We start from the raw sequence: 57671 nt of genomic DNA, 5'->3' as shown, positions 1-57671 counted from the left end.
TCTCTATTTTGGTTTTATTTATATTGCTGACAATCATTCATTTTTGACAATCAATACTGAACGGGTTACCTTCTGGATCAATACCTTCGGCAATTTTTAACCCAGGCGAGGGAGAACGAATTGCGCTAAGTTTAACGCCGCGTTCTGTCAATTCTTTATAAGCTGCATCAATATCATCTACGTGAAATGCTAACAGCGTGGGTTTATCTGTACCGATTTGCTTCTGCATATTGCCGTGCAAAACCAAAGTGCATTCGCCTGTGATAAACTCCACCCATTGTTTATCAATGCGTCCTTCTATACTTTGCCGACATTTGATTGTTAAACCCAATTTATTTTGATAAAAATCGATTTGTTTGTCTATGTCTGTGACGTAGACGAGAGCTTTTGTCAAACCTTGTATAACGTTCATGATGATTGTACCTTATTTGCAATTTTTTTATGGGCAGAGTTTGTATGATTTTAGATTTTAGATTTTTAATTTTTGATTTAGGCGTTGCTGATTAACGGTAAGGCGTGAAGGCACTGCAGAACTTGTGTTTGAGACATTTGATTTTTTTCTGTCATACTTACTCGAAAGCAACGCCTAAATTTTAGAGGCGATCTAAAATCTAAAATTTGTGAATTAAGCGATCGCAGGTTTTTTAAAACTAACGTGCAAATGATTAGGACCATGAAACACAATGTTGTTTGCCCACTCAATTTTTTCATCTGCCAAACGAAGCTCAGGCAAACGGTTGAGCAAGACATTCATGGCAATTTGACCTTCAGCACGAGCTAGCGATGAACCAAGACAGTAATGGATACCGCCGCCATAGGCACTGTGTTTGTTTTCTGCACGCTGTATATCCAGAACATCAGGGTTCTTGAATTGGCGAGGATCTCGGTTAGCTGAGCCAAGCATCACTCCTACGCTATCCCCACGCTTAATCAACTTGCCGCCAACCTCAACGTCTGCATAAGCCCAGCGTGTAACCATCTGGATTGGCGTGTCGTAGCGGACGAACTCTTCTATTGCAGCAGGAATGAGTTCGGGGTGAGAGCGTAACTTTTTGAGTGCTTCTGGATGTTGGAGTAACGCCAGTGCACCCTTGGCAATCAGGTTAATTGTGGTTTCGTGTCCTGCTGTCAGCAGGTGGGTGCATGTGGCGACAATTTCAAAGTCGCTCAGCTTGTCGCCCTCATCAGCAGCTTTAACTAAAGCTGAAATCAGATCCTCACGTGGATTGGTACGTCGTTCTGTGATTAAAGGCGTGAAATAATCGACGAATGATTGAGCAGCCTCGTTTGCACGTTGGTAGACTTCTGGTGGTGGTTGCAAACGAGAGGCGCTGGCATGTTGCATCGCTAGTGCCCATTCACGGAACAACGGCAAATCTTCGGGATCAGCACCTAGCATAATAGCAACGACCTTAGTTGGCAGAGGGAAAGCGAACTCCTCAACCAAGTCCAACTCACCACGGTTCTGAACTTTATCCAACAGATTGTCTGCAATTTCGTAGATGGCTGGACGGATGTTTTCAACAATTCTTGGGGTGAATGCCTTGCTAGCCAGCGATTTTAGTCGTGTGTGATTGGGTGGTTCCCGGAAGACTATCCAATTACTGACGAGAGCCAAGAACGCGTTATATGCTGTTGGCACTGGCGTGGTTTCAACATCTTCTCGTTCGTTCAAAGTCTCGCGACCAAATCTCCGGTCTTCGAGAACTTTCATGACATCTTCATGACGGAAGATGTACCAAGCACCAGGCAACTTGGGATTCGCTGATACTCCCCAATGAACGGGATCTTCCTCTCTGTAGCGACGATAGACGGTGTAGGGATCTTGGATAACTTCTTTTATAAACGGGTTTAATCTTTCAATTGTTGAACTAGACATTTTTTATCTCCAATAAAAAGTTTTGAATCAGGGGTTAGAAGTAGGGAATAGGGAACGCTTAACAGGAAACGGGGAAAAGAGTGTTTTTTTCATATGTTGCTTGCAGTTTCCTGCGCTAGTTAGAGATTTCTAACTTTCCAAGGGCACCAGTTGCAGGGGATTGCGCAGTTCAGACAGCATCTGTGTCATCTGGTTACGTCCGGAGTTAAAAACTTGCGCTACGGATAATCTGGACTCCAAACGTTTGACGTAATTTGTCAAATTGGGAAAGTGTTTGTAGTTGTAAACCATGCGCAGGTAAGCGAAGGTGGGGGCAGCAGCACAATCAGCGATTGTAAACTCTTCGCCTCCCAGCCAGGTACGAGTGGCGAGTTTTTCATCAAGCATGGCGATCGCTGTTTCCAATAACCGCTTTGCTTTGATAACCTCTTTTTTGCCTCGTTCCTCAACCGGACGTTGGGTATCAGCAAACAACGCCTCCCGTCCATTGTTAATGTACACATCAATCATCCGTTCCACCATCCGCACCTCTAGGGCTTCTTCTGAATCAACAGGAATGAGGCGGGATGTATTTGGAAAACGTTGGTCAAGGTATTCAATGATTATATTAGCCTCAAATATGACATTTCCTTTGTCAGTTACTAAGGTGGGTATCTTGGCAAAAAGGTTAATTTGCATATACTCTTCACGGCTTTCGGGGTCAAAAAGATTTACCGGAATCGCTGTAAAATCAACTCCCTTCTCGTACAGGGCGATTAGGACTCGTTGGGAATAAGATGATGCAGGAGCGTAGTACAGTTTCATGACTCAGTTACCCAGTTGTTATCGGTTGATAGTTATCCATACCGTCGGAAAAATGAGTTTATGCATTTTTTTTGTACTCGCGGACAAGAAAATTAGAAAACCGATAACTGATAACTGTTCACCCTTCGGGTTCGCCAGTCGCCTACGGCGGGAAACCCGCCTGCAGCGCTGGACTCACTGTTCACTGACTCAATGAGCCAACGACTGGGGATGACGAGCTAAATCATCAAAGAATTTGGCGTAGAAATCAAAGATTTCGCAGACGCTGTTGGGGATGGCTTCGCACTCACGCGATCGCTGTCCTAGTCGCTCAAATCGACGGGCAATGATTTGAAGTGCCACTTCTGGCGTCGGGATATAACTAGGAGATTCTATCTCAAAGGATGGTCCGGCTGTTTTACCGTTTTTGCCTGAAGGCATACTCATCAGCACTTCTCCTAAAGGACGCATCATACCAGTCATCACGTCAATACCAGCATTCATCAGCTTTGAGCGCCGCAGGCTACCAGTGGGCATTAACCCAAAGTGTTGTACCATAAGTTGCGTCATTAGAAAATAACTTTCGTTAAATATTTCCATGACTGCTCTGGTTTGGGGGACTGTCACAACGTTAGTGTTGTAATCTCGGTAATTTAAGGAGGGATTACGCAAACCAGGATAAGAGGGGTTCCACGGGGCTTTGCCTTTCGTCTCGCCATCACTCACCTGTTGATGAGAAAGTGCTTCAGCCAGACGACGAAATTGTTGATAGTGAGAACGCTCAAATTTTGGTGATTGGGCGTGACATCCTTCTCCTTGTTCGACAATGAGGTCGATCGCGAAAAGTGCGCTCTTGAGGTCGTCTACCTGAAACTGGTAATCTGGGTGAACTTTGTTAAAGTCATCGCGTATAAATAAACGATGTTCGCCGCCTACTTGACCCTTTTTGACCATGAATAAATCTGGAATATTCTTCAGCCCTTCCCGAATCTGGTGATACAGTTCGCTTAAAGAACCATAACCATGTAGGCGGTGAACTGTCGGATCCCCTCCTCCAGACTTGTCGTTTAGGTTTTCTTCCAAAAAGTCGGGCATCTCCAAACGCATAAAACGTTGTAGGGAGGTAGCGTTCAATGGTTCTAGGGCAAAGTCTACATCAATGGGAAAGCGTCCGTTAAGTTCTCTGAAGTTGGGGACTGCTGGATAGAACGGTTCCCCAATTGCCATCAATATATTATTTACCATCAAAAAGTGAATCATTTCCTCGCGGGAGACTTCCAGCAGTACACCCCGCATCCCATAACTTCGGACTTCTTTCCCGTCGCCACAAGCTAAATGTAACTGTTCGGGAGTCCACAAACCTCGACGTACGTATTCCTCACCTGTGACGTAGTTAGGAACAGAGTATCCTGCATAAATGTATTGCAACATCACAGCAACTTCCAACTCCGCCGCCTGTTTCAAGGCACTTACTAACTCCTCGCGTGTCTGGAGTGTGCGTTGGCTACGCTTTGGTTCTGGAGTTGCAGGCGGAACATAGCCGACTCGCTGCTGATTTTGCAGAAACTTCAGCAGAAGCATCGACTTAGCTTGGGACATATCCCGCGTTGGCGGCATATAGTAAGTCTTATATTTGTTGCGGGGGTCAGACATCTGCCACATCAGACGTGCATAGGTTTCTACCTTGCATTGGTCAGCGAGACTAAAAACATCCACTTTCATGAACGAGAAACTTAACTCGTAGAAAGCTAGAACATGTTCGTAGATTAAGTTAAAATCTACAGCTTCATTCGGAATTTCATCCAAGTGCCAGTCATCACTTAGCACTCGCACGGCAAAGAAACCAGCACCAGACCAAAAGCCAAGTTGATCATCATTATCGTAAGCAATTTCCGCTTCATCTAAGTTATGAGGGTCACAAGGTAAATCATCAGGGTGAGCAGATAACAGCACCCGTGTTGTTCCCGATCTACCACCGCGCAGAGTTACCCAAGCACGCCCCTCGTGATTGGTGGAAATTGCACATGTGGGGGTAAATTCTCCCTCAGAATTCCGCAACCCTGGCTTGAAATGAACAATTTCCATTTCAGAGTTACGGGGAAAGTGGAAAGTCTTATCTACGTTGGTAGGGTTCACCCTGAGCGCAGTCGAAGGGTTACTTTCAAATTCGTAACGTAGCTGGGGGAATGCTCTTGGGTTGTAGAACTGACGCAGGTAGACAGACTCAACTTGAGTCGGGCGTCCCCGGACAAAAGACCGTACTTCTAACTCAACTGCATGGTCTTCACCCAGTTTCCAGTTGGGATGTTCTAAAAATAAAGACGCGTCATCTACCTGAAGATTGATTTCTTCTTCTTTAACAAGAATTTGCTGTTGTCCGTTAGCTGCTGTCTGGATGATACACAGACCTTGCTGTTCTATCTCGTCGCGCAGATTCTCAAATTCTTCTACTAGTGGAACATCTACAATTCCACTTTTAAGTTGATGCGCTTCCCGTTGATATTCTTCTTTAGGAATCCGTGCTATCAGCCGTTTGCTATCAACAGTACGTACTTCCAAATCACCGAGGTCGAGTTTGGGACCAATCCCATGAGTTGGTCCGGGTCCTGGTTTAGGGGCGCGTCCGACACAAGGTACGGCTGTGACCATATTTAAACTCACACCTTGGGGAGTCACTTGCAGCGTGAGGTTAGACATTTGTGCTGATTTGGTTTCCGACTCAGCAGCACGTCGAGGAGTGAGTAACCGTCCGTGAGGATAAGTGCTGAGTTCGTCTTTACACCACAAACCAATAGTTCCGTGCAGTTCCCAGAACGTTGGTAAGTCGGGTTGCACTGGTGCAGACATATTACTAATGCCCAATTGCACCACCAGTCCCAACACATCGTCACGATTCATTGCTTCCCGCAGTAAAGATACAGTTGGTGACTGGGCGACTTCTTCACCCCAGAGGAAATCTTTAGCATCTTTGGGGATAGTAAATTGATAAACTGCTGCTCGTTTAAACTCGCTGTTGAGGCAGTGTTCAGGTAATTCGCGGATATGATCGAAATTTTGCCAACGGGCTAACTGCATCCCAGAAATTGGTGCAGAAACCATATATGGAACTTCGTTGGAAGCACCAAGGCGTCCGAAAGTCAAGTGTCCCAACATGATTGTGTTTGTCCAGTTGGAAGCTGGATCGGACTCAAAAAAGCGGGCGCGATTGAAACTTGTTTTGACGTAGTCGTTATGGTGACCCCATAAATCAACACTGCGTCCTACTATTGGATCACGTTGGTCAATCTGTCCAAACTCACGTTGTGTGCTAACAATTTGTGCTTCGATGGAAAAGTGACCGTTACCGCCAAAATCCCATCCCATCGCCATACTGAAGGGACCATTTTCATCCAATTCTCCTTGCTGGTTAAACCGAGGTCCCAAATTTTGAAGGTATTCGTGGTACTCGGACGCCCCACGGTGGTCATCAAAGGGCTTACCATTCATGTAGCAGGTGTTGCTACTGACATCTACGAGACCATTTTTATGTCCTGTGGGGGCGTGGATGCGGGCAAAACCGAGTAAGTGTAGGCGGGGAAAATCTAAAATACTCATTTTAAAAAACCACTTTTAGGACTTTGGATAAAAAAGACGAAGTTAGGAAACAAAAAACACTTTACTGAATCATCATGTACATTTGGAAAGTCAGGAAGTTTGTCCGTTATCGGACTTGAAAGAAACAAAGATTTTGTTTTCTCGAACAATGCTGATTTCTGTTGCAAATGGAATATAATGTGAGATTTTCGTAAAAATTCAGCCTATCTGCAAAGCTTTCAGCCCAGATTTATGTTACAAAAACACATCATTGACAGCAAGCTTGTGAAGTATTAGTTTTCTTGATAAGCATGTTTTCTGTTATTTTTCATACATAAATTAACTCACTCTCATATTTACTTTTAGGTATTATTGTAGATACATTTTTATTGTGCTCCCTAATATATTGTGGTTGTTTCAAATACTACTATCGTGTTTTCTTTTGTTTTTCTTCATAAATAGCGCTCCTTGAACGAGTCAGGGTTGATAGCCAGAAAGTCACTAGAAGTATATAGAGTTGAGTGAATTCAACTTATGCAGTCACAGATTTAAAGGATGCGTAGGTGATGCACGGGGACGAAGCAGCCAAGAAGAGAAAAAAGCAGGTATGATGAGCGCTTGATTGTTTGATCAAGCAGGGTAAGCTCGTCCAGAACTCATAGGACTTACGCACCATCTGCTGTTAAACCGGGTTTCTTCGTTCGTCTTTGGTTGCGAAACAGACGATTTTTGGTAAAAACCGGGTTTCTTTGCCTAAGTCCTGACTCAAAAGCTATAAAATCTATAGATTTTGTGACATTTCTTAAATTATTTTCAAGATTTACAATTCTTTATTTTTGAATTTTGAATTGTTAAGTGCCCCCATCCAAACCTGTTGAGGGGGCGAGTCGAGATGATTAAGCTGCGGGATATTCCAGATGTTGATTGTTTTGTAGAGTCTTGACATTTGTCTTCTTGGTAACGGGGTGTTGTGTTGTGCTTTTCTTTAGCTGTCGGTGAGAAATAATATCGTACAAAGCTTCAAGTGCAGACTCAATAGAACCCTGAAGCCAAGCAGGATATTTAGAACAATGTTCGCCAGCAAAGAAGAGAGTGTTTTGCGGTCTGGCAGCTTCTAAGTAACTGATAGTATAGTTAGACTCATCAGACATATCATCACTCCAATGAACAGTGCATCCACCAGCACTCCACTCGTAATTACCCCAGGCAATAGAAGCTACATCTAAGACCATACCAGGAGTTTGAAGTTCTGGGTGAACTTTGCTAACAACGTTCTTGACGTAAGCGTGACGTTCTTGTCCAGACATCATTCCCAAGCGTTGTGCATCGTCCCCGATAGTATAACTTGCAAGCATCGTACTACCACGTTCGGGGTTGAATTTCACAGAAGGATAGTATGTTTGACGAACGCCATCACCGCTGAAGGATGCACCACCCTTGATACCTTGTTTTTCCCAAAAAGCTTGTTGTGTGTGAAATGCAACCTTGGTTGCTGGACAATATATAGTATTGTGGATTGATTCGAGTTTTCTGTCGTCAAATCCGCTCAACTCTATTTTCCGCAAGACTGAGAAGGGAATGGTGCACAACACATAGTCGCAGTGACGAGTATGCAACTGTCCATTTACCAAGTAATCCACTTCTACGTGCTCTTGACGTACGCGCAGTCCTACTACTTGTTGGTTGCACTGAATATTAGCTTTGATGGATGATACCAGACGCTGGATGAGTTGATCCATTCCGCCTTTGAGTTGTAATAAATCGTGACTGGTTTCAACTAAGATGTCGCCCAGAAACATATCCAAAGCTTTGCTGCAACGAGCGCGAAAACTTGGGTTATCTTTAATGAATCCCTGTAAGTCGATAGTTTCGCCGTCTTCGCTAAAGTAAGGTTCTAAATTCAGTCTTTCCAATTCATCCATTAAGTGTGATTTGAGATCTTGTTCCAAACTTTCACGCAAGTTACCAGGAGAAATAGTATCAATGATGGTTTTCAGCCATGCAGCAAAGAGTTGAGTTTTCTCGCTATAACGATTGTCTGTATAGATTCCTTGATAACGTTCTTGGAACAGCCGGGGCGCGTCTTTCATCCGGAAAATTTTTCCTTGGATGTTCATGAAGGCGTTTTGTTCTTCAAAGACTGTGACAAATTTGCAAAGTTTATCATCTAAGCCCATTTGCGAGACGTAGTGCAGTGTATACTTATGTTCGCTGGGAATACGCATTGCTCCCAGTTCTGCATAGGGTGCCTCAGGTTCATTACCAAAACGATGAGTCCAAACTCGACCACCGATACGTGGGCTAGCTTCCATAATATCTACTTGATGACCTAGACGTTCCAATTCGTAGGCTGCAACTAAGCCAGCAATTCCCGCGCCTAGAATGGTGATGTGCTTACTTTCAGGGAAGTTTGCCAATTTGCACATATCGAGCATTGTTGTGGTATCCATGTTCCGGTTCCTCCAGTAAATAAATTGATTTAAAAGTTTTATACTGGTCATAAACTTTTTTTATGCACTTGATGTGTGAACTTATCAGGAAGCATCTTCACTTGGGGAATAGGGAACGCTTAACGCTTAACACGGTTAATGCGCGCTTTATAAGCGATTAAGCGAACTTGATACTATAGATAATCTCACTGCGCCCTCGGGGACACCTCTCCACTCGCGAGTGCGCTTTGCGCTTACGCTCAAATTCGCTGATTAAAAAAAATTTTCTTTTTCATTTGGAACGACCGAATTCAGCGAAACAGCACCTGGTGAGGTCATTGAACCGCAACGCGCCTACCACTTTAGAAAAAAAATGTGTTTGTTCTGAGTTGGTGCTGCATAATCATCATTTTCTGCTGGTAATGAACTCATAGTTAATCAATCAAAGCTTAGTCCAAAGTAAGTAAAAAAAATAAGGAGATAAGAATATGACTTCATCACTCAGTAGAATTGACAGTAATGCTAAGAGCATACAAATTGATGCTAATCTTTTACTGATTGTTTCTATATCGTTAGTAGCAATAAGTGGAGTGGTTGGTATTAATCCAATCATGCCAAACATTGCTAAATCTCTCAATATTCCAACGCAAGAAGTTGGATTGATCATGACAACTTTTTTGATGCCGACGACAGTTGGAACTTTGATTTTTGGAGCATTAGCAGACCGTATTGGTAGAAAGAAAGTTCTTATTCCTTCTTTGTTATTGTTTGGAGTTGGTGGAATATTGTGTGCGATCGCTAATAATTTTCACAGCTTACTAGAGTGGCGCTTTTTAACTGGTGTAGGTGCTGCTAGCTTAGAGTCCTTAGAACTCACTCTCATCAGTGATTTATATAGCGGTAAAATGCTCACTACTGCGATGGGTTTTAACTCCGCAATGATTGGGGTTGCAGCTACAATTTATCCTCTGATTGGTGGCGTATTAGGAGAGTTAAGTTGGCGATATCCGTTTTTACTATCAATCTTAGCCTTCCCTGTTGCACTGTTGATTTCTAAGAATCTGAAAGTACCAACCAAGCAAAAAAGCACTGGAAATTTGAATTTCAGCAACTATATCAAAAATACCTTTAACAATATCAAAAATCCTCAAGTGTTTGCGCTACTGTTTGCGGTTTTTTCCCTCTTCGTCATTGAGTTAGGAACTTTCTATACCTATGTCCCGATCCTTGCTGGAACTCAATTAGGCGCTTCCGGAGTAGAAATTGGTATTATCATTTGCTGTCAGTCACTCGTTTTTTCCTTTGTTGCTTCCCAAGTGGGATTTTTGGCAAATCAGTTTTCAGAAAAAAAGTTAATCATGTTAGGTTTTCTTCTCTGTGGTTTGTCACTCCTGATTATGCCTGCTATTAATAACGCTTGGTTGCTAATCATTCCTTCTGTTATATTTGGTGTTTCTGTAGCCTTGATTTTTCCACCTCTGCAAGCAACGTTAGCAGGAATTGCCCCAGAAGGTTACCGCGCTGGATTTATGGCACTCAATGTTACAGTTCAATCACTAGGAAGAGCATTAGGTCCTTTATTCGCAGGTCTTGCTTACGGTGCTTGGGGAATACAAGGAGTCTTTTATGCAAGTGTAGTTCTTATTATCATCACAGTTGTTGTGTTTGGTTTGCTGCATACTTCTAAAAAATTGAGAGTTGTGAATGGCTAAAGCTGTAAAACTAATTTTCAACATGAAGCGTTTTTATTATGTTAGGGTCGAGAGAAATATAACTACTCGACCCTTTGCATCGGAAAAAACTATATATAAGTCCCGCTATCCCAGTGCTAGCCCACAAAGTTGGCACTGGGATAAATGGCGCTTTAAGCTAAAACGAAAATACCGTCCGAAGTGTACCTGTTACAATTGTGCCGTTGCTTTCTTGATTTCCAGCATGGGTAATCACTTGAATTGATGGTGTGACTTGGATCTCTCGACTAAACGGGAAGTTATAAAACGCCTCGAAATTAGTCTGAGTGGAATCCCCGATTTGATTGACAACAAATGGCTGACCGACAGCAACCCCAGCTAAAGCACCACGTGTAAATAAGTCTCGCACTCCAACGCCCGCCATCCAGTAATTGGGTTTGATGTCGCCAAAGTCGGTGTTATCAAAGTTACCGTAACCGTAGCGACCAAAAATACCAAACTTTTGTGAGAGGGTTAATTCAACATTCACGCCATAACTATCAAAACGGTTTTTAAAAAGTTCGCCACCACTGTATTGCAGACGCAAGGCAAAGGCTTTGGAGGGTGCGTATTCTACTTCTACCGTACCTTGATAGGTATCTCCAAAGAAGCCGCGATCGCCTGTAATACTGGGATCAATGGTGCGATCTCCACCAGCAGCACGAAATTGCCTGGAATATAAGATATTTGTGAATGGTGAAAGACCCTGAATGACTCCTGGTCCCTGTTGGAGAGGATTTGCTGAGTCTGTTGCAGCATACAAAGCCCGCACAGAAAATGCTCCATTACCTGGCTTCCAATCAATTGCAGCACCTGCACTCGCACCGTTAATTGGGAAAAGAACAAAGTTATTGACAAAAGCCAGAGTGCTAAAGTCTCGGAAGCTGAGGTAAGCGTAACTGTTGAAGTCAACAAAATCAGTCGGGAAAAAACTTGGACCAATAGTGACTTTAAAGTCATTAGCGAGTTGAAAGCTGTAATACAGTCTGCTGATTTCTATATCACCATTTGTGGGTGGCTTGACGGAGTAGTCTATAACACTACCAAAATTTGGCTCCAGCAAACCTGCAGTGTTGTCTTTTCCAGCATTCGCTGGACTAGCATCAATACCACTTCCAGTATCAAGGCGAATTTTGAGCAAGTCAGTTCCAAAGAAGCTGGTGTTTAAATCTACACCGGCTCGATACAAAACTGTAGTATTGGGTTGGCTGGTAATTGGATTAGCTGTCGGGGGTTGCGCGGGGTCAATGATGCGTCTACCATCAAACCCACCAGAATTCACAGAAATAATAGCCTGACCTTGTAGCTTGGTCGTTGTGGAAAATTGATTGGCTTCGAGTTCGGCTGTGTGTGCTTCTAGAGTATCTACTCTACCTCGTAAAGTTGCTAACTCAGCAGTAAAGTCTTCTTGTAGCTTTTGCAAACTTGCCAAGTCTTCTTTTCTCACCAAATCTGTTGTTGCGGTAGCTACGAGTTCATTGACACGGTTTAAGCACGCATTCAGTCCAGCTGCAAACTCATAACGCGTCATTGCCCGATTTCCGCGAAAGGTACCATTCGGATATCCAGCAATACAACCATAACGTTCAACCAGAGACTGCAACGCCTGAAATGCCCAATCGGTGGGTTGAACATCACTCAGTTGATTGACATTTGTCACCTGATTCATTCCAGATGTACTTTTTTTTCCCTGGTTTTGACTGACAAAATTTGGTGTACCACCTGAAGTGGGAGGCATTTGAGCCTTTGTTGAACATGTTCCTAAAAGTAATAAACTGAGCAGGCTGACTCCAGAAGCAATTGTATGAGTCAAAAATCTTTCGCAAACTTCAGTTTTTACAATCGTATTCTCAGACACTTTTTTCTTCTGCATTTCGTTATTTATTTTTGAGACCAAAATTCAACTTTTACTTGAACAAAAAATCACAAAGTAACACACTTTGGTTTAAAGTCCGGATTTCTCACCACGATTTCACAAAGACTTATCTGACTTGGATGAACGGTAAAATGAGCCATTCAACACTTTGTCAAAAATTGGTGCATTGTCAAGGGTGCCCCAATTTTTATCTGTCTAAAGCTTGTGAAAATTGCGATTGCATAACTTGTAACAAATGCGGATCAAAGTCTCTTAAATAGAACTTTTTCACTCACTCAAATACACATCTGGTGTAGGGGGGGCATTGCAATGCTCAACGCCAGATGCCTCTGTCGGGAAAGCCGTCATTCGCACTGGCTCCCCTACTTCTTTCGAGGGTATATTGCACCTGTATTTTTGTATTTTATCCAGTCGCAAACCACTGTAAGTTGAAAAAACTTGTTCAACAACAAGCTTATTATCTAATAAAAGTAACTGAAAAAAAAGCAGGCCAGGTATTGAAATCAAAAATTTGAGTATCTTGCATGAGGCTTGAAATAATTAGTAACAATTATCTATAGAACTTGATAATTTAAACCTATGAAAATAAGTTTGTAGTAAGTATAGCGCTTATATCAGTACGCTATGTGCTTACTACAAACCTTGTAGTGCTCTTTTACAAATCTATACAGTGCCAAAAGTGACACCCTAATTTATAACGGTGGTGCGATACGCCAAGCGTTAAGCCTCGGGCTTATCGCTTGGCAAAAGCGTGAGCTAGTACTCGACCACAGCAACTTTGATGAGTTAAGAACGAACCGCCAAAGCGCCAAGAACGCAAAGGAAGAGAAAGAAGAATAAATATAAAAATGGGTTTACCCCGCAAAGTTAGTATGGTGGACTACTAGCCTCCTGTAAACGTTTACTATGAAACTGACGGAGATCGCCCCCGTCAGTTGTTTTTGAATAACAATGTTTACTAGAAACCTGTTTCAAACCCTTCAAGACATTTAAAAAGTATCCAAGAATTTTGCAACAGTATGCACATCCTTGTCACCACGTCCAGAAAAATTGATCACAATTTTAGGAGAACCAGTCAGTTGTGGACAAAGAGTTTCCAACAAAGCGATCGCATGAGAAGTCTCCAGTGCTGGAATAATCCCCTCCAGTAGCGACACACGTTTAAACGCCTCCAACGCCTGCTGGTCAGTCACACTGTAGTATTCAGCACGTTCTATATCCTTCAAATAACTATGTTCTGGACCTACACCAGGATAATCTAACCCAGCACTGATAGAGTGTGCTTCTGTGATCTGACCATCCTCATCTTGCAGAACATAACTCATTGCGCCGTGCAAAACACCGACTCTACCTAGTGTCAAAGTAGCTGCGTGTTTTTCAGTATTAATTCCTTCACCCGCCGCCTCAACTCCAATCAGACGTACAGATGGTTCATTGACAAATTCATGGAAAAGCCCAATTGCATTGGAACCTCCGCCAACACAAGCAAGCAGAATATCTGGTAGTCCACCCCATTTTTCTTGAGACTGGGTGCGAGTTTCTTTACCAATGATTGCTTGAAAGTCTCGCACGATCATCGGGTATGGATGAGGACCTGCAACAGAACCTAAAATGTAATGGGTAGTTTCGACATTCGTTACCCAATCGCGAATCGCTTCTGATGTTGCATCCTTGAGGGTTCCAGTTCCTGCTTCCACTGGACGAACTTCTGCTCCCATCAAGCGCATCCGAAATACATTCAAGGCTTGGCGTTCCATATCATGGACGCCCATGTATATCATGCATTTTAAGCCAAAACGAGCGCAGACTGTGGCGGTTGCAACACCATGCTGACCGGCTCCGGTTTCAGCTATGATCCGCTGTTTGCCCATACGTTTGGCGAGTAATACCTGAGCTAAGGCGTTATTAATTTTATGTGCGCCGGTATGGTTTAAGTCTTCTCTTTTTAAGTAAATTTGCGGCCCCGTTCCATCTGGTTTGGCGTAGTGTGCTGTCAGGCGTTCGGCATGGTATAGAGGGGTAGCACGTCCTACGTAGTCGCGTAGTAGTCCCTGTAGTTCATTCTGAAAATCTGGATCGTTGCGGTATTTTTGATACGCTGTTTCTAATTCCGAAAGTGCAGGCATTAATGTTTCGGGTACATACTTGCCCCCAAATTGACCAAATCTGCCTAATGCATCCGGTTGTTGAGTTGTTCTAGGTGTATCTGCTAACATGGAATCTGCTCCGTAAAACTTATTTAAAATTGATCACTTTCTCATTAATTTCCTGCTTCACCAAAGGAGTCGACTCCTGATGCGTGAAATTTGGAACTGAATTTTCAAGACTTATGCTAAAACTATCAAAAAGTTGAATTAATTTCACTGCAGCAGGTAGAGAGAAAAAGATGAAAATGCGTAACTCCGAAAATATTACTTTCTAATTCCCGCAGTGGGGGTAATTGCTGCTTTCAAATCGGTACAGAAATCTTTAATAACTCGCAGTCCTTGGTTCGGTGTGTTTTCTCCCAAGCGTTGCACAAAGGCGCTTCCCACAACCACTCCATCTGCGCCCCAGTCTTGAACTTGATGAGCTTGTTCTGGGGTAGAGATACCAAAACCAACGGCTATTGGCTTGTTTGTGACGCTGCGGATTTCTTTGAGCACATCTTTTACGCGTGTCTGGATTTGTGAACGTACGCCTGTGACACCTGTGACACTAACTAAGTAAATAAACCCACGAGATTGACGAGCGATCGCCTCAATTCGCTGTTTGGGAGTGTTGGGAGTGACTAATAGTGTGACTTCAATTCCTACAGCATCAGCAGATTTCAATAAATTGTCTGCTTCTTCTAAGGGTAAATCCGGTACGATTAACCCCTTGATTCCAGAATCAGCAGCTCGCTTGAGGAATTGTTGGATGCCGAGATTTAAAATTGGGTTGTAATAAATGAAGAGGATGATGGGCGATCGCACACTCTTAGTGGCTGTTTGTGCCATTTCTAAAACATGAGCTAGTCGAGTTCCCCCCTTAAGCGCACGAGTAGCAGCCGCTTGAATCACTGGCCCATCCGCCAAGGGATCTGAGTAGGGTACTCCTAGTTCTATGAAATCTGCACCATTGGCGTCTAATATTTTTAGGGCTTCGGCTGTTGTTTCCAAATCTGGATCGCCTGCTGTGATGAAGGGCATTAAAGCACATTGGTTTTTTGTGCGTAAATATTCAAACTGTTCTGAGATAGAAGTCATCTTAATTAAATCCTAAAAGTGGACAATAAGTTAATAGGGGAAAAGCAGAATCAAAAATGCAAAATTCACGATGAAGTCAAGATTATTTTTACATTCTTAATTCCTTGACAGCTTGCTCTAAATCAGCTTGCTTGACTAAAGATTCTCCTACTAACACAGCTTTAGCTCCCGCCTGAGATACAAAAGCTAAATCAGAAGATGTGTACAAACCAGACTCACTCACGATTGTAATATCTAAATCACTTAACTTTTGTTGACGTTCTCTCAACAGGTGTTTCGTGATTTCTATGTCAAGGGTAAAGTCTTCCAAATTGCGGTTGTTAATTCCGACAAGTTGCACATTTGATAATGCCAGTACTCGGTCAAGTTCAGTCAAGGTATGCACTTCCACCAATGGAGTCATGCCCAAATGCTGAATAATGTTTAGAAAATCTTGCAGTGTTTCGTCGTTTAAAATAGCAGCAATGAGTAGCACTGCATCTGCACCGTTGACTCGCGCTAGATAAATTTGGTAAGGATCTATAACAAACTCTTTGCAAAGTAGCGGCAACTCTACATGATTTCTAATGAGTTGCAAATTCTTAAAACCGCCCTGAAAAAATTTCTCGTCAGTTAGCACAGAAATACAAGTCGCGCCGCCTCGCTCATATGCTTGGGCAATTTTTACTGGTTCAAAATCAGCACGAATCACTCCTTTACTTGGTGAAGCTTTTTTAACCTCCGCAATAATGCTGGGAGGAGTAGAATTTTGCCGTATGGCATTCAAGAAATTTCGTACGGGGGGAGCAAGATTGATCTGAAGTTTTAACTCGTCTATTGGCAGTTGCTCTTTCATGAGTGCAACTTCTTGTTGTTTATGCTCAACAATTTCTTCGAGAATATGGCGCGGTTTGGTAGACGCAGTTGCTTGAGTTGATTGCTCGTGAATATTTAGCATTTGTTTATAGTGGTTATTAGTTCAACAAAGGGAGAGTTAATCCAAAATTCAGAACCTCACCCTGCCCTGTCGGGCATCCCTCTCCTTATAAAGGAGAGGGAAAGATTTTTGCGTAGCTAAAGGCGGGGGTGAAGTGAAAAGCGATTAGAGAGGGTTATAACAGAGGTGATTATGCAAGCGCTGAGGAGGGAATTGTAGCCATGAATTCTTGGACTACATTTGTAACAATTGTTAAGCCTATTCCTCCTGCCAAAGTCATGATAGATTCTGGATGGAACTGAACGGCGGCAATTGGTAATGTGCGATGCTCAATGCCCATAATCACACCATCTGCGGACATGGCGGTCACTTTGAGTTCTGCGGGTAAGCTTTCCGGTAGTGCATACAACGAGTGGTATCTACCAACTTCAAACGATTGTGGTAGACCTTTGAAGGTAACAGAATCTGGATCAACAACAGATACCATTGATACTTTACCATGCTGGGGATAATCCAGAACTCCCAGTTTTCCGCCGTGTGCCTCGACTATTCCTTGTAAGCCCAAGCACACACCAAATATGGGAATTTGCCGTTTTTTGCAGGCTGCGATCGTCTCTGCTACATGAAAGTCACTTGGTCTTCCAGGACCAGGAGATAATACAACCAAGTCAGGTTTTTCTGTATCAAAAACTGATTCTGCAAAACCATGCCGTAGTGTTGTGACTGTGGCACCAGTTTGACGGATGTAATTTGCTAGGGTATGAAGAAATGAGTCTTCATAGTCAACTAACAAGACACGTTTCCCCGCCCCTGGATTTGCTTGTTGAATGTCAAGACCTGACAGCCTTGACAAATCTGCACTTTTGTGTTCAACGACGCGAAGCGTTTGGAATAAGGCACCAGCTTTAGTAATAGTTTCTTGAGCTTCCGCTTCTGGCTCTGAGTCATAAAGAACTGTTGCACCAACTCGCACCTGTGCAACTGAGTCTTTCAGTCGGATAGTTCTTAAAATCAGACCAGTATTCAAGTTGCCTTTAAAACTCAAGCATCCAACGGCTCCACCATACCAACGTCTTGGACTGCGCTCATTTTGTTCAAGAAACTGCATGGCTGAGCGTTTTGGTGCTCCTGTGACTGTAACTGCCCACAGATGTGTGAGGAATGCATCCAAAGCATCAGCTTCTGGTTGCAGCACCCCTTCCACATGGTCTACTGTGTGGATGAGATGGCTGTACAATTCAATTTGGCGACGACCAATCACTCGTACAGAACCCGGCTCACAAATCCGCGACTTATCATTGCGGTCTACATCGGTACACATGGTGAGTTCGGATTCATCTTTACGCGAGTTCAGCAGCTTCTGGATTTGCGCTGCATCATCAATCGCAGTTTCTCCTCGACGGATTGTACCACTGATTGGGCAAGTTTCAACACGTCTGCCGTCAACACGCACAAACATTTCTGGAGATGCACCAATTAGATATTCTCCACCTAAATTAAAGAGAAATCCATAGGGACTGGGATTAATCTCTTTGAGAGTGCGGAAAAGTTCCGTTGGGGGTTTTTCACAAGCTTGAAAAAAGCTTTGACTGGGAACAACCTCAAATAAATCACCGCGACGGAAGTAATCGAGTGCTTTGGTGACTTGTTGTTCATATTCACCAGGCGCATGATCAGAGGTTTGAGTTACACTTAAACGCTGACCTCGGTAATCCATAACTTCACCCGTGCGAGGTAAATCCCGAGTGCTACCATTGTTGGTGACAAAATCATATTGCACTCTGAATGCCTGTTGCAGGTGATAGTCAACAACTAACAACTCATCAGGTAGATATAGTACCAAGTCTCTTTGGTCTGCTGAACGTTCCAGATGCTTTGGCATTTGCTCAAATTGGAAAACTAAGTCATAGCCAAATGCACCATAAAGTCCCAAGTTTTCATCTAGTGGACTGTGGAAGACAGATAATATCTCGCGAACAACACTGAAAACAGAAGGTTGTCTACTGCGTTCTTCTTCTGAGAAGAGACGTTCAGTTGGTTTGACAGAGCCGATAATACGCTTGTTCTCTTTATTAACAGCTTGAAGATATGGTTGATCCAACAGGTTCTGTGCTAGATAATCTAGCAGTATCTTGCCTCGCTCATTATGAGCCGTAATGGTAAAAGTGTTATCGCGGGTAACAAGTTCTAAAGGTGGATTAACAAAACCGATCGCCCAGCGTTTGTAGCGTCCTGGGTATTCATAGCTACTTGCCAACAACCCTCCGCGTTGGGAATCCAGACGTATCAAAACCTCATCAATTGCCGACTCTATAGAAGTATTCGTTACGGAGCGTGATACAAATATTCCACCTTGAGTTGTGTAGGATTGTGCGTCAGAATACATAGATATGACCCTCTTAAAGTTTGTTTAAAAATCATCACCAGAATAATTTGACGACTTGCTGAGAAAGTTGAGTGCAGGACACTGTTTTTCTGAGTGATTGTTGGTTGACAGCAACTACCCGATATTAAATAGATGTAGTTCAATTTGACTTATGCAGTTTTGAGAAGTAAATGCTTCTGGAGCGTTCAGTATCAAAATATCTATTGCGCCTATAGTCATTTTGGTATCTACAAAAGATTTGGTTAGAAATTCAGGAGTTTTGTCAAGTTGTTGTCGGTATTAAATTTCTTAAGATTTAACAGCAGTGTCAATTATAGTTTTAGAATGAGAAAATGCGAGTAAATTAGTTTGTGCGTATTTTCCTACTGTATTTCTAGTCAAGCTGAAAGAATAATACGCACACATGATTGCCTTAACGAAAGAATTTCAGAATGATTAAAGAATCTCAGGTAGGCAAATCGATGAGTCATTGGTGTAAACATGATATTACCTACCCTAGAAAAACCACTGATGATTGCTCAACTTAGACACCTACAGTCGAAAGAGTTTTGGTAGCAAATGGTGTGGTTGTGAAGGCAGACTTTGTTCCACGTCCGAAGAATTGGGCAAGGGAAGCAAGTTCCTGCATGAGTTCCACAAAATCCGGTGGTGTTAGAGATTGAGGACCATCTGATAGTGCTTTGGAGGGATTGGGGTGAACTTCAATCATCAAGGAATCTGTACCAGCTGCGATCGCTGCCTTTGCCATTGTTGGTACAAACTTAGAGTAGCCGGTGGCATGACTGGGGTCAATCATAATTGGCAAATGGGTCAGTCCACGCAAGACAGGTACCACAGATAGATCTAGAACATTCCTTGTATATTGCTTGTCAAAGCTGCGAATTCCGCGTTCACACAAAATCACATTTGGATTACCAGCAGCCAGAATGTATTCAGCAGCCATCAACCATTCTTCAATTGTTGCAGACAGCCCCCGCTTGAGCAGAATTGGTTTACCCGTAGCGCCTGCTTTCTTCAGTAGGGAGAAGTTTTGCATATTGCGAGCACCAATTTGCACCACATCAGCAACTTCTGCAACTTTGTCTAAGTCCGCTGTATCCATCACTTCTGTGATAATCCCTAGTCCAGTGACTTCGCGGGCTGTTGCTAACAGAGATAAAGCGCTTTCGCCATGTCCTTGGAAAGCATAAGGTGAGCTACGAGGTTTGTATGCTCCTCCCCGAAGAAACTGTGCACCGGTGGCTTTTACGACTTGTGCTGTTTCCACAATCATTTCTTCATTTTCGACTGAACAAGGTCCAGCGACTACAATTAAAGGATGATTTTGACCAAAAGTGACTGGACCATTGGGAGTTGGGACAACGACTTCGCTTGGTTCACCATAGCGATATTCTAACGAAACCCGTTTGAAAGGCTGTTTCACGCGAACCACCTGTTCGATAAATGGACTGATTTGTTGGACGTGTTCTGGAGAAATAACACTTGTATCACCCACCAAGCCAATGACAACCTTGTCTTTACCAATTACTTTTTCGATTGTTGCGGAATACTGGCTCAGTTCTTGAATGATTCTTTCGATTTCAGATGCGGGAGTTTGGGATTTGATGACGACAATCATTTTCTTTACCTCATGAAATAGTTTTGGTTTTGGTTTGTGTCTTTGTCCGCCGTAAGTTTGTTTGGCGTCTTGGACTCGTTTTTTGCTTCTGCATTTTGATAGGGATAAGGGTTGAAGGTTTATGCACGCTTGTGTGAACTTTAAATTAGTTTTGATCGCCAAAGGCGAGAAAAGCGTAAGGATTCAGGTTAAAGGCAAAAGACGCGAGCTTAGCCAGAGCCATAGGACGCTAAGAGCGCCAACGCGAGTGCGAACGGACACCCCTGTGGGCAGGTGACACCATCCTCATAGATGAACAGGTGCATGAACAGGGAAAGTTTTGGATCAGCCGAAGATTTTTTTCTCGTTCCCAGGCTGAGCCGGAGAACGAGCGCTGGCATGTTTTTTGTTGCCAGAAACGCAAACGACAAATCCCCAACTTCTTCAAGAAGTCAGGGATCTTGTTTCTCACGAATGTTTAGGATTGCTATATGTTTAAGCTATTAGGTACATTCGAGGGTAAAAGAAAGGTGTACGGTTCAAGCCGGTTTTGATTCCGCTCATGAATCACTTGCTCAATTTCTTGTAATTTTGTCTGGAATTGCAGCAAAACCTTTTGAGCGCGGACATCGACAAAGTTCTTGTCTGGATAGCCCAGACGATTTGGCAAGAAAACAGTGAGAGTTTTCATCAACTCCAATTGCTTTGCCGCCAGCTTTTGTGGAGGGAGAATCTTCAGGATTGTGGCTTCATCAATTTCTTGATCACGACTGGGAGGGGGCGCATACGTAGCTAACGGCATGTTGGGGGCAAAGGCGATGTAGTCGTATTGGGGATAGTTCACCGCACCGTGCTGAGGTCCACTAATAAAAATAAGCTGGGTAGCGATCGCCACTAACTGTTCCACACTCTCCACTCTACCATTAGCCACTAATCCTTTAACATTATCCCCCTCTGGAGATATTAGTTTCCGCACCCAATTCTGTAGCTCTGTATCTTCCAAAATCTGGACTGGAGATGTGTAGTACAGCTCTAGATAATCGCTAACGTAAGACTCAATTGCTCTCCACAATAATAAAGCATCATCCCGGTAGGGGTAATCTGGCAAAAAGTTTTCTCCCTGTTCGTCAAGATCGGTTTCTCCAACTCCTCGCCGACTTAGCTCTTTAGGTAGGGCAAACTCACTGAAGTTTTCGAGAGATTCTTTGATAGCTCCTTTAATAAGGTTGATGGAGGCTTCCAAAGTTCCAGCTAACAGAGTATCTGCATAGCCACCTGGGCTGATCAATTGTTCTCGTGCCAGTTCATTGATTGCCAGAGTGAATTGAAAATGGGGTTTCAGTAAGACTGAGAGGGGATGATTGGGCGCTAGTTCATTAGCAGTTGCCATTACAAACGGTTCCAACATCAGATGGGTTCTTCCCAGATGGCTGATGGCTTCGTGATAGTTACCATCTGCCATTTGAGTAAAGATTTTTGCCATAAACCAATGCATCCCATCGATTGGTGTATAAATGGGATTTTTTGCTGGATCAGTTTGTTGATTGAGTTGAATGGCAATGGGAGCTAAAGTACCGCGATAATCGCCATAACCTACAGGTTTCCAACAGTACAACACCAACGGGGCAGCAATGGTTTTTGTTCCTTGTTCGTATGTTCCTGGAGTGAGTCCATCAAGCCCTTTGTAATTGGTGAGGAAGATTCTGCCTTCTGCGATCGCCTCTGCGAGTGTCTTTTTAGTCAGCATGATTTTTTGAAAGATGGCATCTGTCACTGGAAAGTTATCAGGCAATTTCTCAATGACGCGCTCAATCACCATCGGATTGGCACCAGCAATGCGCTGACGAGCAAAGACAGTATCGTTGCGGAATGTTTGCAACGTTGAAGGTTTGCGCAGGAGTGGAAACATCTCCTGGTAATCTTTCAAGCTATCGAATGGATCGAAAACATTATCGATATTGGTTGCTAAGGTATTCGCGATTAATGATATTAAGCCCTGATCTCGCTCCAGTGAGTATTTGAATGAGAACATTTCTGACTGTGGCAATTTTTTAATCAACAATATCCCCGCAGTTTCGCCGTATTGATAATCTTCTCGCTGGCGGGCGATCTGTTCATTTCGCTGCTGCTGTTGTTCAGGGGTATCGTCTTGAGGTAAACTTGGCTGAATCATCGAATTAATCTTCCAATTCTAAATAGCTTGACAATGTAAGTAATTTCATCTGTAAATTTTTCATTCATGATGATCTCAAGGCTTTATCAAAGATTCACACTTCGATTGGCTCATGGTTTGTTCTCCTTTGTAAACGTAGTCTTGTGCTCGAGTATTAATGGAAGTTTGATTATGTGAGATCAGTACTACCTCTTTAGTAAAGGGACGTTAAGCTTGTTTACTTTCCTTGTTTTATTCATAGTTGTAAGCAAAATCGACTTATGCACTCTTGAGATAGAAACAGAAGTCAAACTTGTTTGCTTTCCTTGTCTTATTCATAGGTGTAAGCAAAATCGACTTATGCACTCTTGAGATAGAAATTGAAGTGAACTACCCAGCATCAATCCTTCGAGTGGTTGTGTTCAGGTTATAGCGTTTCTGAGAACTTCTATAGTAATCCTATTTGATTTGTAAGAATTAAAAACGACAGATCCCCGACAACTTCTACGAAGTCGGGGATCTTGTTTATCACGAATATTTAGGATTGCTGTAGAAAAGAATATGTCCCGTTAAGCTTGCGCTATAACGGAACAGAATATCACAGACTTAACCGTTGAGTTGAGCTATTCCCACAGGACAAGCAACGTTAGTCCCGCCTAATCCGCAATAGCCATTGGGGTTTTTCGCCAGGTACTGCTGATGGTAGTCCTCGGCATAGTAAAATTCAGGAGCATCCAGAATTTCAGTGGTAATTTTTCCATAATCTGAAGCACTGAGAGCTTTCTGATAAGCTTGTTGCGATGCTTCTGCTAGCTTTCTTTGATTTTCAGAATACACGTAAATCCCTGAACGATACTGAGTACCCACGTCGTTACCCTGACGCATGCCTTGAGTGGGGTTGTGGTTTTCCCAGAAGACTTTTAGTAACTCAGAATAACTAATGACTTTTGGATCAAAGACGACTTGTACCACTTCATTGTGACCTGTGCGTCCAGAACACACTTCTTTATAAGTAGGGTTAGGAGTGACACCTGCAGCATAACCGACTGCTGTGCTGTAAACTCCTTCTAGCTGCCAGAATTTGCGTTCTGCACCCCAAAAGCACCCCATACCAAACGTTGCAAGTTCCATTCCTTCTGGAAATGGCGGCTTGAGCGGATGACCGTTAACATAGTGACGAGCCGGTACTGGCATTTTTTCTGCTCGCCCTGACAAAGCTTCTTCAGGAGTGGGCAGGCTTAATTTTTTACCGAATCCAAATAACACCATTGATTTTTACTCTAGCTTTTTATGAGAGTGTTCTTTACCTTACTTAATATTGTACAGATACTGGTTGTAGTAGGGAGCCAGTGTGGTGGGCGGGTTTCCCGACTTGTAGCACCTGGCGTGCTCTTGAATTCCGCCGAAATGCGTTAAACAACGGCAGGATCACAAACAACTGAAACGCAAGCATGTACCAAAGGTAGCAAAGGACCAAGCTGTTCTTGCCCATTAACCGCTAAATCGCTATGACATAAATAGACTCTTTGGGACACGCGAGCAAGCAAATCTGCCAGAATTGTTCGCAGTCTTTGTTCTTCTGCCGATTTTTCATCTTCTACTGTCCAAGGTTCGCCCAACCTTTCTTGGAGGAAGAATGGTGCACCGAATAAAGTTGCTGCACCGCCTTTTGCCCACAAAGGCGAACCTGTATCCAGCCAGAACTGCCAACGGTGAGACCGTCTAGAAGAGCGATATTGGAAGATGGTAGCCAATGTGACAGCGTTTGATTTCGGCCCGATGGGATGAACCGGGTAGGGATTAGCGGTAATGGTACCACGCCGCAGGAGTTGGATAAATTCGGCAGTTATTGAGTAAGGTGAAGTCCCTTTCGCTTGGGTTTCCTCTTTTAATGGGGGAGAAACAGAGGAGGTTTGCCGCAATCTCGTATCAATTTCCCAGTAGTGCTGTGCGGTTTCCAATAGTTCCCGCAGTGCTGCCAATTGGTCGTAGGGGAGATTGTTGCCATTCCACAAGAAACGCTGAATTGCCCTATCTAAAAGAGAAATGGGACTGGGAATCAAGCGCAGTTCTTGTTGTGTTTTTTGGGTTTCTAACCACTGCAATATATTACCATAAGCCGTGGTCGCTGCGTAGCCCAGCCTATCCCAGCGGTCAAACGCCCTGACAGGTAGCAACTTGGGTTGGTCTGGATGGGGTACAAAGCAGTAATCTGCTATCAAGCCAGCGCGGACGGGGTCAATGTGGGGAAATGAGGGGGAAATTTCTGCTTCGATTCCAGAAACTTCCTTGCTTAACACAACTAACATCTCTGCCACAGCATCGCGGTCAACTAAGCGTCCTAAGCCGGGATAAACTAAGGCAAGAACGGTGAGCAATCCTCTGATGATCGGCGAAGTTATCAAGGGGCGTTGGTCGTTGAGAGGTTGGACTTGGATGTTTTGCTTGGTGAGGATTTCTGTGAGGGTGTAACGGGCGATCGCATCTAAACCTGGCGCAATGATCGCCACTTCGTTTGGCTGTACCTGCTTCTCCTTAACAGCTTTAACAATCACCTCTGCTGTTTCCCGCAATAATTCGGCGCGGGATCTGGTTTGAATGGATTGGACTGCTGCTGGTAAGCTTAAAGGCATGATCTGTTCTGTTATCAGCTCCTGCATCGGTATGGTGCTAGCTTCTCCAAGGCATGAAAAGGGACGCTGAGTCAAAACTTCTTGCCGACAACGTGCTGATAATCCTTCTAAATAATTGGGGTCAGCTCCTAGTCCCAAACGCACTACACTATCGGGATTGTAGCTAAATGCCCCCACTGCACCGTTATTTAGAAGCAACTCAAACAGGTGACGCGATAGGGCAGGATAATCTTGGACATCATCAGCCAGCACTGCTTGATAGCGTTTGCTAAGCTGTTGCTGATAAGTTGGATCGCTTAAGAGGTATTTGCCATAAACTTCGGTCATGATTCCATAGGTGAGAAATCCTCTTTCTAGACACCAGTTACGCCAATTGAGTAGTAAAGATGTTATTAGTTGAGGTTCTAGGTTTGCACTATTCTCTTGCTGAGCGATGGCGTTGAGCAAAACGTCGTTAATTTTCTCACAGGCTATGCCACTAGAAGCCCCTAGTTGCAATAAATCCAAGATACGACGTACTAATCGGTACTCCGGTTCTCCCGCGCGACGCAAAATTCCCTCGTCCAATTGGGAACGCCAAAGTTTGGTTGCTAGTTCCTGTTCAGTTTCTGGACGCAGCCGTACTGGAAATTGCGCCTTTAACTCCAATAACTGAATAAGCAAAGGCCAAAACAAACTCACTTCATCCTGAATAAAGCCCAAGGGTGTCTTGCAACGTACTGGATATTTTCCGGAAGTGGCTGTAACAATTTTATCCGCTAACCCCCGACGATTTTCATCATTGGCTGCCAAAACTAAGACTCCTGGTTCTGTTTGATGAAGATACAAGGGTCTTGGTATATTCTCGCTATTTTTTTGCCCTTGGTTTTTCGTATAATATGACTCTTTGCAGCTAGTTTCACTCAACACCCAATTACAAAACTGCTTTACCAAGCGAGCAGTCTTACCACTGCGGCTAGGTCCTGTTACCCAAAGGGAATCCCAAATCATAAATATCTCCTTGGAGATTTTTTCAGACACTTCGTACGTTAACTTAAGTTTAAGAGTCACAAAAGTATGCTGGATGATTGCCAACAATGATTATTTCTATTTTTCGCCAAAAAATATACCCTTTTTTAGTAGCCTCTTACAGATGGTACTTACGCACCTCAGAGCGTTCTCTAGACGAGGCTTACAAAGCGGCATTGCAGATTAAGGCAATAGAAGATAAAGATTTCGATGGTAATAAGATAGACATTACATCAAATAAGTACAGCCGTAATGTCATGGATTATTTTGAGTCATACCTAAAAAAACAATTAAAAATTGTCCGAATGCGGCTAACAGAATTTAAGGCAAGCCGTTTTTTTCTGAGCGAATCTAATCAAAAAGCTGCAAATGAATTTGGTATACAGTTTCCACAGCCTTCTGTGATTTTACAAAAACTCACATTCATTGATGAAATCACAGCAAAATACACCAATTTGGACGAATTACATTCCCAAGTTCAAATCAATAAAGATAATAGTTTAATAAGAATACAACCCTCAACTAATCAATTAAAACAACAGAATTTCTTAACTCAGAGATTAGACAATAATATACCTCAAAATAAGGCAAATACGACAGGAGTTGTACCGCGTTCTATTCTTAGTACTTTTACTCGTCTGCAAGTTGAGTTAGACCCCCAAGCAGAACAAGATGTCGTTAAAAATTTCCGTAATACACAAAGAAGAACAATAATATCTGTCAAATTTCTGCTTCTGCTTATTATAGTTCCTATTTTGACTCATCAATTGTCAAAAGCTCTGGTTATTGGACCGATTGTTGACCGTACTTTTCATAAAGAATCTGCGAATGAAGCTGGTCTGTTCCTGAATTTTGAAATGGAAGAAGAAGCTCTAAAAGAGCTAGAAAAATTTGAAGAGAGAATAAAATTTGATAACTTGCTGCTCAATGGCGAACCATTATCTCTTGAGCAGATGGAAAATCAGATAAAAACAAAGGCTAATGAGATTTCTGAGGAATTTAGTAATAGTAGTTCTAATGCCCTGAAAAATGTTTTTGCTGATATATTGTCTGTGATTGCGTTTTCCTGCTTGTTGCTTGTTAGCAAAAAAGAAATAGCGGAACTCAAAGATTTCTTTGACCATATTGTCTACGGTCTTAGTGACAGTGCCAAGGCATTTATTATAATTTTGTTTACCGATATTTTTGTGGGTTTCCACTCTCCTCATGGTTGGGAAGTTATTTTAGAAGGTATTTCGCGCCATTGGGGATTGCCAGCAAATCACAGTTTTATATTCCTATTTATTGCTACATTTCCAGTTATTTTAGATACGATCTTCAAATACTGGATCTTCCGTTACTTGAATCGTGTATCGCCCTCTGCTGTTGCTACATATCATAATATGAACGAGTGAGATAGCACTCTTAGAGGATTTGTGAAAAAACAAGATGTCCAACTTTGTAAGAATTGTCGGACATCTGAATATCAATTCTCCAAAAATAAATTCATGGGGCTGAATGCCTGACAATTGGCAGTTGATAACTGATAATTGAAGGGTCATCAGTGGTTACGGGTAAGATGTAAGCAATTTTCATCACACCCCTATGTCACGCAGTTTAGAAAAAATGATCAAAAAGACATTTGTCGCAATGGGGCAAAGTGCCGTATCCTTACGAACTATAAGCCGAAAGCTTGACGCTGAGCGTATCGCCATAAGTCTCCCTATAGCCCCTATAATTGTGTTATTACTTATGCAACCTTTCGGGCATTTAGCACTGAGTCCACCACAGTGTCGGGTGACAAAATGGCAACTACCAGTATCCTCTCAAGCTCAATTACAGGATAAAATTGTTCAACCGCAAACAGCGCCATCTCCATTAGTACCCATTGCGAAGTCACCGTTTCCTTGTTGCGAGGGCGATACTTCTTGTTTGGATGGTCAATTATGGGGCGAAAACAGTGAATCACCAGATAAAAAGGCTTTGTTGACGGCTGTAGATCGCAGTTTGCAGTACCTTTTTTCTAGCGATGCGGCGGGGGTGTATCAACAGTATCCTGTGGTGGGAATGACACGCGATCGCGTTATCAAAAGTTTGCAAAGATTCCGAGAACTGGTATTAAAATCTAAATCTGCTGTGGAACTTAATGCAGCAATAGCAAAGGAATTTGTTTTTTACCAGTCAGTGGGGGGAGACAAAAAAGGCTCGGTGCTGTTTACAGCATACTATGAACCAGTTTATGCTGCTAGTCGTGTTCCAACTCCAGAGTATCGCTATCCTGCTTATCGCATACCACCTGATATTAGCTCATGGCAAAAACCTCATCCCACACGCTTGGAACTAGAAGGTGCCGATGGGTTGCAAGCTTCAATTGGTAGATTGCGGGGGTTAGAGTTGTTTTGGTTTCGCGATCGCCTAGAACCGTATTTAGTGCAGATTCAAGGTTCAGCCAAACTTCAGCTTACTAATGGCACTCAAACAACAATAGGTTATGCTGGTAACACCGCTTACAACTACAAGAGTATCGGGCGAGAACTGGCGAACGATGGTAAGTTACCGCTTGAGGGTTTGACCATGCCGAAGATCCTCAACTATTTTCAGAAGTATCCACAACAGTTAAATGTTTATATCCCTCGCGATCCCAGCTTTGTGTTTTTTCAAGAAAACCACGGTGCACCCGCCGAAGGTTCTATCAAAGTACCACTAACAGCAGAACGCTCTATTGCAACAGATAAATCGCTTATGCCTCCTGGTGCTTTGGCGTTGATTCGTGCTCCCTTCCCTTTTGTTAATTCTGTGACTAAACAAATGGAGCATCGAATTGTCAGTCGGTATGTTCTTGATCAAGATACCGGAGGTGCAATTAAAGGTGCGGGGCGAGTAGATTATTTTTTAGGTTCAGGTAAGATAGCAGGCGATCGCGCTGGTGTGACTGTTAGTCATGGGCAGTTATATTATTTGTTGCTTAAATCTCATCAATAATAGTAATTATTAGTCAGACTTTGTAAAAAACTAGGTCTAGAGAAAGAATTCCAATACAAACGGATTTGATACAGAACGCGCTTTCTATCTAGTTTTTAGACCTAGGTTTTGTATTTTATACTCGTTGCAAACTGCTGTATTTTTGTTGTCTAGCAAGAGTTTGCTCTCTAACACGGACTTTATTTGTTTAATCATGACTTTAGTCATGGGTTTTGGACAATCACTAAGTGTTACTTTAATATCAATCCTTCTTTAGATAGAAATTTGTGCTTTTCTTTTTAAAGAAGAGTTTATACATTTCATTTATAAAAATCAAAACACTTCATAAATTTTTATTAGTTGATTGAATTCTTTTATGAGATATTAGTGATATCACGCTTATCACTTTGTTATTTTTATAACTTCTAGGTGAGAAGCATTTATTAACTTTGTAAAAATTCAAAATATGATGTTACATTGACTGGAATTTTGGGTATAAATGACTTTTACTCTTGTTTGGAACTACAAAAATTTATCTGGCGTCTTACGTAGATAGAATGTTAGCCACTCAACCAAAAGTTGATCATCTTAGCCAGACAGTAGAGTGGTGCCAAAGCTAGTTTATATTTCTCATTGATTGTGCGTAAATCCGAAATACTATCTTTTTAGTTTGTATATAAGTATATTCATGACTCAGTGAGTCTAATATCTTATTTCTCCGCAATATATTGATAGGTTAATAATGGGGTTTGAAAGTGTTCAGGATATTAGTTGATGCTGATTTAATATTAGAGGCTTTGATGAATCGTAATAACTCTGTAGGAGATGTCAGTGAGTTATTAGATAGAGTACATCCGTGGGTTCAAATGTACATAACAGATATTGGTTGGCAAAAAATTCACACATATGCAAGTCGTTTGCGAAATACAAATATCGCTGAACTAGTGATTAATTGGCTGCAAGACAAAATCCAAGTCTGTACTATCGATCAAACTATTCTCCAACAAGCACGTTTTTCACCTCTTCAAGATTTTGAGTCTGCTGTAGAACTCGTTTGTGCCACGGATGAAAAACTGGATGCAATTGTTACCCATAACTATGATGATTTTGCCCAAGTACGAAATAAATTTTGGATTTGGTCTGTTGCAGAATTATGGATGCGTGCAAATCTGGAAAGCCAAATAGGTACAACTAGATCTATATTATAGTAATTCAAAATACCCTACCCTACAAGAAGCCACTACGGGGTGTAGGGGAAGTCTTATACCTATAGTACACTCCCTTGACGCGCTTGTCGGACTCGTGTCAAGGGAGGAGATACGGGTATGTCTTTCGTATGGTACACCAGCAACAGATCCAAAAAATACGAAAAAACTCGCTACTAGTCCGCAAGCCAAAGAGCGATAGTTATAAATAGCAGAACCTTTACAAGGCAGCCATTAAGCTATTGGGGCGAATAAGTGACTACGAGTTCGTGTGCTTGTTTATAGATTCAGTGAATGAATTCAAGGTTAGCTACACAATTGACGATCAGCCGGAGGCTTTAGCTTGCGCGTATCGCATGAGCTTAGCGTACGTTAACATCCATAGTGTAGTTTAAGGCACCATTACCACTATTTTGTTGGGCTACGTTAGTACCAGGACCGCTCAGTTCTACACTCACAGAAGATGATGGGGGATTGTATCGTGCTGATACTTCCACCTTGTGTTCACCAACTGATAAATAAGGTGACAAATTAAGCTTAACGTTTTTATCGTTGTTAATTTGCTTGACAACTTTACCATTTACAGTAATTTCACCCGTCATTTGAGCATTTGATGTATTGATGCTCAAGATATGCGGTTGACTTAAATTCGCAGCACTTAGCTGAAGTGAGCTTTTTTGATATCCAAAGGAATCACCAAAGCTAGATTGCTGGCTAGTGAATGTCGTCGATCTGTTCATATCGCTACTCCTGTGTGTTGGAACAACAACGGAAAAATCTTCGCTACTTTCCTCGTCGTCATCGTCATAACTGTCTGTTGGAACAATAACGGAAGAATCGTGAAAATTTTTGTCATCGTTGTCTGTCTGAACAATAACAGAGGAAGTCCTCTGGCTGCTATGTCCGCTATTGCTGTCTGTCTGAATAATGACAGAAGAAGTTTTCTGGCTACTACGGACGAAATTTTGTGCAAAAGCTGTACTAACACTTAGAAGTACTAGACAGCTTGCAAGAATCACTAATTTACTCATGATGACAGAACCAGATTGAAGTAACAGCAGGTACACAATTAGCCAATTCAATTATTTGAAAAATTGCATGACCTGCTGATAGCTGGAGAAAAGATTAGGCGGGAAGAAAAATTTCACTCGCTACTGTAAACTCAACAGAAGTTTTTGCCTTCACAAAAGTCATCCCTAGCAATGAAACCGAAGTTCCCGCCTGCTAGGGACTTCGGAAAGGTGAGAGTTTTGATAGGAGTTGTTAGGACTATCTTACCTGTTGGAAAAAGGTGCTCTTGGTGATTTTACGTGCACAGGAACGTTGACATCAACATTAATGTCTTTTACAGGGTCATAACCCCCCCTGCGGTTACCACCTTCAAAATTTTGATTCACAGTGCGACGTTGTTCGCAAGCACCATCATTGTTGATACAAACTTGCTTTCCTGTGCTGACAGAAGTGCTACCGCTACAACCTGGAGAACTTTGACGATTAACTCTTGTAGATTGTCTTGCTTCTCTGGAAATCGCTATTTGTGTCCCAGCTGTGACACCAACACATCCTGCTGAAGCAGAAGGGGTTAAGGAAGGAATAAAGAAAGGGGAGACAGCTGTTAGAGAGAACAAGCCCAGAGAAAGTAGTTTGGATTTCATGTATGTACCCTTGGTATTATTGACAAGTGGATGTGGTTGTAGAACTGTAAGTACTATTTGCGCTGTTAGAGCCACTGCGTACAGTATTTGTTCGGACTACTCGTCTGCCGTTACAGTAGCTTTGTGTTGTGCGAGGATATCTCAAACTCCGCAGACGCTGATCAAGACTGTATTGTCGAATGTTTCTTCTAGAACTTGGTATCCGACTGTAAGGATAAGTGGTTCTGTTAGTAGGTCTTCTGTCTCTAATTGTGATACCACCTTCTTCATCGATTGTTACCCTACTAGTACTACCTTCGACATCAATGTCATCTGCGCTCGCAATTTTCGCAGGTAGTGCAATCAGCGCTGAGAGTACCACTAGTAATGAAATAGTTTGTCTGACAGGCATGGCTTAATTCCTCTGTTCCTAAAATACAACCGACTTTCATATAGTAAAACTAGGAAATCGGTAAAATATGTATCAACTCCTCACCTATAACACACCACCGCACTGTCAACAGACACTCGCAATTTTCTGTAAACTGGTGAGTTATTTGGGGTTGCTTTGTCACATAGATCCAGCAACACCCAATCGCTAATTAGCCGGAACCGCTATATATTTCCGGAGTTGAACTCATCAGGATTTTGGCAGATGCGTAACCCAATACCAACAGCAGCTTGAGACAGCAAACTAAATACAGACTAGTACAGCACGGCTTAATGGCGGTAAGGAATAGAAGATCCTCTGTTTTGTCTATTTCGTTGCAGTTGCTCGCTTTTTTGAGAAGCATACTGGTCAACATTACTGTTATCACGCGCGGCACCATTTTGGTCGATGCGCTGGTTAGCATTTTGTCTTCCAGAACGGGGGTGACCAGTTTTTTGCTGAATGCTGTATTGGTCCGCTGCCTGATTCACTCGGCTATTTTCACCACCAACTGTAGAGTTTTGATTAATCTCCTGCCTGGTCACGGCTTCGCCTGCGAAAGCTACAGTTGGTATTACCATCACAGCAGCGACCAAAAGACCCAGAGTCAACGTTTTCTTTACCATAACTATGTCCTAAATTATGAATGAATTGTGAAACAGTGGCGTTGCTTGAATAGTAAAAGAATTAACTGATACCAAACACTCGGCAACGCCTTTTGATGACATCAATGATTAGCGATGGTAGGATCTACCACGATTGGTAGCATTTTGACGCTGGTTGTTGTTGGTCTCGCTGTATTGGTTAGTGTAAGAACCATCAAGTGCTGCACCATTTTGAATGGTGGTTTGACGAGCACCTTGGTCTTGAGGAGTTCTGCGGGAACCACCGTAGTAGTTACCAGGACGGGAGTGTGTACGATTTTGGACTTGACTGCTATTGGTGATGGAAGTTTGAACTGCAGTACTACCGTTGGTAGCAGCAGCGTTTTGCTCTGTGTACTGGTCAACGTTCTGTGATTGGTCAGCGAATGCGGCGGTGGGAGCGATCATCAAACCAGCAGCCAGTAAACCAAAAGCAATAGATTTGTTCAACATAATTTTTTGACCTTGTCAGTTGTGTGTGTGTTGTGAAAGTGAAAACTTATCTGTTTTGGAAGAGTATGGCGTTGCACTTTGAGCAGATATTTAGCAACGCCAAAGCAGCAAATCAATGATTAGCGACTAACGAGCATTTTGACGCTGGTTGTTGCGGGTGCGGCCGTCTTGGTAGGTGTCAGAACCATCAACTGCTGCACCATTTTGAACGGTGGTTTGCTTGGCACCTTGGTCTTGGTTAACTTTACCAGAGCGACCGTAAGTGTTACCGTAACGATTACCGTAGTGCTTGACAGGGCGATTGGTTCTTGAATTTTGGACTTGGGTGCTGTTGGTTGTGGAGGTTTGCTCTGTACGACTACCGTTGGTAGCAGCACCGTTTTGCTCTGTATACTGGTCAACGTTCTGTGATTGTTGACCGGCGAATGCGGCGGTGGGAGCGATCATCAAACCAGCAGCCAGTAAACCAAAAGCAATAGATTTGTTCAACATAATTTTTTGACCTTGTCAGTTGTGTGTGTGTTGTGAAAGTGAAAACTTATCTGTTTTGGAAGAGTATGGCGTTGCACTTTGAGCAGATATTTAGCAACGCCAAAGCAGCAAATCAATGATTAGCGACTAACGAGCATTTTGACGCTGGTTGTTGCGGGTGCGGCTGTCTTGGTAGGTGTCAGAACCATCAACTGCTGCACCATTTTGAACGGTGGTTTGCTTGGCACCTTGGTCTTGGTTAACTTTACCAGAGCGACCGTAAGTGTTACCGTAACGATTACCGTAGTGCTTGACAGGGCGATTGGTTCTTGAATTTTGGACTTGGGTGCTGTTGGTTGTGGAGGTTTGCTCTGTACGACTACCGTTGGTAGCAGCACCGTTTTGCTCTGTGTACTGGTCAACGTTCTGTGATTGTTGACCGGCGAATGCGGCGGTGGGAGCGATCATCAAACCAGCAGCCAGTAAACCGAAAGCAATAGATTTGTTCAACATAATTTTTTTAACCTTGTTAGTTGTGTGTGTTGTTTTTGTGTGTTGTTCTTTTTTGTGAGAGTGAACACCGTTGTCACTATACGTAGGTATTTAGATGTATTTCTACCTTAAGGAGTTCCTTGTGGTGTTTGTTTCTCTGTTTGTTTTGCTATTGAGAGCTACATTGTCGAGTTACATCATTCCGCAATTATCCAAAAGATTTTTGAAAAATATTTGAAGCCGTTTATTTGCCCTCTGTTGACCCTTCCCCCCTACAGATGACTAGAGATAGAAGTGAATCCTATACCTTAATGTTTTAACCAAAGATTTTTAGTGCGTCAAGATCTGGACAAAAGTTTTTGGACAAAATTTTTTGGGCACAAGTTTTTTTTGGTGCTAGGATCTACGGCTAAAGGTTATATATACGCGCTTAGCTGTGAAACAAAAGGCAAAACCACGGATAGCTTTTCTACGTGAAAAGGCAGGACTGACCCAACTTGAGCTTTCACGCCTCGTGGGCGTGACTGAAAGTACTATTCAGAACTGGGAAAGCGGAAGGACGGGGACAGAACATATTGAGAGAATTATTAGATTTTGCAAAGCTCTGAATTGCCAAGTGGAAGATTTAGTTCAATATATAAGCGATTCACTAGAGGAGCCTGCTGCAAAACCTAGTTCATTAAGCGAGATACATCATTTATTAGGGACAGAGGAGGTTTCCCTCACTCCCAGCTTTGAATCTGAAGCTGTTCCAAAACGCTAAGTTAGTCATTAGTACAAAAATCAAGCTCAAGGGTGATCAGTTATTATTTCTGTAACCCATCCCCAAAGAAGACCTCCATTGCCCCCATCCCCCTCAGTTCCTGCCAGAGAGTGTCTACCGTTACAAATTGATAGCCTTGTTCCATAAGTTGAGGAATGAGGATTTCTGTCGTTGCGGTGACATCTTGTCCGCCGCACATACCGTCATGCAAAACAATTAGTGAACCATTACACACCTGCTGGAGAATTCGCTGCACTACTGTGGGGATTCCTGGTCTTACCCAGTCCTCCGGTACAACGCTCCACATAACAGGTCGATAGTTCCATTGATTTAGTAATTTTAATGTTGTAGGTGTAAACAAGCCATTGGGTGGACGGACATCGCGCACTTTATCGGGTGTCAGAGCACAAGCATTGTAAATAGCAGCTTGGGTTTTTTCTAAGCTCTGTTGAAGTTCTGTTGGGGACAGCATGGGAAAATTTTGATGATCATAGCCATGCAATCCGATCCAATGTCCGCGATCGCACACCTGTTTGGCTATACCTGGCGATCGGTTAACACAAGCACCTAGCCAGAAGAAACTTGCCCTAACACTGTAACGCTCTAAAACTTTCAGCAGTTGTGGCGTGTATTGAGGATGTGGACCATCATCAAATGTCAGTGCGATCATTTTGGAACTTGGATCACCACACCAAAGACAGTTAGGAAACGTTGGTTTGAGGATGCGATAGAAAATCGGAAAAAAGGGAGCCAGTTGCATCTCGACCTACCTGCAGCTTTTGGTTTTATGTACTGTAATATAACGAAAGCTTAGTCATCTGTTCCGGACTTTTCCAACTTTTTTATCAGATCTTCTTTTGCTGTATGTCCAGAAGAGCACGCTGGTTGTCGCAAGAGTGGATTGTCAATTTATTTTAATGTTTGTGAGAAATAAGATCCTTCTGCTAAAATTTAGCAGATTAACGATTTTTTCCTTCTAAAAACAAAATATAACTCAGACATAATGCCGAAAAGGCGTCGATCTCAAAAATTCCGGAATAGATCTCCCAAGCAGAACTTTGCTGTCAAACTAAACCATGTGACAGTAAGAGTGATAACTTTAGGTGTATTACTAGCTGTTTTGATAACTAGATATGGATCAAAACAATCTATCAAACCATCTACCCAACAATCGTTACATGCACCAACAGCCACTTCGCCAATTCCTGTTATCCAAGTTGCTGTCAAATCATCCAGCAAACAAAATTCGAAATCAGTAACTCCAGCTGTGCCAGTTCCTGATTGGGCGATAAGCCGGAGGCTTGACGCTACGCCGATCGCCAAATCACTGTCTATTCCCTCTCGTCAAGCTGGGAAACAAAATTCACAAGTCGTCTACAACCTCAAAAAACCTCCAAATTTTAAAGACTCTCAAGAGTTGCAAGGGATTGTTAACAATCTTGTGGAGCTTGCTGCTGACGAAAATCTGCCTAAAGAGGCTTTATCTGTTACCTTAATAAATGCAAAAACTGGTGAAACAGCCGGATACCAACAAGATATACCAAGATATCCTGCGAGCGTAGTTAAGATGTTTTGGATGGTGGTTTTATATGCCCAAATAGATAGCGGTATTTGGCAAAATGAAAGAGATTTTGCTCCTTATTTGGCTAAAATGATTCAGGAGTCTGATAATGAGGCTGCTAGCTTTATTATAGATCAAGTCACAGGAACACGTTCGGAATCAGAACTAAAGAGCGAAAAATTTCAACTTTGGAAAAACAAACGCCAACAACTTAATCGATTTTTTCAAGAAGCAGGTTACAAAAATCTTAATATTATTCAAAAAACATTTCCCGTTGACTATCTTAATCTTCAAGAGCCTGAGGGAAGTGAATCGCAGCTACTTAATAACCCAGTTGGAAATTGGAATAAGATAACGACAAAACACGCAGCCAGACTATTGTATGAAATGTGTTACGCTGAACACGCTGTCTCTTTGCAAGCCAGCAGAAAAATGTGTGGATGGCTCAAAAGAGATTTAAATCCTAAAATTTGGCAACCACCAGATTCTTATGATTTCAACCCGGTACGCAGTTTTTTTGGTGAATCTTTACCCGACACTCGTGTTCGATTCTATTCTAAAGCAGGGGCGACTTCTGCTTCTCGATCAGAAGCCGCAATGGTTGTTACAGAAGATAACAAAACTGCTTATATTTTGGCAGTTTTTGCTCCAGATTCGGCATACGCTGATGATGGACAGATTTTCCCCAAGATGTCTGCTCTTGTCTATAAACGTATGACTTCTGGCAGTTCAAGATAGCAGTGATCAATTTAGATTAAACCATCATTTTCAGTGTATTGTTTGGAATAGTGTAATAAGCCTCACAGTACTTTCATACTCCCTCATCTCAAAATTGCATATGCATGATAAGGTGTTATGCACTGTTTTTTCCTAACGCCGTACCTAATGCATTTGTACTATCTAGAGTCCCAACACCTTGAGGAATTAGTCCAAGGTAGCGGTATAGATTTAAACCTTGCAAAACTCAATTTTCTGTCTTTGAAAGGCAGAAACACTTATGATTACCTGCTAATTTCTGAACATCTTCCCCGCACAAATACTGGGATGGTCAAAAATGGGTGGTTACAGCGTTATGCCCACATCACTGAAGGTGGTTGGTGGTGTTCTGGACTTGACTCCCTAAATCATTGGCAAGCGATGGAGTGGGGGTGTTTTAAGCCCAACCAACCTCGATTAAATGAAAATGGCAAGTTGATAAAGTACGAACATCCCCCTACTACACCAACGCGAGTATTTTGTCTGCGAGTATCACTAGATATCTGGCAGCAAGTGGCTCAACGTTACAATGTACCCATGCCCAACAGTATCAACATTGCTGGCAATGGTGAAGCTGAAAGCTTTTGGCAATGGGTGATGGAACGGAACATCCCCATTATTATTTGTGAGGGTGTTAAGAAAGCTGCAGCACTGTTGACACAAGGATATGCAGCTATTGCTATCCCTGGAATTACCAGTGGTTACCGCGTGATCAAGGATGGCTTTGGCAAAGTTATCAGTCGCCAGCTTATCCCAGATTTAGCAGCGTTTGCGAAGACTGGGCGTATCTTTTACATTTGCTTTGATTTTGAAACTGAACCTAAGAAAATTGCAGCAGTCACTAATGCTATCTCCCAGCTAGGGTTTCTATTCCAAGAAAAAAATTGTTCCGTCCGAGTCATCAAACTTCCAGGAATAGAAAAAGGGATTGATGACTTTCTCGTCGCCAAAGGTGCAACTGCTTTTGAGACAGTCTACCGCCAAAGTGTTGATTTAGAAGTTTACCTTGCTCAAACCAAGCCTCACACCGAGTTAACCATTCCGGCTGCACTCACCGTCAACCGTCGGTATTTAGGAGAAATACCGTTCCCCTCCTCTGGATTAGTTGGAGTGAACTCTGCAAAAGGAACAGGGAAAACCACAACACTGCAAACTGTTGTGAACCAAGCCAAAAGCACAAACAAACCCGTATTACTCATTACTCACAGAATCCAACTGGGACGTTTTTTGTGCGAAAAAATCGGCATTCAGTGGGGAATGGGAAGGAGAGAGAAAAGGAAGGAGGGAAGGATATTTTCCCACACTCCCACACTCTCTTCATCTCCTGATTCTCTTGGATTATGTATTGATTCTATTTGGAAGCTAAATCCAGAGGATTGGCGAGGGGCAATCATAATTTTGGACGAAGTAGAACAGTCTTTATGGCATTTACTTAACAGCAACACTTGTAAAGATAAACGCGTCAAAATTTTAAAAGTCTTCCAGCAGCTTATTTCTACCGTGTTGATAAGTGGAGGATTAGTGATTGCCCAAGATGCAGATTTATCAGATGTTTCCTTAGAATATTTACAAGGATTGGCAGGAATGAAAATCATTCCTTGGATTGTTGAAAATCAGTGGAAACCCCAGCAAGGTTGGGATGTGACTTTCTATGATTCTCCTAACCCAACTCCCTTAATTCATCAGTTGGAATTGGATTTAATCACAGGACAGAAATGTTATGTGACAACGGATAGTCGCTCTGGACGTTACAGTTGTGAAACGATTGAACGTTATCTTCAAGAGCGTTTAGAAAGATTGCAAAAGCAATTTCCCAAAACTTTGGTTGTTAGTAGTCACACAACAAATACACTAGGTCATGAAGCGGTTGATTTTGTTGCAGGTATAAATCAAAAAGTAACTGAATATAACGCTGTTTTTGTGACTCCTAGCCTTGGTACTGGAATTAGTATTGATGTTCAACATTTTGACCGCGTTTATGGTATTTTTCAAGGGGTTATTCCTGACTCGGAAGCACGACAAGCTTTAGCAAGAGTACGCGACGATGTGCCGCGTATTGTCTGGTGTGCAAAGCGAGGAATTGGGTTAATTGGTAGTGGTAGTACAAATTATCGTTCATTATCTTATTGGTATCAAGAAAATCAAAAAGAAAACATAGCTTTGCTCAGTCCACTACATAAAGTTGATGTCGATTTACCATTGGTGTATGATCCTATTCATCTACGAACTTGGGCAAAATTGTCTGCTAGAGTCAATGCTTCTATTACGCTTTACCGTAAATCTCTGAAAGACGGTTTGATAGCTGATGGACATCAAATTTATGTACGAGGTAATGATGTTCAAAAGAATATTATCCGAGATTTACGTCTAGCCTTTTTAGCAACTGAACCTAGCGACATAATAACCCGTAAAAGATTAATCCTAGAAATATTCCAAGTTCAAAAAGATTGGTTTAAAAGCCGTAGAAAATCAAAAGATATTGATGATAAAATCAAAGAAATTAAGCAACGCAATCAATTAGGATCTGCAACTACTGTAGCTGATGCTAAAGATATTGATTATGTAGAATATGAGCAGCTATTGCTGAAACACTCGTTGACTGAAGAGGAACGTAATCAAATTCAGAAATATATTCTGAGACAAAAGTATGGTGTCGAAGTCACTCCCTTACTGAAATTACGTGACGACAAAGGATATTATTACCAACTATTAATACATTATTATCTAACTCATGAAAGCGAGTATCTCTGCCTGAGAGACAAGCAAGAATGGTATCAGCAATTAACTTGGGGTGAAGGTAAAGTTTTTCTGCCAGATTTGAAGACTTATAAACTTAAAGTTGAAGCTTTGAGAGCATTAGGAGTGCTACAGTATCTCGAACCAAAACGAGTTTTTAGTGAAAATGATGCAGATTTATTATTGTTGAGAAATGTAACTTTTCAATGTAGTCAACATATCAAAAGATCCATTGGTATTAATTTATTGCAGCAAAAAGAGTATATTTCACCTATAAAAATACTTAAGCAACTGTTGAGTTTATTAGGGTTAAAGCTGAAGCGGATAAATAATGCAGTTTATCAAATTGACTCTGAAACACTCTATGATGGTAGGCAAAAAATATTTGACGTTTGGCACAAACGTGATGAGTTGATGTTGGCAAATTTTAAGAGTATTGGTTTTGAGATAGCAAATATCCCGGTTTTTGCTTGAGTGCAAGATAAATCTTGTGGGGTAAGCTTAGAGTTATTTGTGTCAAGTTAAGCCAAATATCCGACTTTTTAAAGAAGTCGGATATCTTATACAATTCGTTACAATCCAATTAATTTCCTCCTACCATAAACGTTGGTTGTAGCGCCTTTGTGTCTCTTCTATAAAAACCTCTAAAGTTTCGCCTGGAACCTCTTCTTCAGTTAAAGATTTATAGAACTGCTGAGCCGTATTTCCAATTTGATAAACTAAATAAGTATCAGTTCCTGTATTAATAAATCCTCCTGCAACTGGAATGATTTGTGTTGCACTTAAACCGATTGTGGCTAATCTATTGGCTCTCAGTACGCGATCAAGAATTGCAAACGCTTCATTTTTACACTCTGGAATTTGTAGTTCAAAACCGTAAGCGACTGCGATCTGAAAAATAATTTCAGCTTGGATCAGAGCAATTTCAACATGATCAACCCCGACAGACTCTGCCATTTTGGACGGAACAACACTCATGACTACAGAAGTTCTGCTCACACGGAAAAGCTGTCGGCGAAGCAGACGCTGAGTCATTTGTTCAGGCGTTGCGTTGGGAAATTTTGTTAAAACAAGAGTGACAAATTTCTCAACTGCATCTAGATCAATCAGTTCGATATGTGCCCTTGCAGCAGCTTCCTTTGCTGTTTGGTTCTCGTCTAGTTTCTTCCTGAGAGATTCTTGATTCTGTTCCAGCTTGTTTCCAAAAAACTGACGTGTTTCCTGTTGTGCTGTTTTCCCTCGTTCAATCGCAGATTGCACCACGTCTTGTCCAAAATCTGTAGCTGACTTAACTGATTGGACAATGTCTCGCTTTAACTTTGTTACCTCGCTAACCATATCCTCACTGATTTGAGAACTGACTTCACCTAAAGTTCCGCCAAGTTCTTGCAGTGTCTTAAGAAAGGACGCTTTCTTTATATCTTTTGAGGTATCACGACGTGATTGCCCACGGTGGAAGTTACTCATTGCTCTACTATAAAGGTTTTTGCTTATTTATAGAATAAGTTTTTCTGAAAAAATCTGACATGTTTCCCATAATCAAACTATCACTGGTTAACTGTGAAGATGCACAGGGAACAGGGAACAGGGAAAGAGTGTTTCTTTTATTCGTAGTGGGTGGCGATACGCCTAGCAGCGTCTGTTGCTTTGCGCGATACCACATGCGATCAGCCAAGGGCTTATCGATACTGATGGGGCGGGCTTAGGATACACATTCTATAATCCCTATATAGCAAGGCTTTCACCAAAGGTAACTAATATCCATTCAAAAAATGTTTGCGACAGATAACCCCACCCGCCCTATCTCGGATCTTGCACCTTACCCATAGTACCCCTTGAACTCAAGTTCAAGGCTAATAATTCAAGTGAGTTAAAACGGACTAAAAGACTTACCCAGTCAGTTTTAACTCACTTGAACTTTGAGCCAAGAAATTTATTTCTTGGCAGACGATATAGCCGTTGCCAGGTAGATTAGGACATGAACTAATAATAAAATACGGACATCACTAAATTTTCAACCCTGTTCCCTGTTATATGTCCTAATAGAGTTGGCGACTGCTATAAGTATGGCGCAAGATTTGAGCTATCCTTACAAACGTTGAGGTGTCGCTGAGGAATTTAACACAAGCCAAAAACTTGATTTCTTTCATTTGTTTGCATAAGTGCCGAATCTATCCCAAGTGCGCTGATTTGTCACAGAAGCCCGAAATCCCTGTATGCACAGCTTAAGGTAGGGGTTGCGGTGAGGGTTTGTGTGTCATCTCAACGCAACTTAGTATTGTTTTGTTGCTTAATAATTTACAATATCTTTATCAAAGTAGCAGTAATTTTAAAAGTTTATTTTGAGCTTAATCATTTACAATATCTTTATCAACCTTTTGTGGTTACTTGTGTTAGCTAAAATCACACATTCTTATGTATTTTTCGGAAATGCCGCGCTTCAGAATTGTGTAATTCCTCTTTCCAAATTTGGTACTTAAGTTTGCATAAAAAGGGAATGACTCAGTTAGTTGCTTGCATATATCGTATTAATCAAGCGAGGAGTTGAACAGCCAAAAAGAGGCAATCAACGACGAGCGACAAGTCAACATAAACTTAAGAGGTTTTCAACCATGTCTCAACTATTTACCGATTTATCCGCAGAGCAACAAGAAATCGTAGCTGGTGGTCAAGGTCTGGATGCCTTAACTAAAGACCTCAGCCAATTTAATGCCTTGGCTGCAATTAGACAAGTAGGAACTGCTGCAGGTCCTGGTGGCGCTGCAACAGCGTCTCAGACAGCCTTCCAACAACTTGCTAGCCTTGGTATAAGTGAGCTTACAGTAAAGATCTAATTCAATAGATTGATTCGTTAAGCGAGAAGTTGAGTAGCCCAAAAGAGGCAATAATCAACGACAACACAGAAGTTCATCAACAATACAAAAGCAATTAAGAGGTTTCCAACAATGTCTCAACTATTCATCAATTTGTCCGCTGAAGAGCAAGAAGTTGTCGCTGGTGGTCAAAGTCTGGATGCCTTGACTAAAGATCTCAGCCAATTTAATGCCTTAGCTGCAATTAGACAAGTAGGAACTGCTGCAGGTCCTGGTGGTGCTGCAACAGCGTCTCAGACAGCCTTCCAACAACTTGCTAGCCTTGGTATAAGTGAGCTGAAAGTAACGATCTAATTCGGTAGACTGAATTTCTTTCTTAAGCGAAGAATTGGGTAGCTTTGTCTAGATGAGTTAGCTACTATTAGCTATCAGCTAGATTGAGAGCAATAGTAGAGAGGCAATTTCTCACCTCTCTACCACTCTTTATTATTACTACCAGGTCGGTTTTGTAGAACGAAAAGATTTGTCTAATCCTTATACTATTGTAAAGTACACGGACTGCCAAATCAGAAAGGTAAGAGTATGTCTAACGATATCACATCTAAGAATTGTGAATTGCTAACAGAGTTGTCTGAGCAAGAACAGGAGGTTGTATCAGGTGGACGTTCACGTTCATCATTTGAGTTACGCGATTTTTTCTTTCAAAGGACAAACGTAAGAAGTTTTGCAAATAGCGGCTTTAATGCTTTGCAGAGTGGCGCTTCCCTCTCAGATCAAAGTGGATATATGTATTCACAAACTACTCTCGCAATTGGTTCTTTGTTTATGGGTAGTGGACGCAGCCGTAGATCAAGAGGTTTGAGTGGTAATAATTTCTTATCTTTCTTGCTTTACACTCTTTTGCACTCTTGATGATAGTATCAGCCAGGTAGTTAACAAGAGCGCAAAACACAGAATGCATCTCTAGAAAATTAGGGAATTTGACAGCGTCAGCGAGAGTCATTCGACTTTTGTAATGAGTTTCTGATTCTGACTACTGACTGCTGGATTCTGTGTTTTTTCTTTAGTTTAAAAACTGTAATATATACACGCATTAACTGAGATCAAAAGATGAACCACACCTCTAGGTTTTATTCTTTTGGGTGATTTGCCGATGAAATACCAGTTTATTCGACAGCATAGTGAGGAAGACTGCGGTGCAGCTTGTTTAGCTTCAATAGCCAAACATTATGGACGTACTTTTACTGTAAATCATATCCGTGAAGCCGTAGGTACTGGACAATTAGGTACAACTTTATTGGGGCTGAGGCGAGGTGCAGAAACACTTGGGTTTAATGCTCGTCCAGTCAAAACTTCTCCAGAATTGTTAGATCGGATAAAAGAAGCACCCCTTCCAGCAATTATTCACTGGAAGGGAAATCATTGGGTTGTACTATATGGTAAGAAAGGCAGAAAATGTGTTGTCGCTGATCCTGCTGTAGGTATCCGTTATCTCTCTAAACAAGATTTAGCAGAGAATTGGACAGATTGGTTGATGCTGTTATTGGAACCAGATCCAATACGCTTTTTTGCTCAAGAAAATGATCAAGTTGGTGGGTTTTGGCGTTTTTTTAAGCGCGTTTGGACTTTTCGCTCAATTCTGGCGCAAGCGTTCCCCTTAAACCTCATCTTGGGACTACTCTCTTTAGCTTCGCCTTTTCTGCTGCAAATTCTTACTGATGATGTACTGGTTCGCGGTGACACCAAGCTGCTCACAACTGTAGCAATTTGTGTGGTTGTGATGCATTTTATTTCCAGCAGCCTTTCTTATGTCCAGTCTCATTTAATCGCTCACTTTGCCCAACGTTTGCAATTAGGGTTAGTTCTGGAATTTGGAAGATCTATTCTGCACTTACCTCTTTCTTATTATGAATCTCGTCGCAGTGGAGAAATCGTTAGCCGTCTGCGGGATATTGACCAGATTAATCAGTTAGTTGCTCAAATCGTTGTTGGTTTACCCAGCCAATTTTTTATTGCGCTGGTTTCTTTTGCTTTCATGCTTTTTTATAGCTGGAAACTGACATTGGTGGCTGTGTTGTTTGCTGTAGTCATGTCAATCTCTACAATCATATTCCAGCCGACTTTGCAGCAAAAAACTCGTGAACTTTTAGTCACAGAAGCAGAAACACAAGGCGTTTTAGTAGAAACTTTTAAAGGCGCACTGACCCTCAAAACGACGACAGCAACACCGCAATTTTGGGATGAGTTCCAAAGTAGATTTGGTCGTCTTGCTAGCTTGACATTACGCACAATTCAGATAAGCATTATCAATCATACCTTTTCTAGCTTAGTTTCTGCTATTGGCAGTGTTGTCTTGCTCTGGTGCGGTGGAAATTTAGTAATTAACCCAGCGGAAAACTTGAGTATTGGACAACTCTTTGCCTTTAACTCGATGAATGGTAATTTTCTCGGGTTTATTGGTAGTTTGATTAGTTTTGTCGATGAATTTACTCGTGCGAAAACGGCAACTCAACGCTTAACCGAAGTTATAGACACCACTCCAGAAAATAAAGGCGATGGGAAAAGACCTTTCGCTAATCTTCCTGGAGATGCTGACATTGTTTGTACAGATGTGAACTTTCACTATGCTGGTCGGCTTGACTTGCTACAGGACTTTTCACTAACAATTCCCGGTGGTAAAGTTATCGCCCTCATCGGTAAGTCTGGTTGTGGTAAAAGTTCTTTAGCTAAAGTGATTGCTGGTTTATATCCACTGGAATCTGGCAATATCCGCATTGGAATTTATAACCTGAATGATCTTTCTCTTGATTGTCTACGTCAGCAGGTGATTCTTGTTCCCCAAGATGCTCACTTTTGGAGCCGTTCTATTGTAGAAAACTTTCGCCTAGGAACGCCCTACGTTACTTTTGAGCAGATTGTCAGAGCTTGTGAAATTGCTCATGCTGATGATTTTATTAGTAGACTTCCTGACAAATATCAAACTATTTTAGGGGAATTTGGCGCAAATATTTCAGGTGGACAACGTCAACGATTGGCGATCGCACGAGCCATTGTCACAGATCCACCAATCCTGATTTTAGATGAATCTACTTCTGGACTCGACCCAGTGAGTGAAGCACAGGTGCTAGATAGATTGTTTGAGCACCGTCGCGGTAAAACGACAATTTTGATTACCCACCGTCCTAAGATAGTTAATCGCGCTGATTGGATTGTCCTGTTGGATCAGGGTAAGTTGAAACTTCAAGGTTCTTTGGAGGAGTTACATTCAAAATCAGGGGATCATATGGATTTTTTAATTCCTTGAAATGCGGAATACTCAGATCTTGCACCTCCGGCTGATACGCCTTGAACTAAAGTTCAAGGCTAATAACGCAAGTCCGTTAAAACGGAACGGCACATGCTTCTCCCAAGGGGAGACGCAATCATGCGAACAAGTCGGGAAACCCGGACGCCCTAGTGGGAACGGCCACGCCTTACGGTGAGTCCAGCGCTGTCTCTCTCACCAGATACCTCTGTCGGGAAACCCTCATCAAGTACTGGCTCAACGGACAGGTGCGCGACTGTCGGGAAACCCGCCCACGGCACTGTCCTTCCCAACGCAGTGCCTCCTGAAAAACTTATCCAGCCCGTTTTAACGGACTTGGACTTTAAGCGAAGAAATAAATTTCTTGGCGGACGAAAAGTATGGTGCAAGATCTGAGAATAGGGATTCTTAGTTGTTGTGCTAACCACTCTTGAAATCAGTGAACAGTGAACAGTGAACAGTGAAAACTCCTAACTGATAACTGAGGACTGATAACTGATAACCCTTCGGGTATCTCCTGCACAGACGCTACTTTGTAAGTCCCAAAGGGACACGCTTACGCGTTCGCTCTTAGCGTGCGCTTGCGCTTACGCCCAAGCCGCGTGCGCTTGCGCTTACGCAGTCGCCTAGGTCGGGAAAGCCGTCATTCGCGCTGGCTCACTGATAACTGATAACTGGTGATAATATATGCTCTACGGTCACAATCAAAAACTCCTCCCTAGTATTCAAACTGACGAGTTTCTTCCCCCTATTAGTCCGTGGACATCAATGGCTGGAATGTTTCTTGTTGGGACTGTTGGTACTGCAATTGGCGTATCTTCATGGGTGAAATACAATGTTACGGTGAAAGCTCCAGCAACTGTGCGTCCTGTGGGAGACACCCGACTGGTGCAGCCGGAAATGGAAGGTACTGTTAAAAGTATCTTTGTCAAAGAAAATCAGCTTGTTAAGCAGGGAGATGCGATCGCCCGCCTTGATGATGAGCAACTACTCATCAAAAAGAGCCAGTTGCAAGGTAATCTCGAACAAGGTAGGTTACAACTCATTCAAATGTATGCCCAAATCAAGAGTTTAGAAGTTCAGATTCTCGCTGAAAAGAGAGTTATAGACAGAACAGTTGCTTCTGCTAAAGCAGATTTGGAACGCAATCAACGGGAGTATCAAGAGCGTCAAATTACAACAACAAACGAATTGCTAGTAGCACAAGCAAGTTTTGAAAAAGCACAGACGGATGTGCACAAAGCTCATGCTGATTTAGAGTTTGCTAAAGTAGATCGCGATCGATACAAACAGCTTTCAGAAATCGGAGCGATCGCTCGGCGTGAATTTGAACAGAAAAAACTCGCTGTTGAGCAGGTAAAAGCAATATTAGAGGGTGAACAAAAAGCTGTTGACATTGCTAAAGCTAGGGTAAAATCAGCCGAAGCTGCACTCAATCCCAGTACAGCAATGATTAAGATTGCCTCTGAACGTATTGCCCAAGAAACTGCCAAAGGTGAATCAACTATTGCCACTTTGAGAAGAGAAAGAGAAGCTTTAAAGCAGCGACAAGTTGAAGTGCAAAGTCAACTCAACCAATCTCAAAAAGAAATTCAACAACTTGATACTCAATTAAAAAGTAGCATTGTTCGTGCAACAAGTGACGGAACAATTCTCAAGCTAAACTTACGAAACCCTGGTCAGGTAGTACGACCGGGCGAAGCTATTGCTGAAATTGTTCCTCAGAATGCTCCACTGGTCATCAAAACAATGGTCTCTGCTGCTGATATTAAAAAAGTCGAAGTTGGTCAAAAAGTACAACTGCGAGTTGATGCTTGTCCCTACCCTGATTATGGTACTCTCAATGGTGTTGTCAGCGCCATTTCTCCAGACGCAATGACACCTCAAGCTAACAATACAGGTAGCACAACTGGAACAACGCCTGCTGTTGGCTATTTTGAAGCTACAGTTAAACCCCAGGCGCGAAAATTTGGTCAACATCAGCATCAATGCTCTATCCAAGCAGGAATGGATGCCAAAGCTGATATTATTTCCAAAGAAGAAACAGCCCTGCAATTCTTGCTGAGAAAAGCGAGGCTAATAACAGATTTATGAGATGCTCAGTAGGTAAGGTGAAGTCAGAAAAAGTACTTTTTCTGACTTTCTTTTTCTGGTTAAGTCAAGTGTATTTACAACAGACGTATTTCTTTGATGAATTTTTCGGAAATAAAAATGGTATCTTTAAACAATTAAGTAGGCATAAATATACAATGTCTTATCTAGGTTTTGTGTCTTAAACTAGGACAATCAATAATTACAGTGGTCACCCGTGGTCTGCTTACTATGTATGCAAATTATACTTGTCGTTGTCTGCATCATGATTTTCATTTGGTTTGTCAGGTCTTATTATAGAACTCAACATGCCTTGCAGTGGTGGTCTTGTAGGCAGTCTCTGAAACTTTTTCTAGAAGCAGAGATTATTCGGGACAATTTACTACAAGAATTTTTCACTATACGCCGCAGCCTAGAACTTTTACCAGTAGAAAATCAGGGGTTATCATTCTCCCAAACTCAAGAATGCTTAACTAAGACTAATAGTTTTCATCTCTCCTTAGCACAATTGAGCGATCGCTTGTTCCCGGCATACCTTCAAGATAGCTTGCCATTGGCGATTGAGTCCACAATTGAACCGTGGGTACACTCCCATCCTCACCTCTATTTTGATATAGAGATGCCTAAGAGTTGGCGACATGAGTCAGCCGAAACCAGTCTGATAGTTTTAAGAACCTTAGAAGAGTTACTAGAAATAACTCTGCCAGAAGTTCTGACTGAGTTATCTATTTATATTAGCTTGAAACAAGTGGAAAATCTTGGTCAACTTATGGTTAAAATTACTTATCCAGATGTATCTGCACTTACCTTTTCTTCTAATCTACCAGAATTAAGTTATCTTTGTGAAACTTTTCGATTCTTAACATCAGGAAAAACTTTTCGTCAAAGTAATAGTAACAGCGTTGCTTGGTACTTCTGCTGGTCAGTACCAGTTTTATAGTTATAGCAGTTGCCACGTAGATTAGGACATAAACTAACGAGAAAATACGGAAATCACCAGACTTTCACACGTCTGTTAAGCGTTAAGCGCTCGGGTGCTCCCTACTCCCTACTATATTGTGAGGATGTTGATGATGACTCAAGCTTTAATAGAGCAAGCATTATTAAAAATTCTTGTGGTTGATGACCATGAATCTGTTTTGGGGGGAACAATCTGGGTACTTAACACTAAGTACCCAGATGCTGAAATTATCACTGCTCAAACTGCTGAAACTGTTCTAAATGTAGTGAATAGCTTGCAGCCTGATCTTGTTGTCATGGATCTTTCTATTCCAGAAAGCCTAGGGATGATAGCACGACCTGATACAGGTCTTCAACTGTTAAGAAATTTGATGACAAACTATCCTACCCTGAATCTGGTTGTTCAAAGCGCTCACGTCAAAACCCTCGTGCGGATAAGACCTGAAATTGATGCTCATAAAGGAGGCTTTACAATTGCTGATAAAAGTCTTTCTAGCAAGGAAATGTTGACTAGAGTTGATTGGGCATTACAGGGATTAACTCATACCAAAGATATTAAAGGAACATTCGTAGGACTAGAAGTTAAACGAGAGTGGCTGCAAGTGCTGAGGTTAGCATTTGAAGAAGGATTACAAGATAAGGCGATCGCTGAACGCCTGTGTGTTTCAGAACGGATGGTACGTCACTACTGGAGTAAACTGCAAGACGCTTTAGGCGTTTATCCTGAAGAAGGAAAAAATATCCGAATTCAGACTGAAATGCGAGCCAGAGAAGAAGGATTCATTGATTGATAACTTATCTATATTTATTCTTTAAAAAAGATATTAATGAGTTCCGGAATTGAAATTAATACTCAGTAATGGTTAACAAGGTTTCCCCTGTTAACCATTACGAATTATTAATTTAATAAGCTCATGTATCCCAGCATGTGGAAAAAAGTTAAAGAGGAAATTTTTGTTTGGCGCTTAGGTGCATCAACAGGAATTCTAATCATTGGGCTTGTGATCATAGCCCGTCTGACTGGTTCATTACAAGCTTTGGAATGGCTAGCTTTTGATACTTTTCTACGTCTGCGTCCATCAGAACCTATTGATGAACGAATTCTGATTGTGGGAATTAATGAAGATGATATCCGCAGTATAAAAAAATATCCCGTACCAGATAGGGACTTGGCAGCGCTACTGGTAAAGTTGCAGACGTACAAGCCCAGAGTCATCGGTCTTGATATGTATAGAAACTTGCCAGTTCCTCCAGGTAACCCTGAGATGATTGCTGCATTCAAAGACATGAGAAATTTGATTGCTATTGAAAAAGTTTTACCAGATAAAGTCGAGCCAACACCCTATTTGTCTTCTGAACAAATTGGTTTTGCGGATCAAATGACGGATACAGACGGTAAACTCAGACGTAGCCTGCTGGCAACGCCAACGCCTAAAGGATACAAATTTTCTTTGTCTTTACGTTTATCAGAAACTTATTTAACCCATGAAGGTATCGCCCTGGAGAATGGCTTACGCGATCGCGATACTATGAGATTTGCTAACACTGAGTTACCCCGCTTTTTACCCAACTCTGGGGGATATGTCAAAGCAGATGCAGGTGGGGTTCAAGTTTTACTGAATTTTAAGAACGGTCGAGAGCGATTTAGAACAGTTAGTCTGAATGATATCAAAACGGGAAACTTTAAGCCAGAGTGGATACGCGATCGCATTGTCATTATTGGCATGACTGCTTCTAGCGTAAAAGACCTGATCTCAACTTCCACAATTGCATCTACCAAAACCCCACCAGGACGAGTTTATGGAGTAGAAATTCAAGCTCATGAAACTTCCCAGATTATCAGTGCAGTACTTGACGGACGACCACTCATAAATGCATGGACAAAAGAGTGGGAATATATTTGGATTGTAGGTTGGGGTTTAGTAGGAATTTATTTCGCCAGACTCACTAAATATCCGTTAATAAATCTTTTGGCTGTTAGTATTGCTAGCATTAACCTTATAGGAAGTAGTTATTTGCTGCTACTCATTTGGGGTTGCTGGGTTCCAGTGATACCAGCAATGCTAGTGTTGACTTTAAATGGTGTAACACTCACCGCTTTGTTTCAATATAACCAAACTTTTCAAGCTAAAATTAATGCTCGTCAAATAATAATTGAACGCACATTTGAAACAATTCATAATGGACCATTACAAACTCTGGCTAAAGCTTTGAGACGTGTCAGAGACGGGAAAGATTTGCCACCAGACGAATTACTTTACGAACTTGAAAAAGATTTGGAGAAATTAAACTATGAGCTACGGGGCATCTATGAGTTTTTGCAACGAGAACCGCGAAATCAAGAGAATAGTCTTTATATTGGCAGTGGTATAGAACTCAATTTACAAAACCCTCTTCACGACATTCTCTATCAAGTTTACAACTATACCTTAGAGCGAGACTTTCCCTGTTTTAAAACTCTCAAGTTCAAAGTCCGTACCTTTGAGCCAATAGAAGATAGACATTTGAGTGTCGAACAAAAGCAAGGTGTGTGCCGATTTCTGGAAGAAGCTTTGTGCAATGTCGGCAAACACGCCCTAGGACTAACCCGTCTAGAGGTGATTTACGAAAATGACAATGGCTGGTACACCCTGAGGATTAAAGATAACGGACTAAGTATGAAATCATACGAAGAAGGTCAAGGAACGCGGCAGTTTAAGTATATTGCTCAACAACTCAAAGGCAAATTTACACGATCGCCTGTTTTTCCCAAAGGCACTCTTTGCGAATTATCTTGGCTGGCGTCAAAAAAGCGATGGCTACTCTTGTAAAGACTACACAAAGTGAGCGATCAATGATAAAGTGATCGCTATTCTTGTAAAAACTACACAAGCGATCGCTATTCTTGTAAAAACTACACAAAGTGAGCGATCGCCAGCTTGCAAAACCCCAGTCACCCTGAAGCACAAAAGCCGCCCAATAATAAGGAGAACTCCACTGCGGTATCTGCGACATCTCCACCTGTGCTTGTCTTAAAGCTGCCGCAGGTGTTAACTTTTCCTGCAACATCCCCCGATAAAACCGTTTCATCAACTCTGCTGTTGCTTGGTCGTCAACCAAGCGGGGGAACATAACGTGCCGCCCCGTTGTAGCGCAAGCGCGTGAGGGAAGCTGGAGGCAGGGTAAGGTTTTTTGCATTTTCCATGCCACTATTACCGCTTCGCGGAATTCGCTCATTCAAAATTCAAAGTTCGTCTTGAAAAGTTTGCGCGTCCGGTGAGTCCAGCGCTGCGGGAGGGTTTCCCGACAGCCAGGCGACTGGCGAACCCGAAGGGGTTTCCCGGCGCAAAACTTTTCGCAAAATTCATACGGCGTAAGCGTTTCGTTTATTTGGAATGGGTGGTTTATTTACGCCGCGCTGTACTATAGAAAAGAGAGTGCCAAATGCAGTAAGAGGAAGGCAAAAGAAGGCTGTGGAGATAACATTTCTAGGGACGAGTTCCGGTGTACCTACGCGATCGCGCAATGTTTCCAGTGTCGCCCTGAGGTTACCACAACGTGCTCAGATGTGGTTATTCGACTGTGGTGAAGGAACTCAGCATCAAATTTTGCGGAGTGATCTTAGAGTCAGCCAACTCTCCCGAATTTTTATCACCCATATGCACGGCGATCATATTTTTGGCTTAATGGGTCTTCTCGCCAGTTGTGGCTTAGCAGGAAATGTACAACGCGTTGATATCTATGGCCCACCCGGATTAAATGACTACCTACAAGCCGCCTCGCGCTACTCCCACACCCACTTTTCTTATCCGGTCAAAGTTCATGCCGTACGTCCAGGCGTGATTTACGAAGATGATGAATTCATTGTAAGCTGTGGTTTTTTGCATCATCGCGTTACTAGTTTTGGCTACCGTGTTTTAGAGAAAGACCGACCAGGACGTTTTGATGTAGAGAAAGCCAAAACATTGGAAATTCCACCCGGTCGCATTTACGGTCAACTCAAACGTGGTGAAGTCGTAACCCTTGCAGATGGACGGGTGATTGACGGTAAAGAACTGTGTGGACCGACAGAAATTGGACGCAAAATTGCCTATTGTACAGATACACTTTATTGTGACGGTGCAGTCGAATTGGCACAGGATGCAGATGTGTTAATTCATGAGGCGACATTCGCCCATCAAGATGCAGAAATGGCTTTTCAACGGTTACATTCCACAACCACAATGGCAGCACAAACTGCTTTAGCTGCTGGGGTAAATCGACTCATCATGACACATTTTAGTCCTCGGTATGCCCCCGGAAATGAAATAGAGTTAAAAGATTTACTTGAGGAAGCTCGTGCTATTTTTCCCAATACTAATATGGCATATGATTTTATGACTTATGAAGTACCTAGACGGCGGGATAAAGAATTAAAAAAGGCGGAGGCTATGGCTTAAATCAGTGAACAGTGAACAATGAACAGTTAACAGTAAACAATGAACCATGAACAGTGATAACTGGTAAGTAGGTCAACCTAAAAAAACTTAAAATAGAAATACTGCGATTGCTGAGTCCCAAAGGGACACGCTGTGCTTTCGATCTTAGCGTGCGCTTTGCGCTTGCGTTTCACTTCGTTCCATTCGCAATGACATTTTACATTTAATTATGTTGAGCTACTTAACTGGTAACTGGTAACTGGTAACTGGTAACTGATAAAGCACCCATTCCAAATCAATAAAACGCTTACGCTGTATTCGTTTTGAATGTGTTAGCAGCGTGCCGCATGCAGCGAATTTTGTTAGCGCGGCGGGACGCAATCCCGGATTGAATTCCGCCTTGTGCTGCTAGAGCTTTTAATAGGCTTGATATCAAGCAATCTTTTTCTTTTCTACTCATTTGCGCCCATCTTCATAAAATATTTAATTTTTATAGTTCAAGAATTCAAAAAAATTTCGGTGTTTTATTAGTTTGGAAGTAAATGAAAACACATATCTATAAACTTCAAAAAGTACTATTTTCCCTATGACTAGTCAACATACTGTATACAATTGTTATTTTTACTAAACTAGTCATCAAACAAACGGATGAAAAAAATGCTTGTTCTTATTGAAGCAGTGGTCTTATTCTCAACTCCAAAATATTCATTTTTTACTTTGATTAGCTTGTTCTAACGAGGATTTAGAGTTAATCGGATAACATCAGCATATAAATGCTCAGTCTCTTTTTAAGTATTTTTCAATACTCTTATGATTATATCAATAACAAAAACTAGTAAGTTGATTGGAGCAATACTAGTCAAATTAATCACAAAGATAAGAAGAGTCAACTGATGGTATAAACAGTTTATCAAAAATCACAAGATAAAAAATCTGGAATCGTAACGAGACGGTAAAGATAGACAGAGACAGTTGACTATTTCAATATTCTTCACTTAGGTTGAAATGAAAATGAAAATATTTCAGCAGAGGTGACATCTTGTACCTGAATTTCAAAATCCGTTTGCACAGCGTCTGGGTAAGAGATATTCCGAATTCTTTTTTTTGAGTGTACTTGTATAAACTGTCAAAATTTTCTCACAATCTTGTAGAAAAAGTAATTCGATATAATTCAGAGGACTTTGATTGTAGCTGACATGAGTCTGGAACACAGAAAAATAATTATTACTTCTCCACAAAGCAAAGTTAAAGGCAGAAAACTCTCTACAATTCTGTTTCGCCGACGCTTGCAAATCTTAGGTGTTTCTGGCGTAGTCATGTCGGTTGCAAGCGTTCTGGCTTTAAGTGCAAAACCGACATATCAAAGTACTATACAAATACTAGTAAATTCTAAGCTAAATGAAGGGGTACGCTCAAGTCATACCCAACAGGGAGCAGAAAGCAATTTTACTAATACTAATCTTGACATTATTAACGACATGACTCAGCAAAAGCTTATGCTGAGTTCCAACTTGATTCAAAAAGCAGTTAATTTGCTTCGTTTTGAGTATCCAGATTTGACAGTTGAACATATAAAAGGTAATAAAGGTCAACAAGCAGCTTTAGTGGTTACGCCATTACAGGCACAGACAGGGGACAACAAAGTGATGAATCAAGTCTTTGAAGTTTCTTTCAAAGACAACGATCCAGTCAGAGCAGAAAAGGTTCTGAAATCTCTACAAAAGGTATATCAGGAAGATAACATAGAGCAACGAAAACAGAGTCTTTCCAAAGGGCTTACTTTTCTCAAAAAAAGATTGTCCGAAGTCAAAAATAAAATGATTCAAGCGGATAAAAATTTGGAACAGTTTCGCAAAAAAAATCATTTACTCGATCCGCAGCTACAAGGCAAAATTCTTCTTGAATCTCTTGCTGACATCACAAAACAGCTAAGAACCACCCGTGCACACCTTAAAGACTTACAAGCTCGTTACGACAACTTAAAAAAACAATTGTCGTCCTTACCTAAAAATGCTATTGTCTCCTTTCGTCTGAGTCAGTCAACCCGTTATCAAACACTACTTAATGAGATTCAAAAGACTGATTTAGCTTTAGCTCAAGAACGGTTACGTTATACAGATAACTATCCAGAAGTCCAAAAACTGATACAGCAGCGACGAACTCTAGCCGCGCTTTTGCAAGAAGAGATTCGACGAACGCTGGGAGACAAAGATATGCAAGCGATATCAGATACTTTATTTCAAAAAAAGCCGTTGGATACAGAAATATCGTCTGGTACGCAAGAACTACAACAGACTACAAGGCAAGTAGGAGAAGCTGACTTGAAGCTGATGCAAGACTTGACTCAGGTACAGACAGCAATCTTAGGGCTGCGTGCCAATGAAAAGAGTCTTGCTGACTCACAAGAGCAAATTCGTGCTGAACTAAGCAAATACCCAAGTTTAATAGCACAGTACAACCGTCTGCTACCAGAAGTAGAAACGAATCGCAAAACACTTGAGCAACTCACGGCAGCACAACAATCTCTAGGATTGATGATCGCTCAAGGAGGATCTGATTTCCAAGTCTTGGAACAACCTCAAGTAGAAAACTATCTAGATAGCAACAAGCTATCTATATTACTTGCAGGAGTGCTCTTAGCACCGATTTTAGGTATTGGCACAGCCCTGATATCAGAATCCAAGGATGTTATCTCTTCTCCACAAGAGTTACAGAGGCTGACAAACCTTCGTTTATTAGGGACAGTCCCACAATTATCACAGCTGAGTACAAAAAAGAGGTCGTTTCGCCGATCCTTGCGACGAGTCATAACTCATTTCTCATCACAAGCCATATCTGACGAAAAGCACTTCAACGTCTACGGCTTGTTACCCTCCCACGAAACGCTGGATATGGCGTACCAAAACATTCACATATCAAAGTCTTGTGTTCGCCACAAATCTGTGATGGTTACTTCAGCAATGTCTGGAGAAGGCAAGTCAACTTTGGCGCTGGGACTTGCAGTCAGTGCTGCCCGTATGCATCAACGGGTTTTATTAATTGATGCCAACCTGCGACAGCCAAATCTGCACAAAATTTTGGGATTAACCAATGATTGGGGTCTATCCTTGTTGTTAGTTGAGGAAAGAAATTCCGAAGTTTTGGAATACATCCAGCCTATTCATCCCTCCATTGATGTTTTGACTGCTGGACCGACACTTGAAGATACAGTTAAGCTATTAAGTTCTGCACGGATGAAAGAATTGTTGGAATTTTTCGAGCAAACTTATGACCTCGTGCTTATAGATACTTCTCCTATTCTCGGCACAGTTGATGCCACAATCCTGGCATCTCTTTGCAATCAGATTGTTATGGTAGGGCGGATGGGGCAGGTAACCTGCAACAAACTCATTCAAGCTACAGAAATCTTGAGTAACTTGAATCTGATTGGGATTATTGCTAATGGAACGAACTGGTAAGCCTAGCTTTACCCTTGAGTAATATGATGTCCGGCAAATCACCCTTAATATGTCATTGCGAGTGGAACGAAGTGAAACGTTCGCGCAGCGTGTCCCCTTGCGACTCAGCAATCGCAAGGTTTTTGGGATTGCTTCCCTTCAGTCGCAATGACGGTTATTTGAACGGACATGATATAACCGGATCACTACAGAGACTTGTATTTGTGTTCCATCATGCTGTATCCAAATTTTGCCATCCTCAAGAAACACTCTTTTGTGCATGAAAAAATTTGGCAATCATCAAAACGCTGATGAGCGCGATCGCCCCCAAGGGCGCAAACACTCCCCGATAGCCAATAGCCTTTCATCCAAGAACTGAAAAACTGCGGTGCCGC

The 57671-nt window shown here is 42.0% G+C and carries 42 protein-coding genes (1 of these 42 cut by a window edge); 17 read left to right on the top strand and 25 right to left on the bottom strand.

Annotation, left to right across the window (positions count from 1 at the left end; translation table 11 throughout):
• Window positions 1–37: 37 nt before the first annotated feature.
• From DP114_RS13120 to DP114_RS13100, 5 genes are all read right to left on the bottom strand, one after another.
• Window positions 38–412 carry a VOC family protein gene (locus tag DP114_RS13120; protein WP_169264470.1) on the bottom strand — a complete coding sequence of 125 codons (375 nt, stop codon included), beginning with the start codon at window positions 410–412 and terminating at the stop codon, window positions 38–40.
• A 213-nt stretch (window positions 413–625) separates the two neighbouring features.
• Window positions 626–1879 carry a cytochrome P450 gene (locus tag DP114_RS13115; protein WP_169264471.1) on the bottom strand — a complete coding sequence of 418 codons (1254 nt, stop codon included), beginning with the start codon at window positions 1877–1879 and terminating at the stop codon, window positions 626–628.
• 129 nt (window positions 1880–2008) lie between these two features.
• Window positions 2009–2683 carry a glutathione S-transferase family protein gene (locus DP114_RS13110; RefSeq protein ID WP_169264472.1) on the bottom strand — a complete coding sequence of 225 codons (675 nt, stop codon included), beginning with the start codon at window positions 2681–2683 and terminating at the stop codon, window positions 2009–2011.
• Between the two features lie 189 nt (window positions 2684–2872).
• Window positions 2873–6256, bottom strand: coding sequence for a ferritin-like domain-containing protein (locus DP114_RS13105; protein WP_171976293.1), 3384 nt, complete (start codon window positions 6254–6256; stop codon window positions 2873–2875).
• Window positions 6257–7131: 875 nt separating this feature from the next.
• Window positions 7132–8685 carry a flavin monoamine oxidase family protein gene (locus DP114_RS13100; RefSeq protein ID WP_169264474.1) on the bottom strand — a complete coding sequence of 518 codons (1554 nt, stop codon included), beginning with the start codon at window positions 8683–8685 and terminating at the stop codon, window positions 7132–7134.
• Window positions 8686–9152: 467 nt separating this feature from the next.
• Between DP114_RS13100 and DP114_RS13095 the strand changes: the two genes are divergently transcribed.
• A complete protein-coding gene (locus DP114_RS13095; protein WP_169264475.1) occupies window positions 9153–10376 on the top strand; it encodes an MFS transporter in 1224 nt (407 codons plus the stop codon).
• Window positions 10377–10533: 157 nt separating this feature from the next.
• Here DP114_RS13095 and DP114_RS13090 read toward each other — a convergent pair whose 3' ends face one another.
• From DP114_RS13090 to DP114_RS13050, 9 genes are all read right to left on the bottom strand, one after another.
• A complete protein-coding gene (locus tag DP114_RS13090) occupies window positions 10534–12267 on the bottom strand; it encodes an iron uptake porin (RefSeq protein ID WP_169264476.1) in 1734 nt (577 codons plus the stop codon).
• 992 nt (window positions 12268–13259) lie between these two features.
• Window positions 13260–14486 (bottom strand): tryptophan synthase subunit beta, encoded by a 1227-nt coding sequence (trpB, locus tag DP114_RS13085; RefSeq protein ID WP_171976292.1) that lies wholly within the window; start codon window positions 14484–14486, stop codon window positions 13260–13262.
• Window positions 14487–14681: 195 nt separating this feature from the next.
• Window positions 14682–15497 carry a tryptophan synthase subunit alpha gene (gene trpA / locus DP114_RS13080; RefSeq protein WP_171976291.1) on the bottom strand — a complete coding sequence of 272 codons (816 nt, stop codon included), beginning with the start codon at window positions 15495–15497 and terminating at the stop codon, window positions 14682–14684.
• Between the two features lie 88 nt (window positions 15498–15585).
• Window positions 15586–16434, bottom strand: a complete 849-nt coding sequence (gene trpC / locus DP114_RS13075) for an indole-3-glycerol phosphate synthase TrpC (RefSeq protein WP_171976290.1) — start codon at window positions 16432–16434, stop codon at window positions 15586–15588.
• A gap of 169 nt (window positions 16435–16603) precedes the next feature.
• A complete protein-coding gene (locus tag DP114_RS13070; RefSeq protein WP_169264480.1) occupies window positions 16604–18799 on the bottom strand; it encodes an anthranilate synthase in 2196 nt (731 codons plus the stop codon).
• 523 nt (window positions 18800–19322) lie between these two features.
• The gene (gene aroF, locus DP114_RS13065; RefSeq protein WP_169264481.1) at window positions 19323–20417 is read right to left on the bottom strand and encodes a 3-deoxy-7-phosphoheptulonate synthase; all 1095 of its coding nucleotides are present in this window, start codon (window positions 20415–20417) and stop codon (window positions 19323–19325) included.
• A gap of 466 nt (window positions 20418–20883) precedes the next feature.
• Window positions 20884–22569 carry a lipoxygenase family protein gene (locus DP114_RS13060; protein ID WP_171976289.1) on the bottom strand — a complete coding sequence of 562 codons (1686 nt, stop codon included), beginning with the start codon at window positions 22567–22569 and terminating at the stop codon, window positions 20884–20886.
• Between the two features lie 585 nt (window positions 22570–23154).
• Window positions 23155–23817 (bottom strand): peptide-methionine (S)-S-oxide reductase MsrA, encoded by a 663-nt coding sequence (gene msrA / locus DP114_RS13055; protein WP_169264483.1) that lies wholly within the window; start codon window positions 23815–23817, stop codon window positions 23155–23157.
• A gap of 143 nt (window positions 23818–23960) precedes the next feature.
• Window positions 23961–26171, bottom strand: coding sequence for a PD-(D/E)XK nuclease family protein (locus DP114_RS13050; RefSeq protein ID WP_171976288.1), 2211 nt, complete (start codon window positions 26169–26171; stop codon window positions 23961–23963).
• Window positions 26172–26257: 86 nt separating this feature from the next.
• On the opposite strand from DP114_RS13050, the gene DP114_RS13045 reads away from it, so the two are divergent.
• The 3 genes from DP114_RS13045 (at window position 26258) to DP114_RS13035 (ending at window position 30337) form a co-directional block, all read left to right on the top strand.
• Window positions 26258–27583 carry a proton extrusion protein PcxA gene (locus DP114_RS13045; protein ID WP_171976287.1) on the top strand — a complete coding sequence of 442 codons (1326 nt, stop codon included), beginning with the start codon at window positions 26258–26260 and terminating at the stop codon, window positions 27581–27583.
• 235 nt (window positions 27584–27818) lie between these two features.
• Window positions 27819–29150: a murein transglycosylase A gene (mltA, locus tag DP114_RS13040; RefSeq protein ID WP_171978184.1), complete on the top strand. Its 1332-nt coding sequence runs from the start codon at window positions 27819–27821 to the stop codon at window positions 29148–29150.
• Window positions 29151–29884: 734 nt separating this feature from the next.
• Complete coding sequence (locus DP114_RS13035; protein WP_171976286.1) at window positions 29885–30337, top strand: PIN domain-containing protein; 453 nt, start codon at window positions 29885–29887, stop codon at window positions 30335–30337.
• A 359-nt stretch (window positions 30338–30696) separates the two neighbouring features.
• Here DP114_RS13035 and DP114_RS13030 read toward each other — a convergent pair whose 3' ends face one another.
• The 7 genes from DP114_RS13030 to DP114_RS13000 form a co-directional block, all read right to left on the bottom strand.
• Window positions 30697–31365 (bottom strand): hypothetical protein, encoded by a 669-nt coding sequence (locus tag DP114_RS13030; RefSeq protein WP_211178381.1) that lies wholly within the window; start codon window positions 31363–31365, stop codon window positions 30697–30699.
• Between the two features lie 243 nt (window positions 31366–31608).
• Complete coding sequence (locus DP114_RS13025; protein ID WP_171976285.1) at window positions 31609–31989, bottom strand: hypothetical protein; 381 nt, start codon at window positions 31987–31989, stop codon at window positions 31609–31611.
• Window positions 31990–32005: 16 nt separating this feature from the next.
• On the bottom strand, window positions 32006–32380 hold the full coding sequence (locus DP114_RS13020) for a hypothetical protein (protein WP_171976284.1): 375 nt from the start codon (window positions 32378–32380) through the stop codon (window positions 32006–32008).
• A 308-nt stretch (window positions 32381–32688) separates the two neighbouring features.
• On the bottom strand, window positions 32689–33024 hold the full coding sequence (locus DP114_RS13015) for a hypothetical protein (RefSeq protein ID WP_171976283.1): 336 nt from the start codon (window positions 33022–33024) through the stop codon (window positions 32689–32691).
• A 108-nt stretch (window positions 33025–33132) separates the two neighbouring features.
• Window positions 33133–33495, bottom strand: a complete 363-nt coding sequence (locus DP114_RS34945) for a hypothetical protein (RefSeq protein ID WP_246163155.1) — start codon at window positions 33493–33495, stop codon at window positions 33133–33135.
• Between the two features lie 126 nt (window positions 33496–33621).
• Window positions 33622–33987: a hypothetical protein gene (locus DP114_RS13005; protein WP_171976282.1), complete on the bottom strand. Its 366-nt coding sequence runs from the start codon at window positions 33985–33987 to the stop codon at window positions 33622–33624.
• A 126-nt stretch (window positions 33988–34113) separates the two neighbouring features.
• Entirely contained in the window at window positions 34114–34479 is a 366-nt protein-coding gene (locus DP114_RS13000) for a hypothetical protein (RefSeq protein ID WP_171976281.1), read from the bottom strand.
• Window positions 34480–34894: 415 nt separating this feature from the next.
• Here DP114_RS13000 and DP114_RS12995 point away from each other — a divergent pair, with 415 nt between their 5' ends.
• The gene (locus tag DP114_RS12995; RefSeq protein WP_169264489.1) at window positions 34895–35221 is read left to right on the top strand and encodes a helix-turn-helix transcriptional regulator; all 327 of its coding nucleotides are present in this window, start codon (window positions 34895–34897) and stop codon (window positions 35219–35221) included.
• A gap of 43 nt (window positions 35222–35264) precedes the next feature.
• Here DP114_RS12995 and DP114_RS12990 read toward each other — a convergent pair whose 3' ends face one another.
• Window positions 35265–35981: a polysaccharide deacetylase family protein gene (locus tag DP114_RS12990; protein ID WP_171976280.1), complete on the bottom strand. Its 717-nt coding sequence runs from the start codon at window positions 35979–35981 to the stop codon at window positions 35265–35267.
• Between the two features lie 243 nt (window positions 35982–36224).
• Here DP114_RS12990 and DP114_RS12985 point away from each other — a divergent pair, with 243 nt between their 5' ends.
• Window positions 36225–37520 (top strand): serine hydrolase, encoded by a 1296-nt coding sequence (locus tag DP114_RS12985; protein ID WP_169264491.1) that lies wholly within the window; start codon window positions 36225–36227, stop codon window positions 37518–37520.
• A 147-nt stretch (window positions 37521–37667) separates the two neighbouring features.
• A complete protein-coding gene (locus DP114_RS12980) occupies window positions 37668–40748 on the top strand; it encodes a plasmid replication protein, CyRepA1 family (protein ID WP_171976279.1) in 3081 nt (1026 codons plus the stop codon).
• A 120-nt stretch (window positions 40749–40868) separates the two neighbouring features.
• Here the strand turns inward: DP114_RS12980 and DP114_RS12975 are convergent, their stop codons facing one another.
• Window positions 40869–41741, bottom strand: a complete 873-nt coding sequence (locus DP114_RS12975; protein ID WP_171976278.1) for a hypothetical protein — start codon at window positions 41739–41741, stop codon at window positions 40869–40871.
• Between the two features lie 1145 nt (window positions 41742–42886).
• Between DP114_RS12975 and DP114_RS12970 the strand changes: the two genes are divergently transcribed.
• The 8 genes from DP114_RS12970 (at window position 42887) to DP114_RS12935 (ending at window position 52252) form a co-directional block, all read left to right on the top strand.
• Entirely contained in the window at window positions 42887–43108 is a 222-nt protein-coding gene (locus DP114_RS12970) for a CTB family bacteriocin (RefSeq protein WP_171976277.1), read from the top strand.
• A gap of 111 nt (window positions 43109–43219) precedes the next feature.
• The gene (locus tag DP114_RS12965; protein ID WP_171976276.1) at window positions 43220–43441 is read left to right on the top strand and encodes a CTB family bacteriocin; all 222 of its coding nucleotides are present in this window, start codon (window positions 43220–43222) and stop codon (window positions 43439–43441) included.
• A 228-nt stretch (window positions 43442–43669) separates the two neighbouring features.
• Window positions 43670–43999 carry a CTB family bacteriocin gene (locus DP114_RS12960; RefSeq protein ID WP_169264495.1) on the top strand — a complete coding sequence of 110 codons (330 nt, stop codon included), beginning with the start codon at window positions 43670–43672 and terminating at the stop codon, window positions 43997–43999.
• Between the two features lie 241 nt (window positions 44000–44240).
• Window positions 44241–46391: a peptidase domain-containing ABC transporter gene (locus DP114_RS12955; RefSeq protein ID WP_171976275.1), complete on the top strand. Its 2151-nt coding sequence runs from the start codon at window positions 44241–44243 to the stop codon at window positions 46389–46391.
• A 687-nt stretch (window positions 46392–47078) separates the two neighbouring features.
• Window positions 47079–48485: a putative HlyD family type I secretion protein gene (locus DP114_RS12950; protein ID WP_171976274.1), complete on the top strand. Its 1407-nt coding sequence runs from the start codon at window positions 47079–47081 to the stop codon at window positions 48483–48485.
• Window positions 48486–48717: 232 nt separating this feature from the next.
• A complete protein-coding gene (locus DP114_RS12945; protein WP_246163153.1) occupies window positions 48718–49422 on the top strand; it encodes a hypothetical protein in 705 nt (234 codons plus the stop codon).
• Between the two features lie 133 nt (window positions 49423–49555).
• Window positions 49556–50233 (top strand): response regulator transcription factor, encoded by a 678-nt coding sequence (locus DP114_RS12940; protein WP_171978182.1) that lies wholly within the window; start codon window positions 49556–49558, stop codon window positions 50231–50233.
• A gap of 123 nt (window positions 50234–50356) precedes the next feature.
• A complete protein-coding gene (locus tag DP114_RS12935) occupies window positions 50357–52252 on the top strand; it encodes a CHASE2 domain-containing protein (RefSeq protein WP_171976273.1) in 1896 nt (631 codons plus the stop codon).
• Here DP114_RS12935 and DP114_RS34400 read toward each other — a convergent pair.
• Window positions 52170–52553, bottom strand: coding sequence for a CHAT domain-containing protein (locus DP114_RS34400; protein WP_246163151.1), 384 nt, complete (start codon window positions 52551–52553; stop codon window positions 52170–52172). The genes DP114_RS12935 and DP114_RS34400 overlap by 83 nt on opposite strands.
• Window positions 52554–52894: 341 nt before the next feature.
• Between DP114_RS34400 and DP114_RS12925 the strand changes: the two genes are divergently transcribed.
• Together DP114_RS12925 and DP114_RS12920 are read left to right on the top strand one after the other, a co-directional pair.
• A complete protein-coding gene (locus tag DP114_RS12925; RefSeq protein WP_171978181.1) occupies window positions 52895–53860 on the top strand; it encodes a ribonuclease Z in 966 nt (321 codons plus the stop codon).
• 1175 nt (window positions 53861–55035) lie between these two features.
• Complete coding sequence (locus DP114_RS12920; RefSeq protein WP_171976272.1) at window positions 55036–57297, top strand: GumC family protein; 2262 nt, start codon at window positions 55036–55038, stop codon at window positions 57295–57297.
• A 185-nt stretch (window positions 57298–57482) separates the two neighbouring features.
• Here DP114_RS12920 and DP114_RS12915 read toward each other — a convergent pair whose 3' ends face one another.
• Window positions 57483–57671, bottom strand: partial view of a hypothetical protein gene (locus DP114_RS12915; protein ID WP_171976271.1) — the 3' portion only. It continues 12 nt past the right edge of the window; only the last 189 of its 201 coding nucleotides appear in the window; the start codon falls outside the window, past its right edge; its stop codon occupies window positions 57483–57485.

This window comes from Brasilonema sennae CENA114 (assembly GCF_006968745.1).
GTDB lineage: Bacteria > Cyanobacteriota > Cyanobacteriia > Cyanobacteriales > Nostocaceae > Brasilonema > Brasilonema sennae.
This window is presented reverse-complemented; position numbering and strand designations above follow the sequence as displayed.

Coding starts and splice junctions, on each gene's coding strand:
- DP114_RS13060 (WP_171976289.1), bottom strand. CDS start 22,569: ATGATTCAGCCAAGTTTACCTCAAGACGATACCCCTGAACAACAGCAG.
- DP114_RS12935 (WP_171976273.1), top strand. CDS start 50,357: ATGTATCCCAGCATGTGGAAAAAAGTTAAAGAGGAAATTTTTGTTTGG.
- DP114_RS34945 (WP_246163155.1), bottom strand. CDS start 33,495: ATGTTGAACAAATCTATTGCTTTTGGTTTACTGGCTGCTGGTTTGATG.
- DP114_RS13000 (WP_171976281.1), bottom strand. CDS start 34,479: ATGTTGAACAAATCTATTGCTTTCGGTTTACTGGCTGCTGGTTTGATG.
- DP114_RS12940 (WP_171978182.1), top strand. CDS start 49,556: ATGACTCAAGCTTTAATAGAGCAAGCATTATTAAAAATTCTTGTGGTT.
- DP114_RS13070 (WP_169264480.1), bottom strand. CDS start 18,799: ATGTATTCTGACGCACAATCCTACACAACTCAAGGTGGAATATTTGTA.
- DP114_RS12990 (WP_171976280.1), bottom strand. CDS start 35,981: ATGCAACTGGCTCCCTTTTTTCCGATTTTCTATCGCATCCTCAAACCA.
- DP114_RS12975 (WP_171976278.1), bottom strand. CDS start 41,741: ATGAGTAACTTCCACCGTGGGCAATCACGTCGTGATACCTCAAAAGAT.
- DP114_RS12920 (WP_171976272.1), top strand. CDS start 55,036: ATGAGTCTGGAACACAGAAAAATAATTATTACTTCTCCACAAAGCAAA.
- DP114_RS12965 (WP_171976276.1), top strand. CDS start 43,220: ATGTCTCAACTATTCATCAATTTGTCCGCTGAAGAGCAAGAAGTTGTC.
- DP114_RS13095 (WP_169264475.1), top strand. CDS start 9,153: ATGACTTCATCACTCAGTAGAATTGACAGTAATGCTAAGAGCATACAA.
- DP114_RS13050 (WP_171976288.1), bottom strand. CDS start 26,171: ATGATTTGGGATTCCCTTTGGGTAACAGGACCTAGCCGCAGTGGTAAG.
- DP114_RS34400 (WP_246163151.1), bottom strand. CDS start 52,553: ATGTTCCCCCGCTTGGTTGACGACCAAGCAACAGCAGAGTTGATGAAA.
- DP114_RS13090 (WP_169264476.1), bottom strand. CDS start 12,267: ATGCAGAAGAAAAAAGTGTCTGAGAATACGATTGTAAAAACTGAAGTT.
- DP114_RS12950 (WP_171976274.1), top strand. CDS start 47,079: ATGCTCTACGGTCACAATCAAAAACTCCTCCCTAGTATTCAAACTGAC.
- DP114_RS13115 (WP_169264471.1), bottom strand. CDS start 1,879: ATGTCTAGTTCAACAATTGAAAGATTAAACCCGTTTATAAAAGAAGTT.
- msrA (WP_169264483.1), bottom strand. CDS start 23,817: ATGGTGTTATTTGGATTCGGTAAAAAATTAAGCCTGCCCACTCCTGAA.
- DP114_RS12955 (WP_171976275.1), top strand. CDS start 44,241: ATGAAATACCAGTTTATTCGACAGCATAGTGAGGAAGACTGCGGTGCA.
- DP114_RS13005 (WP_171976282.1), bottom strand. CDS start 33,987: ATGTTGAACAAATCTATTGCTTTTGGTTTACTGGCTGCTGGTTTGATG.
- DP114_RS13045 (WP_171976287.1), top strand. CDS start 26,258: ATGATTATTTCTATTTTTCGCCAAAAAATATACCCTTTTTTAGTAGCC.
- mltA (WP_171978184.1), top strand. CDS start 27,819: ATGGGGCAAAGTGCCGTATCCTTACGAACTATAAGCCGAAAGCTTGAC.
- DP114_RS12945 (WP_246163153.1), top strand. CDS start 48,718: ATGCAAATTATACTTGTCGTTGTCTGCATCATGATTTTCATTTGGTTT.
- DP114_RS13030 (WP_211178381.1), bottom strand. CDS start 31,365: ATGAGTAAATTAGTGATTCTTGCAAGCTGTCTAGTACTTCTAAGTGTT.
- aroF (WP_169264481.1), bottom strand. CDS start 20,417: ATGATTGTCGTCATCAAATCCCAAACTCCCGCATCTGAAATCGAAAGA.
- DP114_RS12970 (WP_171976277.1), top strand. CDS start 42,887: ATGTCTCAACTATTTACCGATTTATCCGCAGAGCAACAAGAAATCGTA.
- DP114_RS13025 (WP_171976285.1), bottom strand. CDS start 31,989: ATGAAATCCAAACTACTTTCTCTGGGCTTGTTCTCTCTAACAGCTGTC.
- DP114_RS13015 (WP_171976283.1), bottom strand. CDS start 33,024: ATGGTAAAGAAAACGTTGACTCTGGGTCTTTTGGTCGCTGCTGTGATG.
- DP114_RS13110 (WP_169264472.1), bottom strand. CDS start 2,683: ATGAAACTGTACTACGCTCCTGCATCATCTTATTCCCAACGAGTCCTA.
- DP114_RS12960 (WP_169264495.1), top strand. CDS start 43,670: ATGTCTAACGATATCACATCTAAGAATTGTGAATTGCTAACAGAGTTG.
- DP114_RS12980 (WP_171976279.1), top strand. CDS start 37,668: ATGCATTTGTACTATCTAGAGTCCCAACACCTTGAGGAATTAGTCCAA.
- DP114_RS12985 (WP_169264491.1), top strand. CDS start 36,225: ATGCCGAAAAGGCGTCGATCTCAAAAATTCCGGAATAGATCTCCCAAG.
- DP114_RS13105 (WP_171976293.1), bottom strand. CDS start 6,256: ATGAGTATTTTAGATTTTCCCCGCCTACACTTACTCGGTTTTGCCCGC.
- trpA (WP_171976291.1), bottom strand. CDS start 15,497: ATGACTTCTATCTCAGAACAGTTTGAATATTTACGCACAAAAAACCAA.
- trpC (WP_171976290.1), bottom strand. CDS start 16,434: ATGCTAAATATTCACGAGCAATCAACTCAAGCAACTGCGTCTACCAAA.
- DP114_RS13100 (WP_169264474.1), bottom strand. CDS start 8,685: ATGGATACCACAACAATGCTCGATATGTGCAAATTGGCAAACTTCCCT.
- DP114_RS13120 (WP_169264470.1), bottom strand. CDS start 412: ATGAACGTTATACAAGGTTTGACAAAAGCTCTCGTCTACGTCACAGAC.
- trpB (WP_171976292.1), bottom strand. CDS start 14,486: ATGTTAGCAGATACACCTAGAACAACTCAACAACCGGATGCATTAGGC.
- DP114_RS13020 (WP_171976284.1), bottom strand. CDS start 32,380: ATGCCTGTCAGACAAACTATTTCATTACTAGTGGTACTCTCAGCGCTG.